The sequence below is a fragment of the Shimia sp. FJ5 genome, assembly GCF_032918335.1.
Lineage (GTDB): Bacteria > Pseudomonadota > Alphaproteobacteria > Rhodobacterales > Rhodobacteraceae > Shimia > Shimia aestuarii_A.
Map to the genome: position 1 here is coordinate 1 of NZ_JAWJUV010000004.1, position 54,715 is coordinate 54,715.

At 63.5% G+C, this 54,715-nt stretch carries 59 protein-coding genes (1 of these 59 cut by a window edge); 32 read left to right on the forward strand and 27 right to left on the reverse strand.

Annotation, left to right across the window (positions count from 1 at the left end):
* Positions 1 to 161: 161 nt before the first annotated feature.
* The gene (locus tag R1W01_RS12915; protein WP_297755673.1) at positions 162 to 1,238 is read left to right on the forward strand and encodes an acetate/propionate family kinase; all 1,077 of its coding nucleotides are present in this window, start codon (positions 162 to 164) and stop codon (positions 1,236 to 1,238) included.
* A gap of 147 nt (positions 1,239 to 1,385) precedes the next feature.
* Positions 1,386 to 2,333 (forward strand): NAD(P)-dependent oxidoreductase, encoded by a 948-nt coding sequence (locus R1W01_RS12920; protein ID WP_297755676.1) that lies wholly within the window; start codon positions 1,386 to 1,388, stop codon positions 2,331 to 2,333.
* A 15-nt stretch (positions 2,334 to 2,348) separates the two neighbouring features.
* Here the strand turns inward: R1W01_RS12920 and R1W01_RS12925 are convergent, their stop codons facing one another.
* The 3 genes from R1W01_RS12925 to fsa form a co-directional block, all read right to left on the reverse strand.
* Positions 2,349 to 3,272: a tyrosine recombinase XerC gene (locus R1W01_RS12925; protein WP_297755970.1), complete on the reverse strand. Its 924-nt coding sequence runs from the start codon at positions 3,270 to 3,272 to the stop codon at positions 2,349 to 2,351.
* Positions 3,260 to 3,967, reverse strand: a complete 708-nt coding sequence (locus R1W01_RS12930) for a DUF484 family protein (protein ID WP_243614480.1) — start codon at positions 3,965 to 3,967, stop codon at positions 3,260 to 3,262. Before R1W01_RS12930 ends, R1W01_RS12925 begins: the two co-directional genes overlap by 13 nt.
* A gap of 235 nt (positions 3,968 to 4,202) precedes the next feature.
* Complete coding sequence (fsa, locus tag R1W01_RS12935; RefSeq protein WP_297755681.1) at positions 4,203 to 4,856, reverse strand: fructose-6-phosphate aldolase; 654 nt, start codon at positions 4,854 to 4,856, stop codon at positions 4,203 to 4,205.
* Positions 4,857 to 4,931: 75 nt separating this feature from the next.
* Here fsa and R1W01_RS12940 point away from each other — a divergent pair, with 75 nt between their 5' ends.
* Positions 4,932 to 7,184: a primosomal protein N' gene (locus tag R1W01_RS12940; protein WP_297755684.1), complete on the forward strand. Its 2,253-nt coding sequence runs from the start codon at positions 4,932 to 4,934 to the stop codon at positions 7,182 to 7,184.
* A gap of 117 nt (positions 7,185 to 7,301) precedes the next feature.
* Here the strand turns inward: R1W01_RS12940 and R1W01_RS12945 are convergent, their stop codons facing one another.
* The 5 genes from R1W01_RS12945 to R1W01_RS12965 all read right to left on the reverse strand — a co-directional run bounded on the left by R1W01_RS12945 (position 7,302) and on the right by R1W01_RS12965 (position 11,263).
* Positions 7,302 to 8,024: an anti-sigma factor domain-containing protein gene (locus R1W01_RS12945; RefSeq protein ID WP_297755687.1), complete on the reverse strand. Its 723-nt coding sequence runs from the start codon at positions 8,022 to 8,024 to the stop codon at positions 7,302 to 7,304.
* The gene (locus tag R1W01_RS12950) at positions 8,021 to 8,485 is read right to left on the reverse strand and encodes a sigma-70 family RNA polymerase sigma factor (RefSeq protein WP_411028168.1); all 465 of its coding nucleotides are present in this window, start codon (positions 8,483 to 8,485) and stop codon (positions 8,021 to 8,023) included. Before R1W01_RS12950 ends, R1W01_RS12945 begins: the two co-directional genes overlap by 4 nt.
* Before the next feature lie 215 nt (positions 8,486 to 8,700).
* The gene (locus R1W01_RS12955) at positions 8,701 to 9,513 is read right to left on the reverse strand and encodes a DUF4394 domain-containing protein (protein ID WP_411028161.1); all 813 of its coding nucleotides are present in this window, start codon (positions 9,511 to 9,513) and stop codon (positions 8,701 to 8,703) included.
* 99 nt (positions 9,514 to 9,612) lie between these two features.
* Positions 9,613 to 10,059 carry a PACE efflux transporter gene (locus R1W01_RS12960; protein WP_297755695.1) on the reverse strand — a complete coding sequence of 149 codons (447 nt, stop codon included), beginning with the start codon at positions 10,057 to 10,059 and terminating at the stop codon, positions 9,613 to 9,615.
* A gap of 139 nt (positions 10,060 to 10,198) precedes the next feature.
* Positions 10,199 to 11,263 (reverse strand): YeeE/YedE family protein, encoded by a 1,065-nt coding sequence (locus R1W01_RS12965; protein WP_297755697.1) that lies wholly within the window; start codon positions 11,261 to 11,263, stop codon positions 10,199 to 10,201.
* Positions 11,264 to 11,391: 128 nt separating this feature from the next.
* On the opposite strand from R1W01_RS12965, the gene R1W01_RS12970 reads away from it, so the two are divergent.
* The 4 genes from R1W01_RS12970 (at position 11,392) to R1W01_RS12985 (ending at position 15,588) form a co-directional block, all read left to right on the forward strand.
* On the forward strand, positions 11,392 to 12,627 hold the full coding sequence (locus R1W01_RS12970; protein ID WP_297755699.1) for an MFS transporter: 1,236 nt from the start codon (positions 11,392 to 11,394) through the stop codon (positions 12,625 to 12,627).
* A gap of 3 nt (positions 12,628 to 12,630) precedes the next feature.
* Positions 12,631 to 13,986, forward strand: a complete 1,356-nt coding sequence (locus R1W01_RS12975) for an MATE family efflux transporter (protein WP_243614471.1) — start codon at positions 12,631 to 12,633, stop codon at positions 13,984 to 13,986.
* 52 nt (positions 13,987 to 14,038) lie between these two features.
* Positions 14,039 to 14,908: a 50S ribosomal protein L11 methyltransferase gene (locus tag R1W01_RS12980; protein WP_297755702.1), complete on the forward strand. Its 870-nt coding sequence runs from the start codon at positions 14,039 to 14,041 to the stop codon at positions 14,906 to 14,908.
* Positions 14,909 to 15,234: 326 nt separating this feature from the next.
* Positions 15,235 to 15,588 carry a hypothetical protein gene (locus R1W01_RS12985; protein ID WP_297755704.1) on the forward strand — a complete coding sequence of 118 codons (354 nt, stop codon included), beginning with the start codon at positions 15,235 to 15,237 and terminating at the stop codon, positions 15,586 to 15,588.
* Between the two features lie 171 nt (positions 15,589 to 15,759).
* Here the strand turns inward: R1W01_RS12985 and R1W01_RS12990 are convergent, their stop codons facing one another.
* On the reverse strand, positions 15,760 to 16,038 hold the full coding sequence (locus R1W01_RS12990; RefSeq protein ID WP_243614468.1) for a DUF1127 domain-containing protein: 279 nt from the start codon (positions 16,036 to 16,038) through the stop codon (positions 15,760 to 15,762).
* Positions 16,039 to 16,367: 329 nt separating this feature from the next.
* On the opposite strand from R1W01_RS12990, the gene ruvC reads away from it, so the two are divergent.
* The 19 genes from ruvC (at position 16,368) to folD (ending at position 33,492) form a co-directional block, all read left to right on the forward strand.
* Entirely contained in the window at positions 16,368 to 16,874 is a 507-nt protein-coding gene (ruvC, locus tag R1W01_RS12995) for a crossover junction endodeoxyribonuclease RuvC (protein WP_243614467.1), read from the forward strand.
* Positions 16,871 to 17,557 (forward strand): Holliday junction branch migration protein RuvA, encoded by a 687-nt coding sequence (gene ruvA, locus R1W01_RS13000; protein WP_297755707.1) that lies wholly within the window; start codon positions 16,871 to 16,873, stop codon positions 17,555 to 17,557. The genes ruvC and ruvA overlap by 4 nt, the downstream gene beginning before the upstream one ends.
* 6 nt (positions 17,558 to 17,563) lie before the next feature.
* On the forward strand, positions 17,564 to 18,592 hold the full coding sequence (ruvB, locus tag R1W01_RS13005; protein WP_297755972.1) for a Holliday junction branch migration DNA helicase RuvB: 1,029 nt from the start codon (positions 17,564 to 17,566) through the stop codon (positions 18,590 to 18,592).
* Between the two features lie 218 nt (positions 18,593 to 18,810).
* The gene (locus tag R1W01_RS13010; RefSeq protein ID WP_297755708.1) at positions 18,811 to 19,449 is read left to right on the forward strand and encodes a hypothetical protein; all 639 of its coding nucleotides are present in this window, start codon (positions 18,811 to 18,813) and stop codon (positions 19,447 to 19,449) included.
* Positions 19,449 to 20,018: an RNA 2',3'-cyclic phosphodiesterase gene (thpR, locus tag R1W01_RS13015; protein ID WP_297755710.1), complete on the forward strand. Its 570-nt coding sequence runs from the start codon at positions 19,449 to 19,451 to the stop codon at positions 20,016 to 20,018. The genes R1W01_RS13010 and thpR overlap by 1 nt, the downstream gene beginning before the upstream one ends.
* Before the next feature lie 73 nt (positions 20,019 to 20,091).
* Entirely contained in the window at positions 20,092 to 20,478 is a 387-nt protein-coding gene (gene ybgC, locus R1W01_RS13020) for a tol-pal system-associated acyl-CoA thioesterase (RefSeq protein ID WP_243614462.1), read from the forward strand.
* Positions 20,479 to 20,591: 113 nt separating this feature from the next.
* On the forward strand, positions 20,592 to 21,266 hold the full coding sequence (gene tolQ, locus R1W01_RS13025; protein WP_243614461.1) for a protein TolQ: 675 nt from the start codon (positions 20,592 to 20,594) through the stop codon (positions 21,264 to 21,266).
* Between the two features lies 1 nt (position 21,267).
* Complete coding sequence (tolR, locus tag R1W01_RS13030; protein WP_243614460.1) at positions 21,268 to 21,738, forward strand: protein TolR; 471 nt, start codon at positions 21,268 to 21,270, stop codon at positions 21,736 to 21,738.
* A gap of 8 nt (positions 21,739 to 21,746) precedes the next feature.
* Positions 21,747 to 22,829: an energy transducer TonB gene (locus R1W01_RS13035; protein ID WP_317275251.1), complete on the forward strand. Its 1,083-nt coding sequence runs from the start codon at positions 21,747 to 21,749 to the stop codon at positions 22,827 to 22,829.
* Complete coding sequence (tolB, locus tag R1W01_RS13040; RefSeq protein ID WP_243614458.1) at positions 22,826 to 24,145, forward strand: Tol-Pal system beta propeller repeat protein TolB; 1,320 nt, start codon at positions 22,826 to 22,828, stop codon at positions 24,143 to 24,145. The genes R1W01_RS13035 and tolB overlap by 4 nt, the downstream gene beginning before the upstream one ends.
* An 89-nt stretch (positions 24,146 to 24,234) precedes the next feature.
* Positions 24,235 to 24,747, forward strand: a complete 513-nt coding sequence (gene pal / locus R1W01_RS13045) for a peptidoglycan-associated lipoprotein Pal (RefSeq protein ID WP_243614457.1) — start codon at positions 24,235 to 24,237, stop codon at positions 24,745 to 24,747.
* Between the two features lie 13 nt (positions 24,748 to 24,760).
* Positions 24,761 to 25,591, forward strand: a complete 831-nt coding sequence (locus tag R1W01_RS13050) for a tetratricopeptide repeat protein (protein ID WP_243614456.1) — start codon at positions 24,761 to 24,763, stop codon at positions 25,589 to 25,591.
* Positions 25,588 to 26,820 (forward strand): tRNA lysidine(34) synthetase TilS, encoded by a 1,233-nt coding sequence (gene tilS / locus R1W01_RS13055; protein ID WP_297755716.1) that lies wholly within the window; start codon positions 25,588 to 25,590, stop codon positions 26,818 to 26,820. The genes R1W01_RS13050 and tilS overlap by 4 nt, the downstream gene beginning before the upstream one ends.
* A gap of 100 nt (positions 26,821 to 26,920) precedes the next feature.
* The gene (ftsH, locus tag R1W01_RS13060) at positions 26,921 to 28,840 is read left to right on the forward strand and encodes an ATP-dependent zinc metalloprotease FtsH (RefSeq protein ID WP_243614454.1); all 1,920 of its coding nucleotides are present in this window, start codon (positions 26,921 to 26,923) and stop codon (positions 28,838 to 28,840) included.
* 58 nt (positions 28,841 to 28,898) lie between these two features.
* Positions 28,899 to 29,675 (forward strand): methyltransferase domain-containing protein, encoded by a 777-nt coding sequence (locus R1W01_RS13065; RefSeq protein ID WP_297755718.1) that lies wholly within the window; start codon positions 28,899 to 28,901, stop codon positions 29,673 to 29,675.
* A gap of 14 nt (positions 29,676 to 29,689) precedes the next feature.
* Entirely contained in the window at positions 29,690 to 30,289 is a 600-nt protein-coding gene (locus R1W01_RS13070) for an MOSC domain-containing protein (protein ID WP_317275252.1), read from the forward strand.
* 209 nt (positions 30,290 to 30,498) lie between these two features.
* Positions 30,499 to 32,175 carry a formate--tetrahydrofolate ligase gene (locus R1W01_RS13075; RefSeq protein ID WP_297755722.1) on the forward strand — a complete coding sequence of 559 codons (1,677 nt, stop codon included), beginning with the start codon at positions 30,499 to 30,501 and terminating at the stop codon, positions 32,173 to 32,175.
* Between the two features lie 57 nt (positions 32,176 to 32,232).
* Entirely contained in the window at positions 32,233 to 32,538 is a 306-nt protein-coding gene (locus R1W01_RS13080; protein WP_243614450.1) for a chorismate mutase, read from the forward strand.
* A gap of 51 nt (positions 32,539 to 32,589) precedes the next feature.
* Positions 32,590 to 33,492 (forward strand): bifunctional methylenetetrahydrofolate dehydrogenase/methenyltetrahydrofolate cyclohydrolase FolD, encoded by a 903-nt coding sequence (gene folD, locus R1W01_RS13085; RefSeq protein WP_243614449.1) that lies wholly within the window; start codon positions 32,590 to 32,592, stop codon positions 33,490 to 33,492.
* Between the two features lie 73 nt (positions 33,493 to 33,565).
* Here the strand turns inward: folD and R1W01_RS13090 are convergent, their stop codons facing one another.
* The gene (locus R1W01_RS13090; RefSeq protein ID WP_243614448.1) at positions 33,566 to 33,937 is read right to left on the reverse strand and encodes a PaaI family thioesterase; all 372 of its coding nucleotides are present in this window, start codon (positions 33,935 to 33,937) and stop codon (positions 33,566 to 33,568) included.
* Between the two features lie 108 nt (positions 33,938 to 34,045).
* Here R1W01_RS13090 and R1W01_RS13095 point away from each other — a divergent pair, with 108 nt between their 5' ends.
* Positions 34,046 to 34,912 carry a LytTR family DNA-binding domain-containing protein gene (locus R1W01_RS13095; protein WP_317275253.1) on the forward strand — a complete coding sequence of 289 codons (867 nt, stop codon included), beginning with the start codon at positions 34,046 to 34,048 and terminating at the stop codon, positions 34,910 to 34,912.
* Here the strand turns inward: R1W01_RS13095 and pdeM are convergent.
* From pdeM to R1W01_RS13160, 13 genes are all read right to left on the reverse strand, one after another.
* Positions 34,909 to 35,571 carry a ligase-associated DNA damage response endonuclease PdeM gene (gene pdeM, locus R1W01_RS13100; protein WP_243614446.1) on the reverse strand — a complete coding sequence of 221 codons (663 nt, stop codon included), beginning with the start codon at positions 35,569 to 35,571 and terminating at the stop codon, positions 34,909 to 34,911. The genes R1W01_RS13095 and pdeM overlap by 4 nt on opposite strands.
* Before the next feature lie 106 nt (positions 35,572 to 35,677).
* On the reverse strand, positions 35,678 to 38,092 hold the full coding sequence (locus R1W01_RS13105; RefSeq protein ID WP_297755729.1) for a ligase-associated DNA damage response DEXH box helicase: 2,415 nt from the start codon (positions 38,090 to 38,092) through the stop codon (positions 35,678 to 35,680).
* Between the two features lie 4 nt (positions 38,093 to 38,096).
* Positions 38,097 to 38,429 carry an ArsR/SmtB family transcription factor gene (locus tag R1W01_RS13110; protein WP_243614484.1) on the reverse strand — a complete coding sequence of 111 codons (333 nt, stop codon included), beginning with the start codon at positions 38,427 to 38,429 and terminating at the stop codon, positions 38,097 to 38,099.
* 65 nt (positions 38,430 to 38,494) lie between these two features.
* Complete coding sequence (locus tag R1W01_RS13115) at positions 38,495 to 39,721, reverse strand: mandelate racemase/muconate lactonizing enzyme family protein (protein ID WP_297755733.1); 1,227 nt, start codon at positions 39,719 to 39,721, stop codon at positions 38,495 to 38,497.
* Positions 39,722 to 39,807: 86 nt separating this feature from the next.
* Positions 39,808 to 41,010 carry a TCR/Tet family MFS transporter gene (locus R1W01_RS13120; RefSeq protein ID WP_243614443.1) on the reverse strand — a complete coding sequence of 401 codons (1,203 nt, stop codon included), beginning with the start codon at positions 41,008 to 41,010 and terminating at the stop codon, positions 39,808 to 39,810.
* 88 nt (positions 41,011 to 41,098) lie between these two features.
* A complete protein-coding gene (locus tag R1W01_RS13125; protein ID WP_297755736.1) occupies positions 41,099 to 42,430 on the reverse strand; it encodes a lyase family protein in 1,332 nt (443 codons plus the stop codon).
* An 81-nt stretch (positions 42,431 to 42,511) separates the two neighbouring features.
* Entirely contained in the window at positions 42,512 to 43,102 is a 591-nt protein-coding gene (locus R1W01_RS13130; protein ID WP_297755738.1) for a hypothetical protein, read from the reverse strand.
* Between the two features lie 134 nt (positions 43,103 to 43,236).
* Positions 43,237 to 43,944, reverse strand: coding sequence for an alpha/beta fold hydrolase (locus R1W01_RS13135; protein WP_297755739.1), 708 nt, complete (start codon positions 43,942 to 43,944; stop codon positions 43,237 to 43,239).
* Entirely contained in the window at positions 43,937 to 44,725 is a 789-nt protein-coding gene (gene pcaD / locus R1W01_RS13140; RefSeq protein WP_297755741.1) for a 3-oxoadipate enol-lactonase, read from the reverse strand. The genes R1W01_RS13135 and pcaD overlap by 8 nt, the downstream gene beginning before the upstream one ends.
* A gap of 69 nt (positions 44,726 to 44,794) precedes the next feature.
* Positions 44,795 to 45,988 carry an endonuclease/exonuclease/phosphatase family protein gene (locus R1W01_RS13145; RefSeq protein WP_297755743.1) on the reverse strand — a complete coding sequence of 398 codons (1,194 nt, stop codon included), beginning with the start codon at positions 45,986 to 45,988 and terminating at the stop codon, positions 44,795 to 44,797.
* 23 nt (positions 45,989 to 46,011) lie between these two features.
* On the reverse strand, positions 46,012 to 46,986 hold the full coding sequence (locus tag R1W01_RS13150) for a threonine/serine dehydratase (protein ID WP_297755745.1): 975 nt from the start codon (positions 46,984 to 46,986) through the stop codon (positions 46,012 to 46,014).
* Complete coding sequence (locus R1W01_RS13155) at positions 46,983 to 47,828, reverse strand: alpha/beta fold hydrolase (RefSeq protein ID WP_297755747.1); 846 nt, start codon at positions 47,826 to 47,828, stop codon at positions 46,983 to 46,985. The genes R1W01_RS13150 and R1W01_RS13155 overlap by 4 nt, the downstream gene beginning before the upstream one ends.
* Positions 47,829 to 48,515, reverse strand: a complete 687-nt coding sequence (locus R1W01_RS13160; protein WP_297755749.1) for a haloacid dehalogenase type II — start codon at positions 48,513 to 48,515, stop codon at positions 47,829 to 47,831.
* Positions 48,516 to 48,668: 153 nt separating this feature from the next.
* On the opposite strand from R1W01_RS13160, the gene R1W01_RS13165 reads away from it, so the two are divergent.
* Together R1W01_RS13165 and R1W01_RS13170 are read left to right on the forward strand one after the other, a co-directional pair.
* Positions 48,669 to 49,097: a peptidylprolyl isomerase gene (locus R1W01_RS13165; protein ID WP_243614434.1), complete on the forward strand. Its 429-nt coding sequence runs from the start codon at positions 48,669 to 48,671 to the stop codon at positions 49,095 to 49,097.
* 128 nt (positions 49,098 to 49,225) lie between these two features.
* Entirely contained in the window at positions 49,226 to 49,642 is a 417-nt protein-coding gene (locus R1W01_RS13170) for a VOC family protein (RefSeq protein WP_297755752.1), read from the forward strand.
* 41 nt (positions 49,643 to 49,683) lie between these two features.
* Here the strand turns inward: R1W01_RS13170 and R1W01_RS13175 are convergent, their stop codons facing one another.
* Both R1W01_RS13175 and R1W01_RS13180 read right to left on the reverse strand, forming a co-directional pair.
* Positions 49,684 to 50,472, reverse strand: a complete 789-nt coding sequence (locus R1W01_RS13175) for an enoyl-ACP reductase (RefSeq protein WP_243614432.1) — start codon at positions 50,470 to 50,472, stop codon at positions 49,684 to 49,686.
* Positions 50,473 to 50,522: 50 nt separating this feature from the next.
* On the reverse strand, positions 50,523 to 51,011 hold the full coding sequence (locus tag R1W01_RS13180) for a MarR family winged helix-turn-helix transcriptional regulator (protein ID WP_317275254.1): 489 nt from the start codon (positions 51,009 to 51,011) through the stop codon (positions 50,523 to 50,525).
* Positions 51,012 to 51,091: 80 nt separating this feature from the next.
* On the opposite strand from R1W01_RS13180, the gene R1W01_RS13185 reads away from it, so the two are divergent.
* The gene (locus R1W01_RS13185; protein WP_297755756.1) at positions 51,092 to 51,664 is read left to right on the forward strand and encodes a hypothetical protein; all 573 of its coding nucleotides are present in this window, start codon (positions 51,092 to 51,094) and stop codon (positions 51,662 to 51,664) included.
* Positions 51,665 to 51,677: 13 nt separating this feature from the next.
* Here R1W01_RS13185 and fabB read toward each other — a convergent pair whose 3' ends face one another.
* Together fabB and fabA are read right to left on the reverse strand one after the other, a co-directional pair.
* The gene (gene fabB, locus R1W01_RS13190) at positions 51,678 to 52,907 is read right to left on the reverse strand and encodes a beta-ketoacyl-ACP synthase I (RefSeq protein WP_297755758.1); all 1,230 of its coding nucleotides are present in this window, start codon (positions 52,905 to 52,907) and stop codon (positions 51,678 to 51,680) included.
* Positions 52,908 to 52,933: 26 nt separating this feature from the next.
* Entirely contained in the window at positions 52,934 to 53,443 is a 510-nt protein-coding gene (fabA, locus tag R1W01_RS13195) for a bifunctional 3-hydroxydecanoyl-ACP dehydratase/trans-2-decenoyl-ACP isomerase (RefSeq protein WP_243614428.1), read from the reverse strand.
* A 220-nt stretch (positions 53,444 to 53,663) separates the two neighbouring features.
* Here fabA and irrA point away from each other — a divergent pair, with 220 nt between their 5' ends.
* Together irrA and R1W01_RS13205 are read left to right on the forward strand one after the other, a co-directional pair.
* On the forward strand, positions 53,664 to 54,080 hold the full coding sequence (gene irrA / locus R1W01_RS13200) for an iron response transcriptional regulator IrrA (RefSeq protein ID WP_243614427.1): 417 nt from the start codon (positions 53,664 to 53,666) through the stop codon (positions 54,078 to 54,080).
* A 91-nt stretch (positions 54,081 to 54,171) separates the two neighbouring features.
* Positions 54,172 to 54,715, forward strand: partial view of an NADPH:quinone reductase gene (locus R1W01_RS13205; RefSeq protein WP_297755761.1) — the 5' portion only. 443 nt of this gene lie beyond the right edge of the window; 544 of the gene's 987 nt are visible here — the first part of the coding sequence; it begins with the start codon at positions 54,172 to 54,174; its stop codon lies beyond the right edge, outside the window.

Consider the following 54,715-nt stretch of genomic DNA (forward strand, 5'->3'; position numbering starts at 1 on the left):
CAGGCCATCGAGGACCAGAAAAACGGCATCACAACCCTCATCGAAGCCCTCATCAACCAAGAACTCGGAGAACCCTTCCGCAGAGACGCAATGACCAAACCCGTCCAAGTCGCAGGGATCAACCCCGCAGATATGAAGCGCTGAGACGGGAAGGCGGCGGCATGCGCCATATCCTAGTCGTCAACGCGGGATCCTCTTCCATCAAATTCGCGGTCTTCGGGCCGCGTCTTGAAGAGGTCTTGCGTGGCGGCGCCGAGGAGATTGGGGATGCCGCGCGCCTTAAGATCAACGGCGAGAGCCTTGCGGTGGAGATGCCCAGCCATGCCGATGCCTTGGCCGCGATACTCAGTGCGTTGAAGACGCGTCACATCGGTCTTGGCGATCTGGGCGGGATCGGGCACCGGGTTGTGCATGGTGGCATGAAACTGACGGCGCCTGCGCGGGTGACGCCCGAAGTGGAGGCCGAGATCGAATCCTGTGCCGCACTTGCACCGCTCCACAATCCAAACGCCCTGATGGTCATTCGTGCACTGCGGGACGTGGCGCCGGATATTCCGCAGGTGGCGGTCTTTGACACCGCTTTTCATGCCACCAATCCCGAGGTGGCCCGACGCTATGCCATTCCGGCGGCGCAGGACGCGGCGGGAATGCGGCGCTATGGGTTTCACGGGATATCCTATGCGTCGATGGTTGACGCCCTTGGCGCGGACGTACCGCCACGCCTTCTGGCGCTGCATCTTGGCAATGGGGCGAGCCTCTGTGCCATTCGAGACGGCAAGAGCGTCGCCACGACGATGGGCTATTCGCCGCTGGATGGGCTTCCCATGGGCACCCGGGCCGGGAGCCTTGATCCGATTGTCGCGCTTCGGTTGGCGCGCGAGGTCGGTGTTACGCAGGCCGAGACTATTCTCAACAAGGAAAGCGGGTTGCTGGCGCTTGGCGGGACGCATGACATGGCGATGCTCGTGCCGCGCAAAGACGAGGCGGCACGGTTCGCGGTGGACCATTTTTGCTACTGGGCCGTGCGCCACGCGGGGTCGATGGTCGCCGCGATGGGAGGGCTTGATGCGATCGCCTTTACCGGGGGGATCGGTGAGAACGCCGATACCATACGAAAGCGTATTGTTGAGGGGCTTACGTTCTTGGGGGATGTGCCTGTGCATGTTGTCCCGGCGCAGGAAGAGCGGCAGATTGCAAAGCACTGCTTTCAGAATATCACCATTCCCCTGAGGCATTGAGCTGAAAAGGCGTGTCCTTGATATGCGCATCGTGGCAAGACCGCTGGGCCTCTGCTGAGGGCTTTTTCGCATCATGTCGCAAACGGTCGGTTTGCACGGAGAGTCGCGCCGCTAGGCTCTCCGGTAAGTGATGCAGGGAGAGGGTGCATGAAGATCGGATTTATCGGACTTGGCAATGTCGGTGGTAAGCTCAGCGCGAGCCTCTTGCGCAATGGCGTTGATCTCGTGGTGCATGATCTTGATGCGGCGCTTGTCGCGGATTTCACTGCGCGCGGGGCGATCGCGGGGGAAAGCCCGGCCCAGATGATGCGCGACTGTGATGCGGTGATCACCTGTCTGCCGTCCCCGGCGGCGTCAGATGCGGTCCTGCAGGAGATGCTGCCAGAGGTGGGACCGGGCAAGATCTGGATGGAAATGTCGACGACCGACGAGGCCGAGGTCAAGCGCCTTGGCGGCGATGTCATCGCGCGCGGCGGGGCGGCTGTCGATTGCCCTGTCTCAGGCGGGTGTCATCGCGCGGCGACGGGCAATATCGCGATTTTTGCAGGCTGCGCACGCGGGACCTTCGAGCGTATCCTGCCGCTTCTGACCAAGATGGGGCGGCGCGTGTTGCATACGGGCGATCTTGGCACAGCGTCTGTTCTCAAGGTGGTGACGAACTATCTCGCGACGGCCAATCTCCTCACGATTTGTGAGGCATTGGTGACGTCGAAGGCAGCGGGGATGGACCTCAACACGGCTTTTGAAGCGATCCGCATTTCCTCGGGCAATTCCTTCGTGCATGAGACCGAAAGTCAGGTGATCCTCAACGGCTCGCGCGATATCTCCTTTACGATGGACCTTGTGAAGAAGGATATCGGTCTGTTTCAGGATGTGGCCGACCGTGCCGGGGTGCCGCTCGAGATCAATCCGAAGATGATCGAGATTTTTGAGGACGGGATCGCGCGTTATGGCGAGCGCGAGCTTTCACCCAATATCATCCGGCGGCTGGAAGATGCGACCGGGCTCGACATTCGCGCACCGGGCTTCCCGCCGGAAATGATTGATGATGAACCCGAAGAACCGGGCTATGAGATCGTGCCCAAGCGGCGTTGAGGCTTTGGCTGCCGATCAGGCCTTGGGGTGGGTCTTTTGGTAGACTTCCATAAGCCGCGCCGTGTCGACCGCCGTGTAGGCCTGAGTCGTCGAGAGGGAAGCATGGCCAAGGAGTTCCTGAATCGCGCGTAGATCACCGCCAGCCTCGAGAAGGTGGGTGGCAAAGCTATGGCGCAGGGCGTGGGGCGTCGCGGTCGCGGGCAGGCCGAGTTGCATCCGCAGGTTGGCCATCAGCCCCGACACGATGCGAGGCGAGAGCCGCCCGCCACGCTTGCCGCGAAACAGCGGGTCCTCACCCTCGACGGGGAAGGGGCAGGCCGTGACATAGGCGTCAACCGCGTCGCGGGCGGCGTCGATCACGGGCAGGATGCGTTCCTTGCCGCCCTTGCCGAGAATACGTAGCGACCGTGGCAGCGGCGCGTCCGCACCATTGAGCGCCAGCGCTTCGGAGATGCGCAACCCACAGCCATAGAGCAGCGTCAGAACCGCCACGTCGCGCGCGGCGACCCACGGTTCGGAGGCCTGCACCTCGGCGGTCTCGATCACGGCGCGGGCCGCGTCGGGGGCAAGGGGGCGGGGGAGCTTCTTTTGGAACTTCGGGGCGCGGGTTGAGAGGACGGCGGTGGCGTCGAACCCGTCGCGTTCGGAAAACCAGCGGTAAAAACTCTTCACCGCCGAGAGCTTGCGCGCCAGCGACCGCGCGCCGAGCCCGCCGCGACGCAGATGCGCCATCCAAGCGCGCATATCGGAGGTTGTCACACGCGTCAGCGGGGCGAGACCTTGCGGATCGCCCTTGTGTTCGGTGAGGAAGGTGAGGAATTCGACAAGGTCGGTGCGGTAGGCGGTCAACGTGTTGGTGGAGGCACCGCCGAGCGCAGAGGCCGAGGCAAGCCAGTCTTGGAGCGCGTCGCGGGCCGCCGGGGAAATCACGACAACCAGCGACGCATGGCGCGCTCGAACACCCCGCCAAAGAAGGCGAGGAGGTCGGTGCCTTGCTGCGGCGTGAACTGATGCGGGTCTTCCGCGCCCATGACGAGGAGGCCGGGCAAGCGGCCTTCGCCGAAGTCGAGCTTCAGACAAGCTTCGGAGCGGATCCAGTCGGATTTTTCGCCGTAGATCGCAGTGGTGCCGCCCTGAAGCTGGCGTAGGGTGACTTGGCGGATGGGCATATTGCGCCCGCCGCTCAGGTAGTCATCGACAAAGCCCGGTTCGGCCACGGAGAGCACATCGCCGAGGCGGCGAATGGAAGGCTCGTCGTCGGATTGCGCGGATTCGAGCACGAGGCGCACGGAATCGACGCGCAGGATTTCGGCCACTTCGCCGCCGAGATCGTGTAGGAAGGGTTCGAATTCGACCGGATCGAGCATGCGCAGGATGGCGCGATGCACCTGATTGGTGCCGGCGAGGTTTTCATAGGCCGCCGCGATCACCGAACGGTGCGTATCCTCAAGCCGGTCGAGCCGCGCCTCGAGCCGTTCCATCGCGATGCCGCGCAGGTCGACGATATTGCCGCCCATGGATTTCTCATTCGCCGCGATCAGGGCGTGCATCACGTCCTGGTCGTCGAGAATCATGTCGGGTTCAGAAATGATCTTTTCGCGAAGCGAGTCGTCGATCTTGGCGTTGCTGCTCATACGGACCTCTAACCGGGTATTTGGCGGGACTTTAACAGAGGCAGCGCGTGAATGCCTCCCCTTTTTTGGGCGGCATTCTAGCGGAGGGCGGCGGAGGGGCGCTGCCCCTCTTGGCCGCAGGCGGCATGTCGCTCAAAAGTGGGAACCGGTTTTGAGCTCCTCGGGCATGCGCATGAAAACAGCCAATTCACCCCGGGATATTTTCGGCAAGAGGAAGAGAGGGGCGTTGTGCCCCTTACAGGATCTTGATGCCCGCGGCCTTGATGTCGGCGAGGAAGGCGTCGAGGCCCTTGTCGGTCAGGGGGTGGTTGACCATCGCCTTGATGACGCCCGGGGGGGCGGTCATCACGTCGGCGCCGACAAGCGCGCTTTGGGTGACGTGGTTCACGGTGCGGATCGAGGCGGCGAGGATCTGGGTCTCGTAGCCGTAATTGTCATAGATCGCGCGGATGTCGCCGATCAGGTCCATGCCGTCGAGGTTGATGTCGTCCAGCCGTCCGATGAAGGGCGAGATGAAGGTTGCACCCGCCTTGGCGGCGAGAAGCGCCTGGTTGGCGGAGAAGCAGAGCGTCACGTTGACCATGTGGCCCTCGTCGGTGAGCACCTTGCAGGCCTTGAGCCCGTCCCAGGTCAGCGGCACCTTGACGGCGATGTTGTCCGCGATCTCGACCAGCTTGCGGCCTTCGGCGATCATGGTGTCGGCCTCGGTCGCGGTCACTTCGGCAGAGACGGGGCCGTCGACGAGATCACAGATTTCCTTGGTGACTTCCATGATGTCACGGCCGGATTTCTTGATAAGCGAGGGGTTGGTGGTCACACCGTCCACCATGCCGAGCGCATTCAGTTCGGCGATGGCGTCGATGTCGGCGGTATCAACGAAGAATTTCATGGCTGCGCGTCCTTTTCTGGGCTTGCCTCGGTTCGGCTTGCGTTTACCGCAAGTTTTGCGATGCTGAAACCCCTCATGCGGCGCCCGGGTGCGCGCTATGGGGCGGCAAGGCGGTTTTCAGGCGAGCATGGTGTGACGGAGCAGGATTTCTTCGAGGAGGGGGCCCTCGTGGCGGTGCAGACGACGCAACCGCTTGACCGCGCGCTTGATTACAAGGCGCCGGAGGGGGGCTGTTTTCGTGGGGCTTTCGTAGAGGTTCCGCTTGGGCCGAGGAAGGTTCCGGGCGTGGTCTGGGGGCCGGGGCGCGGGGACTATGACCGTGCGAAGATTCGACCCGTCAACCGGGTGCTCGACGTGGCGCCGATGCGGCGCGAGATGGCGGACTTTCTTGAGCGGGCGGGCGAATATACGCTGACGCCGCTGCATGCGATGCTGCGGCTTGCAATGCGGGCGCCGGGGCTTTCGGACCCGCCGTCGATGCGCAAAGTGTTCCGGCTTGGCGAAGGAGAGCCGGACCGACAGACCGAGGCGCGCAAGCGGGTCATCGAGGTTTTGCAGGATTATGGCGGGCTGGCCTTTACGCTCAAGGAGTTGAGCGAGATGGCGGGGGTGACATCGAGCGTCGTCAAAGGCTTGGCCAAACAGGGGGTGGTGCGCGAGGAGGACACGCCGCGCGACATGCCGTTTCCGAGGCTCGACCCGGACTATGCCAAGCGCGACCTGACAGAGGATCAAGCCGTCGCCGCCGCCGCGATGCGGGCCGGGATTGAGGCGGGGCGCTACGGCACAACGCTTTTGCGCGGGGTCACCGGATCGGGCAAGACGGAAGTCTATCTCGAGGCGGTGGCGGACACGCTGCGCAAGGGGCGGCAAGCCCTTGTTTTACTGCCTGAAATCGCGCTTACGGCGGAGTTCCTGACGCGGGTGGAAGCGCGGTTTGGCACCAAGCCCGCCGAGTGGCATTCGGGCGTGACGATGACCGAGCGCCGGCGCATCTGGAAGATGGTCGGACAAGGCGGCGCGGAGTTGGTCATCGGCGCGCGCTCGGCGCTTTTCCTACCGTTCCGCGATCTTGGGTTGATCGTCGTCGATGAGGAACATGACACGTCCTACAAGCAGGAGGACGGGGTGCTCTACAATGCGCGGGATATGGCGGTGCTTCGGGCGTCGATCTGCGAGGCGCAGGTGGTGTTGGCGTCGGCGACGCCGAGTTTGGAGAGCTGGGCCAATGCGGAGGCGGGGAAATACCAGCGGTTGGAGCTGACGTCGCGGTTCGGCGAGGCGGTGTTGCCGGAGATGCGAGCGATCGACATGCGGGCGGAGGAGGTGCCGCGCGGGCGGTGGGTTTCGCCGACCCTTCAGAGGGAGGTTTCGGAGCGGATCGAGAAGGGGGAGCAGTCGCTTCTTTTCATCAACCGACGCGGCTATGCGCCGGTGACGATTTGCCGGGCTTGTGGCGAAAAAATCAATTGTGATCAATGCGATGCGACGATGGTGGAGCATCGGTTCCTGAAGCGGCTCGTGTGCCACCAGTGCGGCGAGACGAAGCCGATCCCGGAGGCCTGCCCGGCCTGTGGAAAAGAGGACACGCTGGCCCCGGTGGGCCCCGGTGTTGAGCGGCTTGCCGAAGAGGCGGCGGCGCTCTGGCCGGAGGCGCGGTTGGCGGTGTTGTCGTCGGATTTGTTTGCGTCGGCGCGGGCATTGAAAGAGGGGATCAACGCGATTGCGGCGGGGGGGGCGGATATCATCATCGGTACGCAACTGGTCGCAAAGGGACATAACTTTCCGCTGCTCACGCTGGTCGGTGTGATTGATGCCGATCTGGGCCTTCAGGGGTCGGATTTGCGCGCTGCCGAGCGCACCTTTCAACTCATGCGGCAGGTCGCGGGACGGGCCGGGCGGTCAGAGCGTAAGGGGTTGGCATTGTTGCAGACTTTTCAGCCGGAACACCCGGTCATCCGGTCGATCATGGCGGGCGACGAAGAGGGATTCTGGAGCGCGGAGGCGCGCGAGCGGCAGGCGGCAGGCGTGCCGCCATATGGGCGCATGGCGGGGATCATCTTGTCGTCGCCGGACGTGCAGCAGGTGTTTGATCTTGGCAATGCGCTGGCGCGGCAGGATGGGCCGTTAAGGGCGGTGGGGGCGCAGGTTTACGGACCGGCACCAGCGCCGATTGCGCGTATTCGGGGGCGGCATCGGGTGCGCCTGTTGGTGAAGGCGGACAAGGGGGTGCGGCTTCAGCCGGCACTGGCCGAATGGGTTGGGCAATTCCGCCTGAAGGGGGATATCCGCCTTGCCGTCGATATCGACCCGCAGAGCTTCTATTAACGCGAAAAACCAATGTCGGTATCACGTCGGTATTGCGTCGGTATCGCGTATGTGCGCCGCGGGGCGTAAGCGGATTTCTTCACAGAGATCAAAAGATTGGAAACGTAACGCGCCCTGTCAGGTCACAGGTTCCTTGGCGAGACCTTTGCCAAGGATCGGCCCGGTCGGCAGGTTCGTCGGAGAGCCGCCAGCGGGTTCGAAGGTGATCTCGTAGAGCTGCTGCGGATGGGGCGTTGGCAGGCCTTCGATGGTGAAGGTCATCGAGGTGCCCGAGGACAGCAGACCGAGCGAGACCGGCAGGCCGTCGTCTTCGGGCTTGGTCCAGACTTGCATCACTTGATCGTCGGGGACGTTCGGCGCTTCGAGGAGGGTTACGCGGGTGGTGTTGTCGGCGCCGCTTTCGACGAGGGCGATGGCTTCACCGCTATCGTTGACGAGCACGGCGATCACCACCGGGTCGGGCTGCATGAGGCTCATCCAGCCGACAAGCACAGCGAGCAGGAGAGAGGCCGCAATGCTGCCAAGGGCGGTCGCGCGCCAGCGGCCAAGCGCAGTTTGTGCCGGGGCAAGGGGAACGACATTGGACGGCGCGGACGACTCGTCTTCGGCCTTGGCGGGCGCGGTGTCGAGCGCGGGCTCGACGCGGCTCCAGAAGTCGGCGGGCAGGGGCAGGGGATCGGCGGTCTCGTCAAGCGGCGCAAACCGGGCGCGGGCAAAGTCGAGACGCGCGGCGAGGGCCGGGTCGTCGAGGGCGCGGGCCTCGAGATCGGCCATCTCCGCCTCGTCGGCAAGGCCGAGGGCGATTTCGTCCATCAGGGTCTCAAGAGAACGATCTGTCATGACAGGCACTCCCGGAGTTTGCCCAGCCCGCGCCGGACCCACGATTTGACAGACCCGAGCGGGGCCGCCATGCGACCGGCAATCTCTCCGTGACTATGGCCAAGGATATAAGAGGCCAAGATCGCCCGCCGTGTGTTGAGGTCGAGCCTTTCGAGGCAGCGGCGCAGGTCGGTCGATCTGTCGAGCCGGTCAAAGGCGGTGTCGAGTTCGCGGTCGTTGAGCGCATGTTCCACAACTTCGGGGGCCATGGGATCGGTGCGGTCCTCGTTGCGCAACATGGTCAGGCAGCGATTGCGCAGGATGGTATAGAGCCACCCCTTGGCCGTGCCGCGGGTCTCGTCGAACTGGTGCGCCCGCTGCCAGATCAGGACAAGTGCATCCTGTAGCGCGTCTTCGGCAAGGTCGGTGCGGCGCAACATGCGCCGCGCGACGCCAAGCATCCGCCCGCCTTCAGCGTGCATGATCTCTTGCAGGGCGGATTTGTCACCAGCCGCGCAGGCCTTGATCAGCTTTGCATAGTCCGTCACGCGCTTGTCTGCTTTCCTCTTGCGGTCCCAACGCGGGGCCGCGATGCGAAAAGAGGTATTGTGCACGGTGTCGCCTGTCAAACGGGTTGGAGAAAGGTGGCTGACGCGCAACCGCGGGCGCGCCAGCCGGAGGGACCACTCTTTACCGATTACTTCGCGGTCATGAAGGTGATGTCGCGCACGGCCACGCCATCCGCGCCCTTGATCTCCCAGCTTTCCTCGACCGCGCCGGTTTCAAGCGACACAGTGTGCATCATGCCGGAGGCGACGAGCCAGGCGGTGTTTTCGCCTTCGGCGTTGGTCGCGATGTCGAAAGCATAGGTGTCGGCGGCGTCGATGCCGAGCTTGCCGATGGCGGCGAGGGTGCCGTCATTGGGCGAAGTCTGCTGAATCAGCGCGACGATGGTGCTGTCGATGTCATACATCGCGGTCGCGTCGGGCTTGCCATAGGAGTTGATATAGGCGGCTGCGACGATGGCCGGGGCTTCGCCTGCGTGCATGTCGGCCTCTTCAAAGGCGAGCGAGCCGTCGACCGTCACCGCACCGCTTTCGATATCGACGCGGTGGTTGGTGGTGCCGGACATGAAGCGCAGCTTGTTGGCTTTGGGGTTGAAGTCGACGATGACGGGCGCGTCGCCCATGATCGGCAGTTCCTTGTCCATGGTGGAGATCACCATGGCCTTGCCGGTCATCGGGTCGATTTCCACGATGTCGAACCCGGCGGTGACGCCGATGAGTTGGCCGGTGGCGGGGCGCAGGTCGATGCCGAGGAGCTTGTCGACGCCGTCCACGTCCATCGAGGCTTTGACGGTGGCGGTCTTGGCGTCGATCTTGTGCAGGGTCTTGTCGCCGGAGAGGCCAATGGCCATCAGGCCGTGATCCCCGTGGCCATCGGCCAGCGCGGCGGCGCCGGAGGCCAGAAGAGTAGCAATGCTCAGGGCGGAAACGGTCTTGTTCATCATATCGTCCTCAAGTCTGTTCGACTGCGGCCAATCCGCAGCTTCCTATTCTCTAGGACTCGTGGTCGGGGGCGTTTGGATGCAGGGGACGCAGATTTTTTTTCACGACGCCTTGTTTGCGGCGCTGTCGTGGTGCCACTCGGGGAGTGGGAAAAGGCGGTCATAGGCCCAGTTAAAGGCGAAGGCGTAGACCATGTAGAACGCCGCAAAGGAGACATCCATCACGAAGGCATGCCAGAGCGAGATGTCGAGATACCAAGCGATGAAGGGCATCAGGACAAAGAGGAGGCCGACCTCGAACAAGACCGCGTGGACAAGGCGCAGGGGCGTGGTTTTCCAAGTGGATCCGGTCAGCCGCTTGAGGCCGAGGTCGAAGAGGTAATTGTAGGCCAGGTTCCAGAGCGTCGCGAGCGTGGCGCTGACGAGGGCGACAACGCCGGTATCGTGCAGGGAGATGCCAAAGATCAGCGCGCCGAGGGGGACGACAATCAGGAGGGCGATGATTTCGAAGCTGAGGGCGTGGCGGAGACGGTCGAGCGGAGAGCGCATGGGAGTTTTCTATCGGGCCGGGCCGTCCCGGAATGGTGCCGTTATGGGGAGGTCGTCCTCGCAACGGGGTCTAGATAGAAGCTCGGGGGGTGGGTTTCAAGCGGGGCCTCGGATGTGCCGGGCCCCGTGCGCGATGGTGTCAGGCGGCGGCGGGGGCGCGGCCGCGCTGGTCGATGAGGATGTCGGTCGCCATGGCGCCGATCCACATACAGAAGAGCGCCATCCAAGCGGTGCCCGCGAAGATCGAGCCGCCGGTGACGCCCGCGCCGATGGCGCAGCCGCCAGCGAGCATGGCGCCGAACCCCATGAGCACGGCCCCGAACATGGCGCGGCGCATGTTGCTTTCGGTGTCAAAGCCCTGAAACTTGAACTCACGCGTCAGGATCGAGGCGAGGAAAGAGCCGATCACCACGCCCGGCACGAGGCCGACGTCGAATTCAAGCACCGCATCGCGGTCGAGGAAGAACATCAACGTATGGGCCGAGGGGCCGGAGAAGGTCGCGCTTTCGATCTGCACGGGCTCAAAGGCGACCTGCGCCAACTCGTAGGTGGCGACCCAGCCGACGGCGACGGCAAAACCGACGCCCGCGCCAAAGATCAGGCGGCGCGCACCGAGGCGGTTCTTGCGGGCGATGACGAGGGCGAGGATTGCCATCAGGATGCCGAAGACGAGGCCGGACAGCTCGGGCAGGCGGAAGAAAGCGATCAGGTCGAGGTTGCGTCCGCCCGAGGTCACCCAGAGGCCCGCGAGATAGTCGCGGGGGCCGGACAGGATTCCCTTGAGGCTCATCTGGGCGACCACGGCGAAGATCAGGCCGGAGACCACCGAGCGCAGGTTGCCATTGGCGGCAAGCACGAGGAGACGGCCGGAACAGCCGCGCGACAGCACCATGCCGACGCCGAACATCAGCCCGCCGAGGATCGCGCCGGACCAGCTTCCGGGGACGGCCATCATGCGGGCGTCTGCGGAATACATCAGACCAAGCGCCTGTGCGCCCTGCACCCAGACGATGGCGGTCGAGATGGTCAGGAGCCAGACCGCGACCTTGTCGCCAAGCTGACCACGGGCGAATTCCACGGTTGCGGCACGCAGGCAGAAGCGCGAGCGCTGGGCCGCGACCCCGAAGATGACACCGGTCAAAAGACCAAGAAGGGCGGCTGTCGGCGCTTCGCCGATACGTTCGACAAGGGCGAGAACATCCATGGCGGTTCCAAATCCTTTTTCGCAATTGCGAGGATATAGGCGCGCAAGGGGCAGAGCTGCTTTGATTCAGATCACAAAAGGATGTGAAACGTCTCGCCTTTTGTCAGGGAAAGGCGTAATCGCAATACATGTTGCGTAAAATGAGTCTTGACGAGGCGCAGGATCTTCCGGTCTGGCGCAGGCCAGTGGCCCTATTGTTCCTGATGGCCTTGGGGATGCCGATCGCGTTCAATACGTGGTCCGCTTTGTTGAATAACTTCGTCATCGAGGTTGCGGATTTTGACGGCTCAGACATTGGCCTTCTGCATACGGTGCGCGAGATTCCGGGCTTTTTCGCCATTGGTGTGATTGCCCTTCTGCTTGTCATGCGTGAGCAGGTTCTCGGTGTTGTCTCGCTCCTTCTTCTGGGGGTTGCGACGGCGGTCACGGCGTGGTTTCCGTCGCTTGCGGGGATCCTGACGATCACCATGCTCAGCTCGATCGGGTTTCACTATTACGAGACGGTGAACCAATCCCTACAGCTTCAATGGCTCGACAAGCTTCGCGCGCCGAAGGTGCTTGGCTGGCTTCTCGCGGCCGGATCGGCGGCGACGCTTGTGGCCTATGGCGCGATTGTCCTGACGTGGAAGGCGTTCGATCTTTCCTACAACAGCGTTTACCTTGCCGGGGGCGGCATCACGGCGGTGATCGCGATCTTCGCCTTCTTTGCCTATCCGCAGTTTGAGGAGCGCACGCCGCAGGTGCGTAAGATGGTGTTGAAGAAGCGCTATTGGCTCTATTACGCGCTTCAGTTCATGGCGGGCGCGCGGCGGCAGATCTTTGTCGTCTTTGCTGGCTTCATGATGGTTGAGCGGTTCGGGTTTGAGGTGCACGAGATCACGGCGCTTTACCTCATCAACCTTGTCGCCAACATGATGCTTGCGCCAATCTTTGGCGCCGCGGTGGCGCGGTTCGGAGAGCGGCGGACGCTCATTTTCGAATATGCGGGCCTTGCCATCGTGTTCCTTCTTTATGGCGGCATCTACTTCTTTGGCTGGGGCGTGATCCTTGCCGCGACGCTTTATGTCGTGGACCATATGCTGTTTGCGCTGGCGCTTGCGCTCAAGACCTATTTCCAGAAGATCGCCGACCCCGAGGATATTGCGCCGACGGCGGCGGTTGCCTTCACCATCAACCATATCGCGGCGGTGTTCCTGCCGGTGCTTCTTGGGCTGTTGTGGCTGGCTTCGCCCGGCGCGGTGTTCATCCTCGCAGCGGGCATGGCCTGCACCTCGCTTTGCCTGTCGCTCCTTGTGCCGCGCCATCCTGAGAAGGGCAACGAGACGCGCCTCGTGCGGATGCGCGTGGCGACGCCGGCGGAGTAGGTCATGGACGGCAAACGCGGTAGATTTCTTGACGGGCCGACGATGGGGCATGTGGTGCGCATGACCCTTGCCGGGACGACAGGCATCACCTTTGTCTTCCTTGTCGACCTTGCCAACCTGTTCTGGATTTCACGGATCGGCGATCCCAAGCTCGTGGCGGCCATAGGCTATGCCTTTGCGATCCAGTTCTTTGCGGTTTCGGTCGGTGTTGGTCTGATGATCGCGGGAACCGCCATCGTGTCGCGCCGCATTGGCATGGGAGAAAGCGCGCGGGCGCGCCATGATGCGACAGCGGCGTTGATCCTGACGGTGCTTGTGCAGGGGCTTGTGGCCTTGTCCATCGTGCTTTTCCGCGACCCGATGTTGCGGCTTGCCGGGGCGGAGGGCGAGACGCTTGCCCTCGCCGAGCGTTATGTGCTGATTTCCATGCCCTCGCTTCTTGTCATGGGGGCCGGGCTTGCCGGGCAGGCGGCGCTTCGGGCGGAAGGCGACGGGCGGCGGTCGATGCTGGTCACGCTGACCTCCGGGTCGGTGGCGATGGTGGCGGATCCGATCCTGATCCTGACGCTTGGCCTTGGCCTTGATGGCGCAGCACTCGGGGTTGTCTTGTCGCGGTTCGTGATGGCGGGGATGGCGCTTTTGTTCGCGATCCGCGTGCATGACCTTTTCGCGCGTCCCGAGGTGTGGGCGGTGCGTCGGGCAATCCGGCCATTCGTGGCGGTGGCGGTTCCGGCGATCCTCACCCAGATGGCGACACCCTTTGCCAACTACCTTCTGACCGGGGTCATCGCGAGCTTTGGCGACAACGCGGTGGCGGCTTGGGCGGTGGTGAACCGGCTGACCGTGGTGGCCTTTGGTGGCATCTTCTCGCTTTCGGGCGCGATTGGCGGCATCTTTGGGCAGAATTTCGGCGCGGGGCTGCATGACCGGCTGCGCTCGACCTTCCGCGATGCGCTCATTTTCTGCGCGGGCTACACCCTCCTCGCCTGGGCACTTCTGGCGGCGACGGCGCCGATGGTGGTCAAGGGGTTCGGCCTGATCGGGGTGGGCGAGACGGTCTACCTCACCTTCGCACGGGTCGGGGCGGGGGCGTTTGTGTTCGTCGGTGCGGCCTATGTTGCCAATGCGGCCTTCAACAACCTTGGCAAGGCGACGCGCTCCACAGTGATCAACTGGCTTCGCGATGGGGTTCTGATCCTGCCGGCGGCATGGGTCTTTGCCGAATGGTACGGGGCGACAGGCGTGGTCTATGCGCAGGCGCTTGTCGGGGCCATTGTCGGGCTGTTCGCGGCGGCGTGGAGCCGTGCCTTCCTTGCCCGGATCGGGCAGGAGACCCCACCGCAGCGCGCACGCCCTTGACGGGACGAGCCCTTGGGCCTACGCCGCTTGGCAGAGCACAGGAGCCTTCGACATGCCCACATTCACCGCCTTCACGACCCTTGCCGGGAAAGCCCCCGCCGACTCTCTTGGTGAGGCGATGGAACGCCTGCAGCCCGAGCCGACCGGCGTTGGCGTGTTCGAGATCGAGGATGGATCGGGCCTCTGGGAAGTGGGCGGCTATTTCACCGAGGCGCCCGACGCAGCCGCATTGGCGGTTCTGGCGGTGGCGTTTGAGGCCAAGCCGTTCGTGGTGTCCGAACTGCCGGAAACCGATTGGGTCGCCAAGGTCAAACGCGAGCTGGCCCCGGTCGAGGCCGGGCGGTTCTTTGTCTATGGCAGCCATGATGCAGACAAGGTGCCCGAGGGTGCGGAGCCGCTATTGATCGAGGCGGCGATGGCGTTCGGCACCGGGCATCACGGCACGACGCTTGGCTGTCTCAAGGGATTGGACCGGTTGGCCAATGAAGGGTTTGTCGGCAAGAACGTCGCCGATATCGGCTGTGGCACGGCGGTGCTTGCCATGGGTGCGGCGCGGATCTGGCCAGAGACGGTTCTGGCGAGCGATATCGATCAGGTCGCGGTCGACGTGGCAGAGGCCAATGTGGCGGCAAACGGGCTCGAGGGGCGTGTGGTCTGTCTTGAGGCGGCGGGGTTCGGTCATCCCGACCTTGCGGCGCGCGCGCCTTATGACCTTGTCTTTGCCAATATCCTCAAAGCACCGTTGATCGATCTCGCGCCGGATATGGGGGCCAATATCATCGGCGGCGGATATGCGATCCTGTCAGGAATTCTCAACGAGCAGGCGGACGAGGTTGTTGCGGCCTATGACGCGACGGGGTTCGGCGTGCATACGCGCGAAGAGATCGGCGAGTGGACGACCCTGACCTTGACCCGGCGCTGAGGCACGGCGGTTGACAGGGGCGCGGCCACGGCCGCGCGCAGGTTTTCTCGTCATCGCGCCCAAGGGCGCGCTGCCTGCGGAAATGCCTCCGGCGGGAGTATTTTCACAAAGGAGAAGGACGGGGCGACGATTCGCGCTCTGTTGCCCGTTTGGAAACGTATGGAAAGCTCTCAAGCCATTGTTTCCAAGTTACTTTCAGCCAGTCGAAAACTGGACGGTAATTGTCTAAAACTGGCCTGATTTGAGGGGGTTTGCCTTAGTTTCGCCACATTTCGGAGCCAATCAGACCATGTTTGGTGGGGGCCGAACAGAATGTGACCTCTGCCATGAGCGACTCTTACAAAGATTTTCAGGCCCGCGTTGCGCGGATCTATGATTTGAACGAGACGACGACCCGTGACACGTCGAGCCGGGTCAGCGTTCATCGTGAGCCGAACGGATATGTTGTCATCCGGGGCGCACGTCCCTCCATGCGTATTCCCTGGACCGGTATCCTGATGGTGCTGGCGGCGGTTTTCATGCTCAAGGGCGCCGTGATGGCGCGGCTTGGCGCGGATTTCTACAAATCGGAGATCGGGCGGCTGCGCCCGTCGACCGTGCTTGAACAGATCGGAACCTGGACGATGCGTCCGGACCCGATCTCAAGCTGGGTCGCCCGGCAGATCAAGACACTTAGCTGATCCCTCCAAATCAGCAGGCGGCCCCGGTCTCTCTCCCGGGGCCGTTTTCTTTTGTGCGGGGCGATCGCGTGAAGGTTCCCTTGGCACAAAAGAAAAACCGCACCCCGAGGGAGGTGCGGTCGATCTGATCCGAAGATCCGAAAACGGCGGTGTCGTCGTTTCCGAACGTCGTCAGCGCAGCGCGTCGAGATCGGCGCGGGAGAGGCCGATGTCGTCGAGCTCGCGGTCGGAGAGGGCGGACAGCGCGATGCGGGTTGCGCGCTGGTCTTTCCAGTCGGCATAGGACGCGGCGACGGAGGCCACGAAAGCGCCGAAGCGGTCCGCGAGGGAGACGCGGACAGCGCCCTGAGCGGCGGCGTCAAATGCGGTCATGGAGACGAAGGTCTGGCCAATATGGCCGGCAAACCCCGCCGGGGAGGTCGAGAAACGGTTGGTGTCGAATGCAGCCATGTCAGTAGTCCTTCTGTTCGAGTTATGGTCAGCGTTTTCGTAAAGCCGCAAATAGGAGCGGTATGCACATGAAACAAGCAATAAAAAATGCAAGGGTGTTATGATGTTTGTGCATAGGTCGCGTGCGTTTAACAATTTGAAAAACTTATGAAAAATGCACGGGTCTGCCGTCGCTGCGACTTGATGGGGTGTCGTTTTTGACCGTCGCGATGCAAAAACGACATGGCTCGTCATCGGTCATGCGTTTCTTGCAAGGCTCTTGGCGAATGTTCCGGTTTTGTGCTAGTGGTTCAAAAAAGCAACATTTCGCAGGGCAGCGGGGCAGAAAGATGCGGGTTTTGGGAATTGATCCCGGTTTGCGCAACATGGGCTGGGGCGTCATCGACGTTGAAGGCAGCCGAATCAGCCATGTGGGCAACGGAATTTGCCATTCTGTCGGTGAAGAACTGGCGACGCGGCTGCTGTCATTGCATGAACAGCTCAGCGCCGTGGTGGCGCGGTTTGAGCCGGATCACGCGGCGGTCGAGAACACGTTCGTCAACAAGGACGCGGTTGGCACGCTCAAGCTTGGCCAGGCGCGGGGGATCGCGCTCTTGGTGCCAGCGCAGGCAGGGCTCGTGATTGGGGAATATGCGCCCAACAAGGTCAAGAAGACGGTGGTCGGGGTCGGCCATGCGGAGAAGCATCAGGTCGAGCATATGGTCAAGCTACAATTGCCGGGAGCGGTCATCAACGGGCCGGACGCGGCGGATGCGCTGGCCATTGCGATTTGTCATGCCCATTATGCGCGGGCCGGCGGCGGCATGGAGGCCGCGCTGCGGAAGGTGGGCACATGATTGGCAAGATTTCCGGACGGATCGAATACCGCGCGAGTGATCATGTGCTGATCGATGTCGGCGGTATCGGCTATGTCGTCTATGTGAGCGACCGCACCATGGCGGCCCTGCCGGGGCAGGGCGAGGTTGCGGCGGTCTACACCGACCTCCTCGTGCGCGAAGACCTGTTGCAGTTGTTCGGTTTCACGACATTGATCGAGAAGGAATGGCATCGGTTGTTGATGAGCGTGCAGGGGATCGGCGCGAAGGCGTCGCTTGCCATTCTCGGAGCGCTCGGGGCGGACGGGGTCAGTCGGGCGATCTCGCTTGGCGATGCGACGGCGCTTAAGGCGGCGAAGGGTGTCGGGCCGAAGACGGCGCAGCGGGTGGTGATCGAGTTGAAGGACAAGGCGCCCGCGGTGATGGCGCTTGGCGGGACGATGGCGGAGGCTCTGGGCGAGCTGCCTGCGGAGGCCAGCGTGATCGACGATGAGGCCCCGGCGGCGAAACCGAAGCGCGCGGCGGCAGCGAAGGCATCGGGCAGCGCCTCGGCGCAGGCGGAGGCCCTGTCGGCGCTTGGCAACCTCGGCTATGGTCCGGGCGAAGCGGCGGCAGCGGTGGCCGAGGCTGCGGGAGAGGCGCCGGAGGCGGAGACCGCGGCGTTGATCCGGGCGGCGCTCAAGCTGCTGGCGCCGAAAGGATAAGGAATGATGGATCAGCCGGACCCGACATTGCGACCGGAAGCGCGCCCCGAAGACGCGGATCGCGCGCTGCGCCCGCAGGCGCTTGGCGATTTCATCGGCCAGGCCGAGGCGCGGGCGAACCTAAAGGTCTTCATCGAGAGCGCGCGGCGACGCGGCGAGGCGATGGACCACACGCTCTTTCATGGGCCGCCGGGGCTTGGCAAGACGACGCTGGCGCAGATCATGGCGCGCGAGCTGGGGGTGAGTTTCCGCATGACCTCTGGCCCGGTGCTGGCCAAAGCGGGCGATCTGGCGGCGATCCTGACCAATCTCGAGGCGCGCGACGTTCTGTTCATCGACGAGATTCACCGGCTCAACCCGGCGGTCGAAGAGGTGCTTTACCCGGCGATGGAGGATTTCGAGCTCGACCTTGTCATTGGCGAGGGGCCGGCGGCGCGCACGGTGCGGATCGAGTTGCAGCCCTTCACGCTGGTCGGGGCGACGACGCGGCTCGGGCTTTTGACGACACCGCTACGGGACCGGTTCGGCATTCCGACGCGGTTGCAGTTTTACACCGAGGATGAGCTGAACGAGATCGTGACGCGCAATGCGACGAAGCTCAACGTGCCGGCCGTCGGCGAGGGTGCGCGCGAGATCGCAAGGCGGTCGCGCGGGACGCCGCGGATTGCCGGGCGGCTGTTGCGGCGGGTGGTGGATTTCGCGCTGGTCGAGGGCGATGGCACGGTGAGCCGGGAGATCGCCGATAGCGCGCTGACGCGGCTCGGGGTGGATCAGCTTGGCCTTGATGGGGCGGACCGGCGCTATCTGCGCTTCATTGCCGAGAATTATGGCGGCGGGCCGGTGGGGATCGACACGATCTCGGCGGCGCTCAGCGAGAGCCGGGATGCAATCGAAGAGGTGATCGAGCCGTTCCTGCTGCAGCAGGGATTGGTGCAGCGCACGCCGCGCGGGCGGATGCTGGCGCAGAAGGCGTGGCGGCATCTTGGCATCGAGGCACCAAAACGGGCGGATCAGACCGACCTGTTCGGGAAATAGATTTCATGCCTTCGGCGGGAGTATTTGCCACAGAGAAGAAAGGCTGAACGGTCCTGTCTTCTTCTCTGGAGAAATACTCCGGGGGTCTGGGGGCAGAGCCCCCAGCCCCGCCCAACGCTTGCGGGACGCAGCTTTGCTGCGTCTCCAAGGGGCGGGAGGGCTTGCCAAGGGGCGGTGATCCATGGGATCAGGCGCGCGCTTGCAACAAGGAGGGCGCCATGACGCCGGAACAGGTTCAGGAGTTGTTCACCCAAAAGGACGGATCCTACGCCTTTGCGCGCTGGGGGCGGCCCATCGCGCCGATCGTGTTCGGGGTCGAGGATGCGACGCTGGCGACGGTCAAAGGCGCGGTGGAGGCGGTGGTGACGCTTGTTGGGCACCAGATGGCCGAGACCGACCCGGAGCTTGGCGTGAACCTGATGGTTTTCTTCCTGCGTGATTGGGACGAGTTGGCGTCGGTGCCGGATCTTGATCGCCTGATCCCCGATCTTGAGCCGCTTCTTGGGCGGCTCAAGGCGGCGGGGGCGCGGCAATACCGGGCGTTCCGGTTCGACGATCACGGCGCGATCAAGGCGGCCTTTGTCTTTGTGCGCATGGACGGGGAGATGGCCGAGCTGCCTGCCGAGAGCATTGCGCTGGCGCAGGCCGTGCAGGTGATGCTTCTTTGGGGGCCGCGCGCTTTTGCCGAGACCTCGCCGCTGGCGGTTTTGCCGGAGAGTGGCGCGACGGTGTTGCGCCCGGAGATCGCTGCGGTGCTGGCCGCCGCCTATGATCGGATGATGCCGCCCTCTGCCGATGACCCGAGCCACGCGCTGCGCCTTTTTGCGCGGCTCCGGCTCGAGGATGATGCGGGCTGATGCGGGCCTTCCTCGCGCTTGATCTGCCCGAGGAGATGCGCGCGGCGGTGGCGTCGCTTCAGGATCAGTTGCGGGTTGGGCGCAAGCCGCCGGCGGAGAACCTGCACCTGACGCTGGCTTTTCTTGACGATCAGCCGGAGGCGGTTTTGGCCGAGTTGCACGAGGCGTTGCAGGGCGAGCGCCTGCCGGAAATCCACCTCGCGTTGCAGGGCTTGGAACTTTTCGGCGGGGCGAGGCCGAGGGTGCTATATGCCAAGGGGGAAGGCGGCGCGGCGCTTGTGGCGCTGCACCGGACGGTGCGGCGGGTGGCGCGAGATGTCGGGATCGAGTTGTCGCGCGAGCGGTTTCGTCCGCATGTCACGTTGGCGCGGTTTCGTCCGCATGTCACGTTGGCGCGGTTTCGCCGGGACATGAGCGAGGACGAGGCCGTCAAGCTCGGCCAGTTCATGGCCCGGTGTGGCGATTGGCAGTTCTCCGAGGCACCGATTGCCGCGCTTTGTCTTTTTGGGTCTGAACTGCATCCAGATGGTGCGGTGCATGATGTGTTGGCGGGCTATCCGTTGGGGTGAGGATGTGCGCACTGGACAGGCGCGCGGCTTCTTGCTTTGGTGGCGGCGCATTTGAGCCGAGAGGATCCGGACCGTGACATACACCCTGCCCATTCGCATCTATTACGAAGACACCGACATGGCCGGGATCGTCTATTACGCCAACTACCTCAAGTTCATCGAGCGCGGGCGCAGCGAATGGGTGCGCGAGATCGGTATGGATCAACTCAAGATGAAGGCGGAGGGAATCGTTTTCGCCGTGCGCCGGGTCGAGGCGGATTATCTTGGTTCGGCCAAACTTGACGATGAATTGATCGTGGAAACCGAGGTGGCGAGCGTCACAGCGGCGCGGCTCGTCATGGAACAACGGGTCAAACGGGGTGAGGAAGTGCTGTTTCACGCGATGGTGACCGTTGTGTGTATGAACGAAGCCGGTCAACCGGTGCGACTTCCGGCGAATATCCGCCAGATGGTGCATTGAAGCGGGCCATAACGCGCCAATGACGCCTATTTGATGGCTTTCCCCGTGTCTTTCCTGTAGATTCCTGCCAAACAGATGGCCGCAACAAGACGGCCCAAAGGCAGAGCAGGCATATGGAAGCAGCAGTCGATTTTTCGATGTGGGCGCTTTTCGCGCGCGCAACCCTGACCGTGAAACTGGTGATGATGCTCCTCGTGGTGGCATCGTTCTGGTCGTGGTCAGTGATCATCCAGAAACACATTCTTTTCCGCAATGCGCGACGCGAGGCGGCGCGGTTTGACCGGGCGTTCTGGTCCGGGGAACCGCTCGATCAGCTTTATGAAGAGATCGGCCCGACGCCTTCGGGGCGTTCACAGCGTATTTTTGCCGCCGGGATGACGGAATGGCACCGGAGCCACCGACAGGACGGGGGGCTTATCGCCAACGCCACGAGCCGGATCGACCGGAGCATGGATGTCGCCATCGTGAAAGAGGCGGAAGTCTTGCAGAAGGGCTTGCCGATCCTTGCCACGGTCGGCTCGACCGCGCCGTTTGTCGGGCTGTTCGGGACGGTCTGGGGCATCATGAATGCCTTTATCGAGATCGCGGCGCAGCAGAACACCAACCTTGCCGTTGTCGCGCCGGGGATTGCCGAGGCGCTTTTGGCGACGGGGCTTGGTCTTTTGGCGGCCATTCCGGCGGTGATCTTCTATAACAAGTTGAGTGCGGATAGCGACCGGATCATCGCGGGCTATGAGGCCTTTGCCGATGAGTTCGCCACCATTCTTAGCCGACAGCTGGATTCCTGATATGGGAGCCGGGGTCATGAAAGGGGCCGAGGGCGGCGGCAAGCGGCGGCGCAGAACGCGGCGGCGCAGTCAGCCGATGGCCGAGATCAACGTGACGCCATTCGTCGACGTGATGCTCGTTCTGCTTATCATTTTCATGGTGGCGGCGCCGCTTCTGACGGTGGGTGTTCCGGTGGAACTGCCGAAGACGGCGGCGAACCCCTTACCGGGCGAGCAGGAAGAGCCGCTTGCAATTACGATCGCGGCGGATGGGACGCTTGCGATCATGAATTCGCCGGTCGCACCGGAGGAGCTTGTGAACAAGCTGCGCGCGGTGGCGGTCGAGCGCGCTTCGCAGCGGATTTACCTGCGGGCCGATGGGGCGCTGCCGTATGAAATGGTGGTGCAGGTCATGGGCGCGCTGAACGCGGCGGGGTTCTCGGATATCGGGCTGGTGACGGATATCGGTGGCCCCGACATGGGTGACAACTGAGGCGCGCGGTGCATATCGGGCATTATATCTCTGGCGCGGCCCATGTGGGTCTGATCGGCTGGGCGCTTCTGGGCTCTGTGTTTCAGAGCACGCCGGAGCCGTTCGAGGTCGCGGGCGTTGCGGTTATTACCGAGGCGGAGTTCGCTGCGTTGAGCGCGCCGGATCAGGTTCCGCAGCCGGAGACGGATGTGGAAGTGCCGGTGGCGCCAGAGCTTTCGGAGGCGGAGCCGTTTCGCGGGGCAGAGCCGGATGAAGCGCCGGATCAGAACCGCCCGGAAAGCGCCGAGGCGGCAGAGACCGAGGATGCGCCGGACCTGAGCGCGGTGGAGGTGCCCGCGCCGGCGGAACTGATCGATGAGGTGCCGGACATGACCCCGCCGAGCGAGGACATCGCCGCGTTGCAGCCGCAGGAGGCAGAGCCGGAGACGGTTCAGCCCGCGCCGCGCGTCGCGCCCGAGCCGGTTGCACCGCCGGAGCCGGATGTGAAGATCGACGACACGGTGCGCGAGGCGGTGACGCCGGAGGAAAGCCCCGACGCCGCGCCGCAAGAGCCGGAAGAGGCGACCGCGCCGGAAGCGGCAAGCACGGAGATCGTCACCGAGGCCAAGGAGCTTGCGCCGAAAAGCTCGGTGCGTCCGCAGCTGCGCCCGCGTCGTGCAGCGGAGGCCGAGAGCGCGCCGGAGCCGAAGGACGATACCGACGATGCCATCGCGGCGGCCTTGGCCGAGGCCGGGACGCAGGAGCAGGCCGAGACCCCTGCCGCGCCGAGCGGTCCGCCGCTGACACGGGGCGAGAAGGACGCGCTTCGAATCTCGGTGCAGAACTGCTGGGTCGTGGACGTGGGCAGTCAGGCGGCGAATGTCACGGTCACGGTGGCGATGAACATGACGCGCGAGGGCAAGGTCGATGGGGCGATCTCTCTCTTGCGGGCGGAAGGCGGCGACGATCAGGCGACGAAAGTGGCCTTCGAGGCGGCTCGGCGCGCGATCCTGCGTTGCCAGAAGGGTGGCTATAAATTGCCGATCGACAAGTATGAGCATTGGCGTGAGATCGAAATCACGTTTAATCCGGAGAAAATGAGGCTGAAATGATGCGACTTCTAGCAGCTCTTCTGATGGGACTGACGGTTCTGGGGCAAATGGCGATGGCCCAAGGCGGTCCGCTTCGGATCGAGATCACCGATGGTGTGGTCGAGCCCTTACCCTATGCCGTGCCCGATTTCGTGGCCGAGAACAGCGCGGCGAATGGCTATGCCGCGCAACTTGCCGATGTGATCGCGTCGGATCTTTCGGGAACCGGGCTTTTCCGGGAGATTCCCGAGAAGGCGCATATCGCCAAGATCAGCAATTTTTCCTCTCCGGTGCAGTTCGCCGATTGGAAAGCGATCAACGCGCAGGCGCTCATCACCGGGGCGGTGTCGGTGTCGGGAAGCAACCTTGAGGTCAAGTTCCGGGTCTATGACGTCTTTGCGGGCCAAGAGCTTGGCAATGGGTTGCGGTTCAAAGGCACGGTCGATGGCTGGCGGCGGATGGCGCATAAGGTGGCCGATGCGGTCTATAGCCGGATCACCGGCGAGGGCGGCTATTTCGACAGCCGTGTGGTCTTCGTGAGTGAGACCGGCCCCAAGGATGACCGCAAGAAGCGCCTCGCGATCATGGATTATGACGGGGCGAACCTTCAGTATCTGACGGATTCAAGCTCGATCGTGCTCGCACCGCGGTTCTCGCCCACCGGCGACAAGGTGCTTTACACGAGCTATGAGACGGGGTTCCCGCAGGTTTACATTCTCGATGTGGGCAGCGTGCAGCGCCGGGTGCTGAATAGTGAGGCGGGCACCATGTCCTTTGCGCCGCGCTTTGCGCCTGATGGCAAGAGCCTGCTTCTGTCGATCACGCGGGATGGCAATACGGATATCTATCGTATGGGGCTTACGGGCGGACGGCCGCAGCGCCTGACTTCGTCGCCCGCGATCGACACCGCGCCGAGCTTTAGCCCCGATGGCAGTCAGATCGTCTTTGAGAGCGACCGTTCGGGCACGCAACAGCTTTATGTGATGCCAGTGGGCGGGGGAGAGCCGAAGCGGATCAGCTTTGGGCAGGGTCGCTATGGCACTCCGGTCTGGAGCCCGCGCGGCGATCTCATCGCGTTTACCAAGCAGAACAAGGGCCGGTTCCATATCGGTGTGATGCGCACGGATGGCAGCGAAGAGCGTCTGCTCACGGCGTCGTTCCTTGACGAGGGGCCGACGTGGGCGCCGAATGGGCGCGTGATCATGTTCACCCGCGAAACCCAAGGGGCAAGCGGCGCATCGGCGCTTTACTCGGTCGATGTATCGGGGCGCAACCTTCGTAAGGTCAAGATCAGTGGCGGCGGGTCGGACCCGGCTTGGTCGCCCCTTCAGGAATAAGCTGCGCGCGTTTTCAACAGGCGCAGCATGTGATAGAACAGGCCCTAAAGAAACGTTTTGGAACGGGCATTGAGGAAACGAGGCATATCATGAACGCGATAACGAAGATCGGTTTTCTGGTCGCGGCGCTGGCGCTGGCAGGCTGTAGCAATTCGGGCGCTTTCGGGCTTGGCGGCGGATCGGCCGGCGGACCGGGCAGCGGCCAATTCGAAGATGGCAGTGTGGACGACCCCACCTCCGTGGCGCATTTCCGTGAGCGCATTGGCGATCGGGTTCTTTTCGTCGTCGATCAGTCGACGCTTTCCGAGGAAGGCCGCCTGACGCTTCTGGCGCAGGCCAACTGGCTTATGGAGAACACCGATTACAACGCGGTGATCGAGGGCCATGCGGATGAGCAGGGCACGCGGGAATACAACCTCGCGCTTGGCGCGCGCCGGGCCAGCTCGGTCAAGGAATTCCTTGTGTCGCGCGGTGTCGCAGGGTCGCGTCTGAGCACGGTCAGCTACGGCAAGGAACGCCCGATCGAGGTTTGCTCGGCAGAGGCGTGCTATGCACAGAACCGCCGCGCTGTGACGGTTCTCAAGGCTGATGTGAACTTCTGAGCAGGGGACGGCTATGCGCCTGATTGCGATTTGTCTCGTGGCGATGATCGGGGTGGGGCCGCGTGCGGCCCTTGCCCAGGACAGCGAAACGCTGGCCGATATCCGCCAGCAGCTTTCGGTTCTTTATGTTGAGATCCAGAGCCTCAAGCGGGAATTGTCCACGACCGGATCGCCCACGGGCGTCAACACCAGCGGCACCACCTTGCAACGTATCGATGCGATCGAGGCCGAAGTGCAGCGCCTCACCGGGCGCACCGAGCGGCTTGAGCAGCGGATCGACAGCGTGGTGCAGGACGGCACCAACCGCATTGGCGATCTTGAGTTCCGGCTTGTCGAGCTTGAAGGGGGCGACGTGAGCGACCTTGGCGAGACGACGACGCTTGGCGGCGACGTGGAGACCTCTCCTGCGCCGACTGTTCCGTCGCTTTCGGACGGGAGCATGGAGACCTCGACACAGCTTGCTGTTGGTGAGCGTGCCGATTTCGAACGCGCCAGTGCGGCGCTCGAAGGCGGCGATGCGCAAAGCGCGGCGGATCAGTTCGAGGCCTTCCTCGAGACCTATCCCGGAAGCCCGCTTGAGGCCGAGGCGTATCTGCGCCGAGGGCAGGCGCTCGAGGCGATGGAGCGGCTTACCCCGGCGGCGCGGGCCTATCTCGACAGCTATTCGCAATACCCGCAGAGCGATGTGGCGGATGAAGCCCTGTATAACCTTGGGCGCGCGCTCGGGTTGCTCGACAAGGTGAGCGAGGCCTGCGTCACGCTTGGCGAGGTCGAGACGCGGCATCCGGGATCGGCGATGATCGGTCCGGCGCAAGCGGAAATGCAGTCGCTGGGGTGCAATTGAGCACGCCCGGCGAGGCATTGAGCGGCTTTTTCAACGGACAGGATTTGCGCGCCGTGGGCGTTGCCGTTTCGGGCGGCAGCGATTCCACAGCGCTATTGATTTTCGCGACAGAGTGGGCCGCGGCGGCGGGCGTGCGCCTCGTCGCGGCGACGGTCGATCATGGGTTGCGTGCAGAGGCGGCAGCGGAGGCGGAGGCGGTTGCACAGACCTGCGCGGGGCTTGGTGTGGCGCATGAGATTCTGGCCTGGCGTGGCTGGGATGGGTCGGGAAACGTACAGGCGGAGGCGCGCAGGGCGCGCTATCGTTTGCTTGCGGAGTGGGCGCGGCGCGAAGGGCTCGATTGCGTGCTCCTTGGGCATACGATGGACGATCAGGCGGAAACGGTGTTGATGCGGCTTGCGCGCAGGGCCGGGGTTGATGGGCTTGCGGCGATGGCGGCACGGTTCGAACGCGAGGGACAGGCGTTTGGGCGGCCACTTCTTGGACAGCGACGCGGGGATCTGCGCGAGATGCTAAAGGCGCGGGGCGTCGATTGGATCGAAGACCCGTCGAATGACGACGCGCGGTTTGACCGAGTGAAGACACGGCGCGCGCTTGGCGAACTGGCCGAGATCGGGGTCGATGCGGAAGCGCTTGCCACGGTGAGCGAGAACATGGCCGACGTGCGTGCGGCACTTGACTGGCAGGTGGCGCAGGTGGCCAAGGACGCGGTGCAGATCGAAGCGGGGGATTTGCGTGTCGATCTGGCGGCGTTTGGAACGGTGCCGGAGGAAATCCGGCGGCGGCTTCTCGTGGCAGGGATTCAATGGGTCAGCGGCGGCGACTATGCCCCGCGGCGCGCGCCGGTGCAGCGGCTTTTGGAGGAGATCAGCGCGGGGCAGGGCGGCACCTTGGCGGGTTGTGTTCTTACGGTTGAGGGCGGGCGCTTGCGTATTGCGCGCGAGCCTCGGGCGGTGATGGAAAACGAGAGCGCGGGGCCGCTCTGGGACGGGCGTTGGCATGTCGAGGGGCCGTGGCAGGGCGGCGAGGTCTTGCGCGCGTTGGGAGAGGCGGGGCTGGCCGAGGTCGAGGATTGGCGCGCGGCCGGTTTGCCACGCCAGAGCCTTATCGCATCGCCTTCGGTCTGGCGCGCGGGGACGCTTGTCGCCGCACCCCTAGCCGGTCACGGGGCAGGCTGGCGGGCGAAACTCTGCCCGGAACGGAGCGGTTTTCCCCCTCCGAGGCGCTAATGCCGCGATTCACGCATTGAACATAATGCTCTGATCTCTATTTAGGAGTGTAGCCCGCTGTGCTACGGACAGCGGAACTCAATGATTGGGAGATTTTGCCTTGGGCAACGCACGCAACATTGCATTTTGGGTGGTTCTGTTTCTGCTGATCCTCGCCCTTTTCAACCTGTTCAGCGGTGGCAACAACAACCTGCAAAGCCGCGAGATCGGCTATTCGGAGTTCGTGCAGGCCGTCGATGATGGCAACGTCAGCAGCGTCACGCTTGACGGGGAACAGGTTCGCTACCGGACGACGAGCGGCGGCGATTTCGTCACCATCAAGCCGGAAGACGCAGAAGTGACCAAGCTTCTGATCGACAATGGCATCCCGATCAAGGCCGAGAGCCAAGAGCAATCGGGCTTTCAGTCGTTCATCCTGAGCCTGCTGCCGTTCCTCCTTTTGATCGGTGTGTGGATCTATTTCATGAACCGGATGCAGGGCGGCGGCAAAGGCGGCGCGATGGGCTTTGGCAAGTCCAAGGCCAAGATGCTTACCGAGAAACATGGCCGCGTGACCTTTGACGACGTGGCAGGCATCGACGAAGCCAAGGAAGAGCTTGAAGAGATCGTTGAATTCCTGCGCAACCCGCAGAAATTCTCGCGCCTTGGTGGCAAGATCCCGAAAGGCGCGCTTCTTGTGGGCCCTCCGGGCACGGGTAAGACGCTTCTTGCACGTGCTATTGCGGGCGAGGCGGGCGTGCCCTTCTTCACCATTTCCGGCTCGGATTTCGTTGAGATGTTCGTCGGTGTCGGCGCAAGCCGTGTGCGCGACATGTTCGAGCAGGCGAAGAAGAACGCGCCCTGTATCGTCTTCATCGACGAGATCGACGCCGTGGGCCGGTCGCGCGGTGTTGGCATCGGTGGTGGCAATGACGAGCGCGAACAGACGCTCAACCAGCTTCTGGTCGAGATGGACGGGTTCGAGGCCAATGAAGGCGTCATCATCCTTGCCGCGACCAACCGTAAAGACGTTCTTGATCCGGCGCTTCTGCGTCCCGGTCGTTTTGACCGCAACGTCACCGTGGGCAACCCCGATATCAAGGGCCGCGAAAAGATCCTTGGCGTCCATGCCCGCAAGACCCCGCTTGGCCCCGATGTCGACCTGCGCATCATCGCGCGCGGCACGCCGGGCTTTTCCGGGGCGGACCTTGCCAACCTCGTGAACGAGGCGGCGCTTATGGCGGCGCGCGTGGGGCGGCGGTTCGTGACCATGGAAGATTTCGAGAACGCCAAGGACAAGGTCATGATGGGGGCCGAGCGTCGCTCGATGGTGCTCACGCAGGACCAGAAGGAAAAGACCGCCTATCACGAAGCGGGCCATGCCGTTGTCGGCCTCGAGCTGCCGCTCTGTGATCCGGTCTATAAGGCGACGATCATTCCGCGTGGTGGCGCGTTGGGGATGGTGGTCAGCCTGCCTGAGATGGACCGTCTCAACTATCACCGCGATGAATGCGAGCAGAAGCTTGCGATGACCATGGCGGGCAAGGCCGCAGAGATCCTCAAATACGGCGAAGATCACGTGTCGAACGGCCCGGCGGGCGACATCATGCAGGCGAGCCAGTTGGCGCGTGCCATGGTGATGCGCTGGGGCATGTCCGACAAGGTCGGCAATATCGACTATGCCGAGGCGCATGAGGGCTATCAGGGCAATACCGGCGGTTTTTCGGTCTCGGCGCACACGAAGGAGCTTATCGAGGAAGAGGTTAAGCGCCTCATCCAAGGGGGCTATGAGCGCGCCTACAAGGTTCTCACCGAGAAGAACGAAGAATGGGAGCGCCTTGCGCAGGGGCTTCTTGAGTACGAAACGCTGACCGGCGACGAGATCAAACGCGTGATGCGGGGCGAGCCGCCGCAATCGGGCGAGGACGACGCCGGGGACGAGGGTGAAGGCAATGCGCCCTCGGTCACGGCGATCCCGAAGACCAAACCGCGCAAGAAGCCTGAGGGCGATGGCGGTATGGAACCGGAACCGACAGCATGACGACAGGAAGGCCGGGGGAAACCCCGGCCTTTTTTATGATGAGGGGAGGCAAGATGCGATGAGGGATTGGAGACCTGATAGCTATGGCCGGTTCGCCGATGTGCGGCTTCAGCCAGCGCTTGATCTTCTGGCGCGGGTCGGAGAAGTACCGGGCGGTGATATCGTGGATCTTGGTTGTGGCAGTGGAGTTATGGGGGCTGCGCTTGCCATGCAGTATCCGGGTCGACGACTTGTTGGCGTGGACCGCTCTCCGAAAATGCTTGGCAAGGCGCTCGAGACCGAGGGGTTCAGCGAGCTGCTTGAGGCCGATATCGCCGCGTGGGAGCCCGATACCGCCCCTGCGCTCGTGTTTTCCAATGCGGCCCTGCAATGGCTCGATGGGCATGAGGCGCTTTTGCCGCGTCTGGCGCAATGCCTCGTGCCGGGGGGCGTTCTTGCCGTGCAGATGCCACATCAGACCCACGCGCCGTCACATCGGGGCTGGGGAGAGGCCTTTGCCGCCCTGTTTGGCGATCGGGAGATTGGCAAGCGTTCCGAGGTTCTTGACCCGGCCGCTTATTTCGATCTGCTTTCACCGTTGGGTGCCTTGCACATCTGGGAAACGGAGTATTACCAGAACCTGCCCGCGGCGGCGGATGGCCATCCTGTACGGCTTTTTTCCGAAAGCACCTATGGGCGCCCCTATCTTGAGGCGGCAGGGGATACGGAGGATCAGGCCCGCTTGATCGAGGCCTATGAAGCAGCTATGGCGAAAGCCTACCCGCTGCGCGCGGATGGGACGGTCTTGTTCCCGTTCCGCCGCCTGTTCTTTGTGCTGCAGCGCGCCTTGTCCTGAAGAAAGGGAAAGCCATGCCCGCCCTGAAACCAACTGATTTTTATGCCGAGGTGTTGTGGCTCGGGAGGGTGGCCGACAGTGTCGAAGACCTGCGCGCAGAGCCGCTCGAGGAAATGGCGCTCGGGTTTGCCGGCGTGGAGGGGGAATGCCATGGCGGGTTGACGCGGGCCTCGTGTAGCAGGGTGCTTTCGCAACATCCGCGCGGCACGCAAATCGCCAATTCCCGGCAGTTGTCGCTTTTGTCGGCGGAAGAGCTTGAACAGGTGGCCGAGGCGATTGGCGTGGAAGAGTTTGATCCGGCATGGGTCGGAGCGTCGATGATCCTGCGCGGCTTGCCGGATTTCAGCCACCTGCCGCCCTCGTCGCGGCTTCAGGCCGATAGTGGCGCGACCATTGTGATCGACATGGAGAACCGCCCCTGTGTCCTGCCCGGCCGCGTCATCGAGAAAGAACAGCCCGGTGCAGGCAAGGCCTTCAAGGAGGCCGCGGAAGGCAAACGTGGTGTCGTAGGCTGGGTTGAGCGCGAGGGTGTGATCCGGATTGGCGATATCCTACGCTTGCATATCCCCGACCAACGACCCTGGGCCGCTCTCGACGAGGCGCGTGCGCAGTAGCTGCGGACTCATCGCGGATCTTACGGAACGCCCCTCACCGGGGCGTTTTTGCGTTTCCGGGCCGGTCAGAAACGTTTCCGAAAAGAAACCGCTGCGACATGTTGGACGCAAGCGGCGATGGAAATGTCGGAAATGCGACCCGACTCAGGTTGCTGAGGGGTTATGCAAATGGGCAGAATTCAACCAACCCCGCCTGGACAGGGATCGCCATGAGCTACAAAACAGATATCGAAATTGCCCGCGAGGCAAACAAGAAGCCGATCCAAGAGATCGGCGCGAAGCTGGGCATCGACTCGGATTCGCTCCTGCCGTTTGGCCATGACAAGGCCAAGGTGAGCCAAGAGTTCATCAACTCCGTGCAGGGCAACGAGAACGGCAAGCTCATTCTTGTGACCGCCATCAACCCGACCCCGGCCGGCGAAGGCAAGACCACCACCACCGTGGGTCTTGGCGACGGTCTGAACCGTATCGGCAAGAAAGCGGCGATCTGTATCCGCGAAGCATCGCTTGGCCCGAACTTCGGGATGAAGGGCGGCGCGGCAGGCGGCGGCTATGCGCAGGTCGTGCCGATGGAGGACATGAACCTCCACTTCACCGGCGACTTCCACGCCATCACCGCGGCGCACAACCTCCTGTCGGCAATGATCGACAACCACATCTACTGGGGCAACACGCTCGAGATCGACGAGCGCCGCGTGACCTGGAAACGCGTGCTCGACATGAACGACCGCGCGCTGCGCGATGTCGTGACCTCGCTTGGCGGCGTGGCCAACGGGTTCCCGCGTCAGACCGGTTTCGACATCACCGTGGCCTCGGAAGTCATGGCAATCCTCTGCCTCGCGACCAGCCTCGAAGATCTCGAGAAGCGCCTTGGCGACATGATCGTGGCCTATCGCCGTGACCGCACCCCGATCTACTGCCGCGACATCAAGGCGGACGGCGCGATGACCGTTCTGCTCAAGGACGCGATGCAGCCGAACCTCGTGCAGACCCTCGAGAACAACCCGGCCTTCGTACACGGCGGCCCCTTCGCCAACATCGCGCATGGCTGTAACTCGGTGGCGGCAACCACCACCGCGCTCAAGGTGGCTGACTATGTTGTGACCGAAGCCGGTTTCGGTGCCGACCTCGGGGCCGAGAAGTTCATGAACATCAAGTGCCGCAAGGCCGGCCTTGCGCCCGACTGTGTGGTGCTTGTTGCGACCGTGCGCGCGATGAAGATGAACGGTGGTGTTGCCAAGGCGGACCTCGGTGCAGAAAACGTCGAAGCGGTTGAGGAAGGCTGCCCGAACCTTGGCCGTCACATCTCGAACCTCAAGACCTTCGGTGTACCGGTGGTCGTCGCGATCAACCACTTCGTCACCGATACCGACGCCGAAGTGCAGGCCGTGAAGGACTATGTCGAGGCGCAGGGCTCCGAAGCGATCCTCTGCCAGCACTGGGCCAAGGGCTCGGAAGGCACCGAAGAGCTCGCCACCCGTGTGGCCGAGATCGCGGATGCCAACGTCAGCCAGTTCGCGCCGCTCTACCGCGATGAGCTGAGCCTGTTTGAGAAGATCGAAACCATCGCCAAGCGCATCTACCGCGCCGACGAGGTTCTCGCGGATCAGAAAATCCGCGACCAGCTTCGCCAGTGGGAAGAGGCCGGCTATGGCCACTTGCCGATCTGCATGGCCAAGACGCAGTATTCCTTCTCGACCGACCCGAACCTGCGCGGCGCGCCGCTTGGTCATTCGGTGCCGGTGCGCGAAGTGCGTCTCAGCGCGGGCGCGGGGTTCGTCGTCGTCGTCTGCGGCGAGATCATGACCATGCCGGGCCTGCCGTCGCGCCCTGCGTCGGAGAATATCCGCCTCAACGCAGAAGGCGAAATCGAGGGCTTGTTCTAAGCGACAAAATGAGATTTCTGTGGCGCAAAGCGATTTGCGCCACAGGAGCGAGCAAAGATGACCAAGCCGAAATCGCCCGGTGCATGCGACACGATGCAAGTGCTGCGCGGCGAAATCGACGACCTTGACCGGAAGCTCATTTCGCTTCTGGCGCTACGAGCGGGATACATTGACCGCGCGATCGAGATTAAGGCGCAGACCGGCTTGCCCGCGCGCATACCTGATCGGGTCGAAGACGTGGTGACCAAGGTGCGTCTGGCGGCAGAGGGTGAAGGGCTTGATCCCGATTTGGCCGAAGGGCTTTGGCGGGATCTGATCGAGTGGTCCATTGCCCGTGAAGCCCGTCAGATTGGCGGAGATTGAACCTCGGGGCGCTGGTGGGCGTTGTCCGGGTGGAGCAGAAGGAAGACAGACATGACGGCGCAGATCATTGACGGGAAAGCCTTTGCGGCGACGGTGCGCGAGAAGGTTGCGCATCACGTGGCGCGTCTTAAGGAAGAGAACGGCATCACGCCGGGCCTCGCGGTCGTGCTCGTGGGCGAAGATCCTGCAAGTCAGGTCTATGTGCGTTCCAAGGGCAAGCAGACCGTCGAAGTTGGCATGAATTCCTTTGAGCATAAGCTCGACGCCGATACGTCCGAGGCGGACCTTCTGGCGCTGATTGACAAGCTCAACACGGATCCGGCGGTGCATGGTATCCTCGTGCAGCTTCCGCTTCCGGGGCATCTCGACGAAGATCTCGTCATCAACAGCATCGCACCGGAAAAGGACGTGGACGGGTTCCACATCTCCAACGTTGGCCTTCTTGGCACCGGACAGAAGAGCATGGTGCCGTGCACGCCGCTTGGCTGTCTGATGATGCTGCGCGACCATCACGGGAGCCTGTCGGGCATGGATGCGGTTGTGATTGGACGTTCGAACATCGTCGGCAAACCGATGGCGCAGCTTCTGCTTGGCGATAGCTGCACCGTGACCATCGCGCATTCGCGCACGAAAGACCTTCCCGAGGTCGTGCGCCGCGCCGATATCGTGGTCGCCGCCGTGGGCCGCCCCGAGATGGTGCCGGGCGACTGGATCAAGGAAGGGGCGACGGTCATCGACGTGGGTATCAACCGCATCGACGCACCGGAAAAGGGCGAAGGCAAGACGCGCCTCGTCGGCGATTGCCATTTCGAAAGCTGTGCCGAGAAGGCCGGCGCGATCACCCCGGTGCCGGGCGGTGTTGGTCCGATGACCATTGCCTGCCTGCTCGCGAACACCGTGACGGCCTGCTGCCGCGCGAACGGGCTTGCCGAGCCAGAAGGCCTGACGGCCTGACGCCTCCGGCGGGAGTATTTGCACAGAGAAGAAGAAGGGCTGCGTCGCGAGGGACCGGCCCTTTTTCTATGGCCTATGGAAGAACGGGGATCATCGTGCCAGTCAGGAGCGCGATATGGGTCTCGGTGCCGCTCTCGTCTTCGGCATAGACATCGGCTTGGGTAATGACGAGGCGACGACCGGGTTTGATGACACGCCCTACGGCGCGCAGGCGACGGCCCTTGGAGGGCGCGAGAAGGTTGATCTTCATTTCCGTGGTCAACACCTCGGCCTCATCTGGCATGACGCTCAACGCCGCGTAGCCCGCCGCCGTATCGCCAAGCGCGAAGGTCAGGGCCGCATGGCCGAAACCGTGTTGTTGCAGGCAGGAGGGGCGAATCTCACTGATCAGGGTCACTTGGCCTTTGGAAATGTCCTCGATCGAGGCCCCGATCGTGTCCATCATGGCCTGAGCGGCGAAACTTTTATGGAGTTTCTGAATTATTTGCGGTGACAAAGCCACTTACATTCCCCTTCTCGATTTTGTCGCGTCATGCATAATCAGGGTTCAAGCGTGCGCCCTTCGCGTCAAGAGGGCTTTGCGCGGAATGACGAAACGGCACAGGCGGATACGGTGACAGAGCGAGCGGCAGACTTTTTGCGTTCATACCGGAAACTCCTTTCGGTGGAGATCATCGCGATTGCTTTGCTTGCTGCATTGATCGGCGCGTTCGCAGGACCGTTCGGCACCTTTGACGCCATGTCTCTTTCCGAGAGAGCGGTCTACTGGGGCCTTGTGTCCGTGGTGTCGATCCTGCTTGGTCGGACGGCGTTCGGCTTGATCGCCCTGGCTGGCGCCGAGGCTGGCAGCGTTTGGGAGGCCCTTGGCGGCGCGGTGCTCACGGCGGCCTTCGTGACCGGCGGTGTTTGGGGCGTGACGCAGCTTTTCACCCACGCTCGGCCGATGACGCCGGACCTGCCCGTTTTGTTCGTGAACGTGCTCTTGGTGACTGTGGGCGTGGTGTTCCTGCGCCAATTGGTGGTGCGGCGCGGGGCCAAACCTGCCCCCCCTACGGTTGCGGAGGAAGAGCCGCGCTCAGACCCTGAACCGGAAGCGGCGGAGGGGGCGCGGCCGGTTTTGTTGCGACGCTTGCCGGAAGACGCGGGGGGGACGATCCTGCATTTGTCGGTCTGCGATCATCATGTGGATGTGCACACGGAAAAGGGCACGACGTCGCTTCGGATGCGGCTTGCGGATGCGATTGATGCGATGGATGGAGTGCCGGGGCTGCGGGTGCACCGGTCCCATTGGGTCGCCCGAGAGGCGATTGATGGGGTGGTGCGCGACCAAGGCCGCCTTTTCCTCAGCCTGCACACAGGCGCGCGGGTGCCGGTCAGCCGGGGCGCGCGACCGATCTTAGAAGAGGCGGGGCTTCTTTAGCGTGGCATGTCGACAAGGCGCGGTGTCGGCCCCGTCAGGATGGCGCGGGCCTCTGGGCGCATAAGCGACGTGAGCGCAGCATCGTGGCTGCGCAGGCCACCCGTATAAGTGCCATAGGCCGGGAGGATCACCCGGTCCGTATCAAACAGAAAAGCCGGGCGCGTGATCGTGCGGTGGCGCGTGCGGATCGTCGCCTTGGGGTGGTAATGGCCTGAAATTTCGCCGCTTTTCCCCGGTTTCGCGATATGTCGAAAGGTCAGGGGCGGTGCGGGCAGTTCAGAGAGGTGACTGCCGCCGAGGTCGATCGGGCCGGGATCGTGATTGCCTTCGATCCAAACCCAGCGCCGCCCGGCCTGAAGCCGTGCGATCCAGAGGCGGTCATCTTCGGACAGGCTTTCAAGCGCGGCGAGGTCATCGAAGCTATCGCCGAGGCAGATGACCGTTCCGGCGCCGGTCTGTGTCAGGTCCGCCTCAAGCCGCAGGAGCGTGTCGCGGGTCTCGTATGGGGGCAGGGGGGCGGCACCGTTGCGGGCGAGGCGGTCGGACTTTCCCAAATGCAAATCAGAGACGCAAAGGAGGCTGCGGTCTTGCCACCAAAGCGCGCCGGAGCCGAGGGCTTCGAGGCGGGTTCCGGCAAGGGTAAAGGGCACGCTTTGCATGGCATATTGGTGCGCGAAACGGGGGCGTTTCACAAGGAAAAACAGGGGTCTGTATCGCGTCGGTATAACGTCGGTATTGCGTCGGTGCGGAATTCCGCCGCTCGGGTCAGGGGGCGACGCCGGCCTCGGCCATGACGCGGGCGCTTTCTTCGGCAAGGAGGCGCTCTTCGGCGGCGCCGTCGATCCGGACCTTGCCGACCTCAAGAAAGAGCGGAGCGGCCAGAGGGGTGACGTGATCGCAGCGGCAGAGGTCGATACGATCCCCGATCCGGGCGAGCATGTCTTCGATGCGCGAGAAATCGACAAGACCGCGCATGGCTTCTTCGCGGGTGATCGACATCAATAGGTGGTCGGGGTCGTATTTCAGCAGCGTGTCATAGAGGATATCGGAGGAGAATGTCGCCTGTCGTCCAGACTTGCGCTGGCCTGCGATGTTGCGCTCGATCAGGCCCGCGATGGTGGCGGAGGCGCGGAAAGTGCGTTTCATCAGGCTATTCTCGGAGAGCCATGTGTCGAACCCGTCGCGCAGAGTTACGGGGTCGAGAAGGCGCGCGGGGTCGTGCAGCGCATCGAGGCCCCAGATCAGGGTTGCATAGTCGGTGGCGACAAAACCCATCGGCGCGAGGCCCATTTCCTCCATGCGTTTGGTGATCAAGAGGCCGAGGGTTTGTTGCGCGTTGCGGCCTGCGAATCCGTAGATGCAGAGATTTTCCCGCCCGTCGCGCGGGAAGCTTTCGATCAGAAGACGGTCGGGGGCAGGGAGCTGTGACAGGGAGCGTTGGAGGGAAAGCCAATCGGCGGTGTGATCGGGCAGGTTGGGCCAGTCGTCTTGTTGCAGGAGGCGCAGGATGCGATCCGAAAGCTGGGTCGAGGTTGCGAACTTGGTGCCGGAGAAGACGGCGACCTTGGGGTTCTTGGCGGCGGAGCGGGAGACTTCGACGGTCATCTCGCGCAGGCCTTCATAGCGCACGACCTTGCCACCGATGAGGAAGGTGTCGCCCGGTGTCAGGGTTGCGGCGAACGCCTCTTCGACTTCGCCCAAGGGTTTGCCGCCACGGCTTCGGGCCATGCGAACCTTGAGCGTCTCGGTGTCGATGATCGTGCCGGCGTTCATGCGGATACGCGCCGCCGTGCGTGGGTCGCGCAGGTGCCAAAGCCCGTCCGGCGTTTGTTTCAGGCGCTGCCAGCGGTCATAGGCGCGCAGGGCATAGCCACCCGTGGCGCAGAAATCGAGGCAGGCGTCGAAGGCCGCGCGCGTGAGGGGGGCATAGGGGCCAGCGGTTGTGACTTCGGCAAAGAGCGCGTCGGCGTTGAATGGACCGGAGGCGGCGGTGAGCAGCATATGTTGGCACAGGACATCGCGGGGGCCGGGGCCGCGCGGCGCACCGTCGAGCGCATGGGCGCGCACCGCTTCGAGCGCGGCGACACATTCGACGACTTCGAACCGGTTGGCGGGCACAAGGAGCGCCTTGGAAGGGGCGTTGTAGCGGTGATTGGCGCGGCCGATCCGCTGCACGAGGCGTTTGACGTTCTTCGGCGCGCCGACCTGGATCACGAGGTCCACATCGCCCCAGTCGATGCCGAGGTCGAGAGAGCCGGTGCAGACGATGGCGCGTAGAGCGCCCTCTTGCATTGCGGCCTCGACTCGTTCGCGCTGGGCCCGGTCGAGGGAGCCGTGATGCACCGCAATGGGCAGGGCGTCCTCGTTGGCGAGCCAGAGGTTGTGAAAGAAAATTTCGGCCTGGGCGCGGGTGTTGTGAAAGATCAGCGTTGTCTTGTGGCGGCGAATTTGTTCCATCACCGCAGGGATCGCATAGGCCGCACCGCCTCCGGACCAGGGCGGGGCCTCGTCCGTCTCAAGCATGGTGATGTCAGGATCGGGGCCGGGATCAGCCACGAGGATGTCGCAAGGATCGGGATGCCGGGCGAGGAAGCTGGCGATAGCGGCGGGGTCATCGACCGTCGCGGAAAGGCCGGTGCGGCGCAGGTCGGGGCAGAGCGTTTGCAGGCGCGAGAGCGCAAGCATGAGCTGATCGCCACGTTTGCTCTCGGCCAGCGCGTGCACCTCGTCAACGATGACGCGTTTGAGGCCGCGAAAGATATGCGGGGCGTCGGGGTAGGAGATCAGGAGCGCGAGGCTTTCGGGCGTGGTCAGCAGGATATGGGGCGGGTCGGCGCGCTGGGCCTTGCGGCGGGATTGCGAGGTGTCGCCAGTGCGGTCCTCAATACGGATGGCGATGCCCATCTCCTCGACGGGTCGGCGCAGGTTGCGCTTGATGTCGGCGGCAAGCGCCTTCAGCGGCGAGATATAGAGCGTGTGCAGCCCCTCATGGGGGGCGCTTGCGAGGTCGGCCAGTGTTGGCAGGAAACCGGCAAGTGTTTTGCCGCCGCCGGTGGGCGCGATGAGAAGCGTGGCGGGGGCATCCGCACGCGCCAGCATCTCGATTTGATGCGGGTGGGGCGACCAGCCGCGCGCGGCGAACCAATCCGCGAGCGCGGGCGGCAGGGCCGGGAGCGGCATGGGATCAGGCCTCGGAGGCGTCCGTGCCGGGGCCGCAGAACAGGCGGTAGAGCATGGCGATCACTTCGGCGGTGCTCTCGTCGGCGAGGCTGTAGAAGATGGTCTTGCCGTCGCGGCGGGTCTGGACGAGGCCTTCTTCGCGCAGGCGGGCGAGCATCTGGCTCACCGCGGCCTGACGGATTTCGAGAAGCTGTTCCAGCTCGCCGACCGATTTCTCCCCGGACCCGAGATGACAGAGGATCATCAGCCGCCCTTCATGGGCGAGGGTCTTGAGATAGGCTGCGGCGCTGGCGGCGCTGCGGGCCATTTCGGAAGGCGGGGCGGGGATTTCGTCCATCTTCAAGGTCGCATGTCCTTTGCTTTGTTGCGCAGATATAGCACGGGAATTTGCAGAGTGCGAGATCATGTCGCGGGGGCACCCCCCTGAAAATTGTTGCCATTGGCATAGTCGCATGGCGCGTCGCGCATCTCGAGGTGCAGCCCGGTGCCGGTATAGGGGTGGGCGCGGGCGAGGGCTTCGTCCACTTCAATCCCGAGGCCGGGATCTTCTGGGGGCAGCACAAAGCCGTCCTCGACGCGAATCTTGGATTTGATGAGGGCGTCGTGAAACGGGGTCTCGATGGTTTCGATCATCAGAAGGTTGGGGATCGAGGCGGCGAGATGAATATTGGCGGCCCATTCAACGGGCCCGGCATAGAGATGCGGCGCCATTTGTGCGTTGTGGACCTCGGCCAGTGCGGCGATCTTCTTGGTCTCCCAGAGACCGCCGGATCGGCCAAGCGCCGGTTGCAGGATCGTGGCGGCCCCGGCGGCGAGGACGGCGGCGAATTCCGCCTTGGTTGTCAGGCGCTCGCCGGTGGCGACGGGGATGCGCACGGCGCGGGCGACCTCGGCCATGGAAGCGGGGGTGTCCGGCGGCACGGGTTCCTCGAACCAGAGCGGGGAATAGGGCTCGATCGCCTGACCGAGGCGGATGGCGCCACCGGTGGTGAATTGTCCATGGGTGCCAAAGAGGAGATCGGCACGGTCGCCCACCGCCTCTCGGATCGCCTTGCAGAAGGCGGCGGAGGTGGTGATGTCGGACATGGCGGGCATATGGCCGCCGCGCATCGTGTAGGGGCCTGCGGGGTCGAACTTGACCGCGGTATAGCCGCGCGCCACGAGGTCGAGGGCGGACTCGGCGGCCATCTCGGGCGAGGTCCAGAAGTCCTCCATCGAATGGTCGGGTAGGGGGTAGAGGTAGGAATAGGCGCGCAGCCGTTCGTTCATCAACCCGCCGAGCAGCGCATAGACAGGGCGGTCGCGGTCTTTGCCGAGAATGTCCCAGCAGGCCATTTCCAGCCCCGAATAGGCGCCCATAACGGTCAGGTCGGGGCGTTGGGTAAAGCCGGAGGAATAGGACTTGCGGAACAGGCGTTCGATATTTTCCGGGTTCTCGCCGAAGAAATGCCGTTCGAACAGATCGCGGATCACGTGGGTCATGGCGTCGGGGCCGACCGAGGCAGCATAGCATTCGCCCCAACCTGTGATCCCGGTGTCGGAAGTGACCTTGACCAGTATCCAGTAGCGCCCGCCCCAGCCGGGGGCCGGGGGTGCTGTGACAATGATGTCGAGATCCTGCAATCGCATGGGGGGTGTCCTTTGCCTGATTTGGATCAGCTTCGGGCAGGTGCGACAAAAAGGCAAACCATTCGTGGCCCCGTTTCGCGGCGTCTTCAGGTGAGGCGCGGGGTGCGCAGAAGGACGGCCACGGCGCATGCCATGAGGGCCGCGGCAAGGAGGAAGGGCGCACCGGGGGCATAAAGCGCGGCATCGGGACGGGTAAAGAGGGCGAAGGTCTGGGTCATGGCAAGCGGCGAGACGATCAGGGCGAGGGCCGCGAGGCTTGCCATGACGCCCTGTAGCTCGCCTTGGGCATTGTCAGGTGTGCGGCGCGAGAGCATCCCCTGAAGCGCGGGCATCCCCACGGCGCCGAGGGCGGAAAAGGGGATCACGGCGAGCACGAGGACGGGGCTTGTCACCAGCCCGAGGAAGATCAGCGACGCCAGTTCGATAAAGAGACCTGCGCGCACTGTGCCGCGATGGCCGAGGAGGCGAATGGCGGGGTCGACGAGTGTACCTTGCACAATAGCAAAGCCGAGACCGTAGAGCGCGAGCGAGAGGCCGATCATCCCCGGCGACCAGCCGAGCCGTTCAGCGGTAAAGAAGGCCCAGATGGCGGGGTAGACGGCGGTTGCGACCTGAAAGAGAAAGTGCACCCAGAGGAGCGGGCCAAGCGAAGGCAGGCGAGATACCGCGCGCAGGGCGGCGAAAGGGTTGGCGCGCGCAAGGGTGAAGGGGCGGCGGATGGCGTCGGTTACGGTCTCCTTGAGGACGAGCGCTCCAAGGAGGAGGTTGGCGCTTGTCAGGATGGCGGCGGCCCAGAAAGGCGCGCGGGTGCCGAATTCGGCCAGCAAGCCGCCAAGGATTGGGCCGAGCACGAAACCAACGCCGAAGGCTGCACCGATGAGGCCGAAGCGGCGGGCTTTCTCTTCGGGGGTGGAGATGTCGGCCATGTAGGCGGTCGCGGTGGAATGGGTCGCGGCGGTGATGCCACCGATGATACGCCCGAACAGCAAGAGCCAGATCGAGCCTGCAATGGCCATGATGACATAGTCGATCGCCATGATTGAAAGCGAGATCAACAGCACCGGGCGTCGACCGAAACGATCCGAGAGGCTCCCCAAGGCGGGGCCGAAAAGCACTTGCATCAAGGCAAAGACCGCAGAGAGGATGCCGCCCCAAATCGCGGCGTCGGCCAATGCACCGCCCGTCACGTCGCGGATCAGATCAGGCATGACCGGGAAGATGAGGCCGATGCCGATCGCGTCGATCGTGACGGTCAGGAAGATAAAGAGAACCGGAAGGTTGGGGCGCATTGGACTATCCCGCGAAACAATGCAGGACAATTTGGGGACGGCGCGCGAGAATGCAACGCTTATCTTCTGCTGCCCTAGAGGTAAGCGGTCAGGAGAGGGCGGCGACCTTGGCAGCAAAGGCGCGGGCGTCGGCCGGGGCCTGTCCCATCTGATGCGCGGGCGCAAAGAGCGTCGCGGTGTCGAGCGCCGGGTGGTCGCGGCCTGTCAGCGTGGCAAGCGGTGTGTCGCTGGCCAAGGCTTCTTTGCAGAGCGCCTTGGTCGCGGCCTGTGCGTCGGGGCGGGTCATGGTCGCGGCGAGCGCAAAGGAGAGCGCCTCGGCATGGACAAGGCCGAGCGGATCATCGACCGACTCGGCCATTGCGTCGAGACGCGGGGAGAGGCGGGCGGCTTGGTCCTTGGCAATGGTCAGCGCAGAGGCAGCGGCGAGGCAGAGCTGGGGCAGGGTCAGCCATTCGGTAAACCAGGCCGCGCCGTCGCGTTGGTGTTTCTGGAGGGCGGCCCCTTGCAGGGTCGCGAGATGGCCACGGGCCTGCGCGGCCAGAGCCACGAGGGCGGAGGGGGCGACGGGGTTCTGTTTTTGCGGCATGGTGGAGGAGCCACCGCCACCGCCGAGATCGACCTCGCCAATGCCCGACATGACCATGGCGATCAGGTCTTCTCCGAGTTTGCCGAGCGCCTGCGCGAGGCGGGTCAGCCAGTCCGCGATGCGCAGGATCGGTGTGCGGTCAGTGTGCCAGCTTCTACCGGGATCGGCGAGGTTCAGCTCTTTTGCGAGCGCAGTGCGGATCGCCGGGGCCTTTGGGCCGAAGGCGCCTGCGGTTCCGGCGGCGCCGGAGAGCGAGACCATGAGGCAGGCCTCGCGCAGGGCGGGGAGTTCGTTCAACAGGCCGAGGAGCGGATTGCCCCATTCGGCGGCTTGCGCGCCAAAGGAGGTCAGGGTCGCGTGTTGGCCATAGGTGCGGGCGCTCATGGGGGTGTCGGCATGGGTCTCGGCCAGCGCGGCAAGGGCGGTCAGCGTTTCACGCAGGTCTTTCTCGCAGAGTGACAGGAGCGAACGCAGGCGCAGCATGAGGCCGGTGTCGATCACGTCCTGCGAGGTCGCGCCCCAATGGACATATTGCGCATGATCCGGCGCTTCCATCGCTTTGCGGAACCCGGCGACGAGGCCGGGAACAGAGACGCCGTTGGTCCCGGTCGCCTCGGCAAGGCCTGCCGGGTCGATCTGCACCTCCATGGCGGAGCGGTGAATGAAAAAGGCGCTATCTTCTGGGATGATGCCGAGGCTTCCCTGCACCTTGGCCAGTGTGCCTTCGACGAGCAGCATGGCGCGGACCTCTGCCGTGTCGGAAAAGAGTCGACCGGCCTCGCCCGTGGGGAAGAGGCGAGCGTAGTGCGGGCTATCGAAGAGGGAAGCGGCCATGGTAGCGTCCTTCGGGCAATCGGTGTTGCGGCCCGTGGTAGCGCGGTTTCCGGGGAAAGTCAGCCAGCTATTTCGCCCGCATTACCCTCGTAGCATTTCCTCGAGGCGGGTCGTCAGGCGGCCCGGAAGTTGGTGGAAGCCCGCCTCTGTGAGAGCGGTTTCGAATTCGTCGGCTTGGGCCGCAAAGGCCTTTGGGGCGGCTTCATAGCGATCCAGCGCCTTGGTCAGGATCACGTGCGATTTCTCGAGATAGACCTCGCGCAGGATATAAAGCTTGGCGCGGGCGCGATCCGTGCCGAGCGTGTCGATGCCTTGCGCTAGGCCATGTGCTTTGATCGGGTTGTAAAAACTCAGTGCGTCATAGCAGAGTCGTTCGGGGCGGCTTAGGGGGCGGCGCAACTGGCGCTTGCGCTTGGCTTTGGCGAAAAGCGCCTCGACCGGCACCGCGCCGCGCCGGTAGGGATCGATCCAATAGGCCAAGAGCCAGAATAAGCTCGCCAAGATCAGCGCGACGATAAGCCATTTGCCCGCCGCCCCGGCCAGAGAGGCAAGAAAAGAAGGCGCGAGCGCGATCCGATCGAGCAGGGCGAGTGCCAGAAGTGGGACCATGGCCAAGAGGGAAAACCACCTGAGGGCGCGCAACAGGGCGTGAAGTTCTTGTCGAGTCGTCATGAAAAAATGTCTTGTGTCGCGATGAAGTCTTGGACACTTGACTAACATAAGAACATGACGCGGACGCAACGGAAAAATGTATTTGTTAATAATATATTAATCTTTGCAGGAACGGTTGCCTGCAAGATGCGCGATCAGGCGATAATCCGAGTGATCAGCGCGGCAAGCCCAGCGGGATCAGCGAAGAAGGGCGAATGGCTGGTGTTCATTTCATGCACCGATCCGCGCGGCCAGTCGGCGACCATCTCTGCCTGAAATTCGGTCGGGATGGCGTTGTCCTGAAGGCAGCGGATATAGCTTCGTGGCACGGTGAGATGCCCGGTTCCAAGGTGGGCCGGGGTGGTTTGCGGCAGGGTTGCCTGTTGCGAGATATGGGCGAGGGCGTACGCGGTCGTGCCTTCGGGGCAATCGGCATAGAAGGTCTCGCGCGCGTGCTCGGGTTTGATGCCGTAGGAGAGGCCCGAGGGATCGCGGTCAACCGCCTTGAGGATCGGCTGGCGCGGGGCGAGTTTGCGCATATCGACGAGGGAGTGGCCCTCAAACGGGACATAGGCGCAGAGATAGATCAGATGCGTGATGCGATCGGGCGCGATGTCGGCGGCAAGCGTGGCGGGAAAGCCGCCCCAGCTATGGGCGACGACCACGGTTTCGTCACCAAGGGCCTCGACGACGGACTGGGTGCAGGCGTCGAGCGTCACTTCGGAGAGCGGTGTGGGATCGCCGCCGTGGCTTGGCATGTTCATGGCGCGGGGGGCATGGCCAAGCGCCTGGAGCGCGGGGATTGTGTCGCGCCAGCACCAAGCGCCGTGACAGGAGCCGTGGACGAGTAGGATATCAGACATGACCGGTTTCCTTGAGGAAGGTGGTCAGGAGGGCGGCGTAGTCCTCGGGCTTTTCGACGCAAGGCAGATGCCCGGCGCGGCGGATCAGTTCGAATTTCGAGCCATGGATGAGGTTCACGGTTTCGCGCACGAGATCGGGCGGAGAGGCGCCGTCCTCGGAGCCTGCGATGCCGAGCGTGGGCAGGCGCAGGCCGGAGGTGGGCGTGTAGAAATCGGTGCCCGCGATGGCGGCGCAGCAGCCGGCATAGCCTTCGGCGGGTTGGCGCACGAGCATGTTGCGCCAAAGCTCAAGCTCGGCCGTGGTGCGGAAATCGCGCCCGAACCAGCGTTCCATGATCGGATCAGCGAGCGCCTCGATGCCATCGCGTTTCACGGTATTGAGGCGGTCCTCCCACATCTCCTTGGTACCCATTTTGGCCGCCGTGTTCGACAGCACCATGGCGCGCACGAGATCGAGCCGCTTGACGGCGAGCCCTTGGGCGATCATGCCGCCGATGGAAAGGCCGACGAACATCGCGTCCTTGACCTCGAGCAGATCAAGAAGCTTTTCGGTGTCGCGCACCAGCGCGCCCATGGAATAGGGGCCGGGCGGGCAGGACGAGAGGCCGTGGCCGCGCTTGTCAAAGCGGATGATGCGGAGACCTTCGGGCAAGTGCGGCAAGACCGGATCCCAGAGGCGCAGATCGGTGCCGAGGGAGTTGGCAAAAACGATGGGCGCGCCAGACGGATTGCCATCTATCCGGTAATGCAGGCGGACATCGCCTAGGTCTGCGATCTTCATGGGCGCGGGCTCCGTTTGTCTTTCAAGGTGGCGGCTAAAGTGGCGCGCTGCGCAGGCAGGTGCAAGCGCTCAGTCGCGCAGATGCATATGGGCCATGATCTGGCCGTGATCGGAGGCGAGTTTGTTATAGGGGGCTTCGGCGTGGCTTCCGTCGGTGAGGTGGTCATTGAAGACCGAGAAATATTCCATGTCGCCGATACGCGCCTCATTGTCGGGGTGAAAATGGTGCGAGAGGTAGATTTCATCGAGGCTTTCGTAGACGCCACCGAAAGCCGCCGTATAGACCATGTCGCGCAAGGACTTGCGCACGAAGAGGCGTTCGGCGCTTGTCAGGCGGTTGGCGATGACGGCGGATGTGATGGCGACATTCTCCTCTTTGGAATAGCGGTCGTTATAGTCCTTGGCGTCGTGGCGCAGCATCCATGAATAATTGCGGAAGGGTTGCTCGCCGGAGATGATCTCGGACGAGACGGCGTGTTCGCCATCGTTGAAATCGCCAAGCACCATGACCGGGTGGCCTGCGTCCAGTTCAGCCACGATCTCGCGGCGCAAGACCCAGGCCTCGGCCATGCGGCGCAGGGCAGAGCGCAGAGAGCCGAGGGCACGGCCCACGGGGTCATAGTTGGTCAGGTCGGATTCCGGGGCATAGTCGGCGCCTTCGGGGGTGATGAATTCGCCGAGTTTCGATTTCAGATGGCAGTTGAAGACGGTGATCGTGCGGTTGCCGACGGGCACGCGCGCTTTGAGGATCGGGCGCGACAGGCGCGGCAGGCGGTAGCTTCCGGCGCCGTCACCGGTCAGGTCGCGCAAGGGAATATCGAGCGGTTCATCGAGGTCTTGGATGATCTCGGGCGTGCCGACAAATCCGAAGCGCGACAGGATTGCGACACCGGGACGGCGTTTGCCGGGTAGGCCGGTGTCGTTGGCATTGGGGGCAAAGGCGAGGGCCGCGCCTGTATAGGGGGTGTAGCCGAGTTTGCGGAAGATCGCCTTTTTGCGGTAGCTCTTGGATTTTGAGGGCAGCACGGCGTCGTTGCTCTCGAGGCCGATGCGGTCGGCCTCGGCGATCACGTCACGCAGGGCGTCTTCTTCGAAAATCTCCTGAAAGCCGATGATGTCGGCGTCCATGGAAAAGAGCTGTTGCGCCATCCAATCCTCTTTCCAGGCGTATTCCTCAGGGGTGTAGGACTGAAATTCATAGAACTCCTTGTCCGGGCCGATGAGGTTCTTGACGTTGAAAGAGGCGATGGTGAAGCGGGTCATGGTGCGTCCTTGGGCCGAGAGGGTCAGGCGAAGCGGTCGAGGGCCTGTTTGAAGACCTCCGCGTCGACATTGCCGCCAGTTGTGACGGCGATCACGTCGTCGCCTTCGATTGCGTCACCGTGGAAAAGTGCTGCGGCAAGCGCCACGGCGCCGCCGGGCTCGACAACGATTTTGAGGCGCAGGAAGGCGAGCGCCATGGCGTGCAGTGCTTCGTCTTCGGTTACAACGATGCCGGGGCCGCAGAGGCGCGACAGGATCGGGAAGGTGATCTCACCCGGCGCGGGGGTGATGATCGCATCGCAGAGACCGCCGGATGTCTTGGCGTTATGTTCGATTTGGCCCGAGGTGAGCGAGCGTGCGACATCGTCGAAACCCTGCGGTTCTACCGGGCGCACCCGAAACGCGGGGGCGTCCGCCTCAAGCGCCAAGGCAATGCCCGAGGTCAGTCCGCCACCGCCGCAACAGACGAGGACATCGCCCGAAGTCACGCCCATCCCGGCGGCCTGCGCGGCGATCTCGAGGCCGCAGGTGCCCTGGCCCGCGATGACCTGAGGTTCGTCATAGGGTTTGATGAGGGTGAGGCCGCGCTCAGTGGCGATGCGGTCGCCGACCTCTTCACGGGCCTCGCCGCCGGGGCGGTCATAGAGCACGACCTCGGCGCCGAGGGCGCGGGTGTTGTCGATCTTCAGGCGCGGTGCGTCATTGGGCATCACGATCACGGCCGGCGCATTATGGCGGGCGGCGGCAAGGGCGACGCCCTGGGCATGGTTGCCGGAGGAATAGGCGATCACGCCGCGCTTGCGGGTCGCCTCATCCAGGGCGGAGACCGCAGACCAGCCGCCCCGGAATTTGAACGAGCCGGTATGTTGGAGACATTCGGGTTTGACGATGACACGGCGGCCCGCGATCTCGTCAAGAAAGGGCGAGGTCAGGAGCGGAGTACGGCGCGCGTGGCCTTCGAGGCGGGTCGCGGCGGCGCGGATCATGTCGATATTCATGGCATCTGGGCCTTGTCTAGGGCGGCGGTCCAGTCCTTGAGGACGGCGATGGACTCCGGTTCGTCGAGAAAGGGCACATGGCCCCGGTTGGGTACGGTGGCATGGATCAAGCCGGGCGCGCGGCGCGCCATATGGGCGAGGGTCTCGGAACTCAGGATGTCAGAGTTTGCCCCGCGGATCGCCGCGAGGGGACGGTCTGTGAGCGTCTCGTAGAGCGGCCAGAGATCGGGCGCTTCGGCGTCGGGGTCGAACCCGGCGGCGACGGCGTCGCGCAGTTTCGGATCATAGTTGATCTTGAGGCCATCTGGGGTCTCGACAAAGTGTTTCTCGACCTCCTCACGCCAACGGCTTTCGGGGACGCCATCGAACCCGGCCATGCGCGCGCCGAACACCGCGACGGCCTCATCATGGGTTTTCCAGGCCGGGTTGCGCCCGAGGAAGCCCATGATGACCTCGAGGCCCGAAAGCTCGATCACTGGCCCGATGTCCACGAAACACACGCCAAGCAGGCGCGAAGGCGCCATGGCGGCCAGCGTCAACGCGATGAGGCCTCCGCGCGAGGTGCCAAGGATGGCGGCCTTCTCGAGCCCAAGATGGTCCATCAGGGCGAGGATATCCTGCGCCTCCTGCGGGATGGTGTAGGTCATCGGATCGGCGGCCCAGTCGGATTGGCCGCGCCCACGATAATCAGGGCGGATCACCCGCACATCTGAAAGGGCGGGCAGGGCATAGTCGAAATCCGTGCCGTTGCGGGTCAGACCCGACAGGCAGAGGACCGGCAGGCCATTGCCCTCATCCGTGTAGTGGAGGGTGAGGCCGTCGGAGGAGGTAAAGCTTGGCATTCAGGCTCCTGCGAGATCGGGGATTGTGGTCAGGTCCGAGAGGACATGCCCTGGTGTCCAGGGCAGGCGGTCCATCGGATCGCCTGCGCGATTGACCCAAGCCGTGGTAAAACCATAGCCCGAGGCTGCCGCTGCGTCCCAGCCGTTGGAGGAGACGAAGAGCACCTCGTGGGGGGCGCAGCCGAAGCGATCTCCGACAAGGTCATAAACGGCGCGGGCCGGTTTGAAGATGCCGACGCTTTCGACACTCAGAACATCGTCGAGCAACGCGCCGATCCCGGCGCTCTGCACTGCGCCATCGAGCATGGCGGGCGAGCCGTTGGAGAGGATCGCGGTATTGAAGCCAGCGGATTTGAGAGCGTCGAGCATGGCCGGCACCTCGGGGTAGGCGGACAGCTCCCAGTACAGTTGCAAGAGACGTTCGCGCAGAGGGGCGTCGCCCGCAAGGCCGCTTGCTTCGAGCGCCCAGTCGAGACCGTTCTGTGTCACTTCCCAGAAATCCGTATGTGCCCCGGTCACGGCGCGAAGCCAGCTATATTGGATCTGCTTCAGGCGCCAGTGATCTGCGACCTTTGGCCAATGTTCGGCAAAAGCCTCGCGTCCCGGCTCGGCAGCGGCTTCGCGGGCGGCGGCGGCCACATCGAAGAGCGTGCCATAGGCATCGAAGATACAGGTGGTGATAGTCATGCGCGGTCTCCCTTTGAGGGCATAGTGACAGGCGGGGCGGGGCTGTCAAACGGGAAGGGGTCTATTTGCAATTCGAGGCACGAATCACTAGGGTGCGCCCTTTACCATTCGACCGGGGCGCCCGGTTGAGAGCCAGACAGAATTGGACAGAACATGACGGCTGCAAAATCGGGCGACACCGTCCGTATCCACTACACCGGCACCCTCAGCGACGGATCGGTCTTTGACAGCTCCGAAGGCCGCGACCCGCTTGAGTTCACGCTGGGCTCTGGTCAGGTTATCCCCGGCTTTGATACGGGCGTGACCGGCATGGAAGTGGGTGAGAAGAAGACCATCGAGATTCCGAGCGATGAGGCCTATGGCCCGGTGCACGAGGAAGCCCGTCAGGACGTGCCGCGCGCGCAGATCCCGGACGAGATTCCGCTCGAGGTTGGTATTCAGCTTCAGATGCAGTCGCCCACGGGGCAGGTTGTGCCGGTGACCGTCGTGGCGATCACCGACGAAGCGGTGACGCTTGACGCGAACCACCCGCTTGCGGGCAAAGACCTCACATTTGCGCTCGAGCTTGTCTCGATCGGCTAAGCCCCGGCGCATCGTGTTTTGGATTGGCCCGCAGGTGCGCCCTGCGGGCTTTTCTTTTGCCTGTGTCGTCGGCTTGGGTCTAGGCTTTGGGATGCGGCCAGCCAGGTATTTGGGAGCGGGGACGCGAGATGATTGCTTATGTCACGGTGGGCGCAGACGATATTTCGCGCGCGCGACGGTTTTACGACGCGATCCTGCCCGTGCTCGGCTATGCGCTGCGCGAGGGTCCGGAGGGGTTAAGCTATGCACTGCCCGTCGCGCCTGGGGAGCGTCCTGTCCTGCCGGATTTCTACGTCAAGCCGACCTATGATGGGCGACCGGCCTCTGCGGGCAACGGCGCGATGGTGGCATTTGAGCTGCGGGCGCAGGCACAGGTGCGCGCGCTTCATGCGGCAGGGCTTGCGGCCGGGGGCACCGACGAGGGCGCGCCGGGGTTTCGCGAGAGTTATGGGCCACAGTTCTTTGTCGGCTATCTGCGCGATCCGCAGGGCAACAAGATCGCGCTTTTCTCAAGCGATCCGGATGAGCCGGGGCGCGACGGGTAGAGCGGCGGCGAAGGCTTTTCGAACCGCCTTCGCCGTTTGTCTCAGAGGTTTTCCGGCTGCGGCATGCCGAGGATGTGATAGCCGCCGTCGACGCGGATGATCTCGCCCGTGGTAAAGGCGCCGGAGTCCGAAGCAAGGTAGACGGCGGTGCCGCCCACGGCCTCGAGCGTCGCATTGGAGCGCATCGGGGCGTTTTCCTCGGTCTGGCGGAAGGTCTTGCGCGCACCGCTGATAGCGGCCCCGGCGAGGGTCTTCATCGGGCCGGGGGAGATCGCGTTGACGCGAATGCCATCGGGGCCAAGATCGTTGGCGAGGTAGCGGGTTGCGGCCTCGAGCGCGGCTTTGGCGACACCCATGACGTTGTAATAGGGGGTCACGCGGTTGGAGCCCTGATAGGTCAGGGTCAGGATCGTGCCGCCATTGTCCTTCATCAGGGGGTGCGCCCGGCGGGCGACCTCGATCAGTGAATAGCAGGAGATGTCGAGGGAGTTCTTGAAGTTGGCGCGGGTCGTATCGACGAAACGCCCAGCAAGTTCGCTCTTGTCCGAATAGGCAATGGCGTGGACGAGGAAATCAATCGTGCCCCAGCGCTCTTGCAGCTTTGCGAAGGCCGCGTCGAGGGAGGCGTCGTCGGTGACGTCCACGTCAACCATGAAATCGCTTCCGACGCTTTCAGCGAGCGGGGCGAGGCGCTTGCCAAAACCTTCGCCCTGATAGGTGAAGGCGAGTTCCGCCCCGGCCTCGGCCATGGCCTTTGCAATGCCCCAAGCGATGGAGCGTTCATTGGCGACACCCATGATCAGGCCGCGTTTTCCGGAAAGTTGCTGCATTTTCTGTCCCTCTACAGTCGGCTTCCAAATGGCCGTTTTCTTCCTCTAGGTCAAGTCGGGCCCTGATCGCGGCGCGTGTCAAGGAAATGGCTAAACCGGGTGAGCGACGTGAGAAAGGCGTCGAGCTCTTCTGGGGTCCAGTCGGCGAACCATCGGGGCAGGTCGGGGATCAGGGCCTTTTGCACCGCGCGCAGATGCGCGGCGCCGTCTTCCGTGATCTGGGCGGCGCGGGCGCGGCGGTCATGGGGTGTTGCGACGAGGCGCACCCAGTCGTGGGCCGCGAATTTGGCGATCATCTTGGTCACCGCCGGTTGGTGGACCTCGACCGCATGGGCGATTTCGGTGATGCGCTGGGCGTCGGGTGTGCCGTCGGGGCGGCGGCGGCGCGACAGGTGGGCGAGGACCGAAAGCTGTGCCGGGGTGAGGTCATGGGCAGCGAGGCGGCGAGCGAGCAGGCTTTGGTAGAGTTGCGAGGTGATGCCGAACCGGGTCGTGACCTCGAGAATCGTGTCGATGGAGTGGGGCATTTCGGGGGGCATGGGGTCTCGGCGCGGTTTTGGGATTGAATTATTCCCTGGAATGTAATTTATATTCCATGGAATGTAAATGGAGATTCGCGATGTTGCGTTTGATTGATAAGACTTTTTCCCTTCGGCTTTGGATTCACCTTGGGCTCGTGGTTCTGAGCTTTGTCGGTTTTCAGGCGGTGAAGGCGCAGCTTGATGCCTCCTATGCCGCGAGCCAGCATCCCGTGGATTACGCCACGGGCCAGACCACGTTCAGCGGTCCGGCGATCAAGGGGTTTTACGCCCATATGCAGGAGGCGGGCACGCTCGATATCTATTTGCGTACACAGATCATCGACTTTGGGTTCATCCTTGCCGTGATGTGTCTTGGCTGGTGTCTTGCGACGCTTGTTGCGCGGGGCGCGCGCGCAGGGAGCCTTGCCCGCAAGGTAGGGATCGGCGCGGCGTGTCTTGCCGTCGCGGGGGCGGGGATGGACGCGCTCGAGAACGCGGTCTCCTTCGTGATGCTCGCCGACCCGCAGGGGTTTGCGGACTGGCTTGCCTATCCCTATTCGGGCTTTGCCGTGGCCAAGTTCGCGCTGCTCACCCTTGCCATGCTGACGCTTCTGGTGAGCCTGCTTCTCAACGCAACAGGGCGCCTCATCGGGCGCCCTGCTCTTGGATAGGTGAAGCGGGCGATTAGCCCGTGTATTTCGACAGCAGCATCGAGCCGTTGGTGCCGCCAAAGCCGAAGCTGTTGGTCATCACGGTGTCGAGGCCCGCGTTCTCGACCAGCTTGGTCGCGATTTCGCCCTCGTTGATCGCCGGGTCGAGGGTTTCGACGTTGATCGACGGGGTGATGAAATCGTGTTTGAGCATCAACAGGCAGAAGATCGCCTCGAGCGCACCGGCGGCGCCTTGGGCGTGGCCGGTCATCGACTTGGTCGAGGAGATCGGCGGCTGGGCCTTGCCGTCAAAGACGCGGCGCACGGCTTCGACTTCACCGACATCGCCCACCGGTGTCGAGGTGCCGTGGGCGTTGATGTAATCGACGCTGCGGCCCTCGGGAAGGGTTTCCATCGCGAGGCGCATGGCGCGTTCGCCGCCTTCGCCGGAAGGGGCGACCATGTCGTGACCATCCGAGGTCGCGGCAAAGCCAGTGACTTCGGCGTAGATCGTTGCGCCACGGGCGAGGGCGTGGTCGAGATCTTCGAGGACGACGATGCCGCCGCCGCCGGAGATCACGAAACCATCGCGGGTCTCGTCGAAGGCGCGCGAGGCGGCTTCGGGCGTGTCGTTATATTTCGAGGACATCGCGCCCATGGCGTCGAACAGGCAGGAGAGCGTCCAGTCGAGCTCTTCCCCGCCGCCTGCGAACATCACGTCCTGCTTGCCCATCATGATCTGTTCGGCGGCGTTGCCGATACAGTGCAGCGAGGTCGAGCAGGCCGAGGTGATCGAGTAGTTGATGCCCTTGATCGAGAACGCGGTCGCGAGATTCGCGGAGATCGTGGAGGACATGCATTTCGGCACCGCGAAGGGGCCGATACGTTTGGTCGCACCGGATTTCAGCACCACCTGATGCGCGGCGAGCATGGCCGAGGTCGAAGGACCGCCGGAACCGGCGACGAGGCCGGTGCGGGTATTGACGATCTGGTCCTCGGTGAGGCCCGCATCGGCAATCGCCTGTTGCATGGCGATATGGGCATAGGCCGCCCCATCGCCCATGAAGCGCAGGGTGCGCTTGTCGATGTGCTCTTTGGTGTCGATCTTGAGCGTACCCGCGATCTGGCTGCGGAAGCCATGTTCGACCATTTCCGGGCTGGCTTCGATACCGGATTTCCCGGCTTTGAGAGAGGCGAGAACCTCTTCGGCATTGTTGCCGATGGACGAGACGATGCCCAGTCCTGTGACGACGACGCGACGCATGTGCGACCTCCTGTTCAGCAATCCGCTCAGCTCTCGGAGAGCGCGACTTTCATGTCTTTGACTTGGTAGATGACTTCGCCATCTGCCTCGACGATACCGTCGGCGACGCCCATGGTCAGGCGGCGGGTCTGGATCGCTTTGGTGAAATCGATCTTGTATGTCAGCATCTTACGGTCGGGGCGCACCATGCCGGTCAGTTTGACTTCGCCCACGCCGAGCGCATAGCCGCGCCCTTGCCAGCCGCGCCAGCCGAGGTTGAAGCCGGTCAGTTGCCAGAGGCCGTCGAGGCCAAGGCAGCCGGGCATGATCGGGTTGCCGGGAAAGTGGCAGTCGAAGAACCAGAGGTCCGGCGTGATATCGAACTCCGCCAGCACATGTCCCTTGCCATGCGCGCCGCCATCGCCGGAGATTTCGGTGATGCGGTCCATCATCAGCATCGGCGGGGCCGGAAGCTGTGCGTTACCTTCGCCAAAAAGCTCGCCGCGGGCGCATTTGAGCAGGTCTTCTTTGTCGAAGCTGGTGGGATAGTCGGCCATAGAGGCTGCCCCTTCTTGATAATCGTTCTTTCGCTCAAGCTTTCGCTCAAGCCCCCTTACCATTCCGCCGAAGGGTCCTGCAAGTGCGCGCGTCGGTCAACACAGGTCACGATGGGGCGAGAGGCCGCTGTCGGGGCGCTCTTGGTTTGCGACTGATTTTCAATTGAAAAACGGGTTTGATTTCATATATGTTGCCCTGTGAAGTGAAAGGCGCGATTGAATGACCACGACTGCTGTTGATAACGGATCGAAATGGCTTGCGAATGCGGGGCTGCGCCCGACGCGTCAGCGTCTGGCACTTGCGACGCTGCTTGTCGGCGATGGGCATGATCGGCACGTCACTGCCGAAAGCCTTTACGCGGATGCCAAGGCCGGAGGCGAGAGTGTCTCGCTCGCGACCGTTTACAACACGCTCCGCGCTTTTTGCGACGCGGGCCTGATGCAAGAGATCACGGTCGACGGCTCCAAGAGCTATTTCGACACCAACATGGACGATCACCCGCATTTCTTCTGGGAAGAAGAACGTAAGCTCACGGATGCGCCTGTTGATCAGCTTGAGATTCGCCGCCTGCCGGATGTGCCGGACGGGGCGGAGATTTCCAAGGTGGACGTGGTGATCCGTCTGCGCCACAAGTAAGGCGCGGCAGAAACGTTGACAGGAACGGGGGCCGGGTGGCCCTTTTTTCATGTCCGGTTGATGCGCGTGTGTGCGACAGGGAGGGGATATCGTGAAAGCAGTGATCTACCGTGCGTTCGGCGCGGCCAAGGATGTCTTGTCGGTCGAAGAGATCGCAACGCCTGCACCGGGGCCGGGAGAGGTTCTTGTGCGGGTGGCGTTTTCCGGAGTGAACCCGTCGGACGTTAAGGCTCGCGCGGGATCGCGACCGGGCGTGACCAAGCCGCCGTTCCCTGAAATCGCACCGCATAGTGACGGCGCGGGCGTGATTGAGGCCGTGGGCGCAGGTGTGGACCCGGCCCGCGTGGGCGAGCGTGTCTGGCTTTGGAATGGGCAATGGCAACGCGCGCTTGGCACCTGCGCGGAATTTATCGCGCTGCCCGAGGCACAGGCGGTGCGGCTGCCGGAGGCTGTGTCGCTTGAGGTCGGGGCGGTGCTCGGTATTCCGGGGCTGACGGCGGCGCAGTGCGTGTTTGGCGGCGGTGATGTTGCGGGAAAGACGGTGTTGATTTCCGGCGGGGCCGGGACGGTTGGGCACCTTGCAGTGCAGCTTGCGAGCTGGGGCGGCGCGACGGTGATCGCCACGGGATCGCCGA

Coding starts and splice junctions, on each gene's coding strand:
- R1W01_RS12915 (WP_297755673.1), top strand. CDS start 162: ATGCGCCATATCCTAGTCGTCAACGCGGGATCCTCTTCCATCAAATTC.
- R1W01_RS12920 (WP_297755676.1), top strand. CDS start 1,386: ATGAAGATCGGATTTATCGGACTTGGCAATGTCGGTGGTAAGCTCAGC.
- R1W01_RS12930 (WP_243614480.1), bottom strand. CDS start 3,967: ATGAGCAGCAACGCCAAGATCGACGACTCGCTTCGCGAAAAGATCATT.
- fsa (WP_297755681.1), bottom strand. CDS start 4,856: ATGAAATTCTTCGTTGATACCGCCGACATCGACGCCATCGCCGAACTG.
- R1W01_RS12940 (WP_297755684.1), top strand. CDS start 4,932: ATGCGGCGCCCGGGTGCGCGCTATGGGGCGGCAAGGCGGTTTTCAGGC.
- R1W01_RS12945 (WP_297755687.1), bottom strand. CDS start 8,024: ATGACAGATCGTTCTCTTGAGACCCTGATGGACGAAATCGCCCTCGGC.
- R1W01_RS12950 (WP_411028168.1), bottom strand. CDS start 8,485: ATGCACGCTGAAGGCGGGCGGATGCTTGGCGTCGCGCGGCGCATGTTG.
- R1W01_RS12955 (WP_411028161.1), bottom strand. CDS start 9,513: ATGATGAACAAGACCGTTTCCGCCCTGAGCATTGCTACTCTTCTGGCC.
- R1W01_RS12960 (WP_297755695.1), bottom strand. CDS start 10,059: ATGCGCTCTCCGCTCGACCGTCTCCGCCACGCCCTCAGCTTCGAAATC.
- R1W01_RS12965 (WP_297755697.1), bottom strand. CDS start 11,263: ATGGATGTTCTCGCCCTTGTCGAACGTATCGGCGAAGCGCCGACAGCC.
- R1W01_RS12970 (WP_297755699.1), top strand. CDS start 11,392: ATGTTGCGTAAAATGAGTCTTGACGAGGCGCAGGATCTTCCGGTCTGG.
- R1W01_RS12975 (WP_243614471.1), top strand. CDS start 12,631: ATGGACGGCAAACGCGGTAGATTTCTTGACGGGCCGACGATGGGGCAT.
- R1W01_RS12980 (WP_297755702.1), top strand. CDS start 14,039: ATGCCCACATTCACCGCCTTCACGACCCTTGCCGGGAAAGCCCCCGCC.
- R1W01_RS12985 (WP_297755704.1), top strand. CDS start 15,235: ATGAGCGACTCTTACAAAGATTTTCAGGCCCGCGTTGCGCGGATCTAT.
- R1W01_RS12990 (WP_243614468.1), bottom strand. CDS start 16,038: ATGGCTGCATTCGACACCAACCGTTTCTCGACCTCCCCGGCGGGGTTT.
- ruvC (WP_243614467.1), top strand. CDS start 16,368: ATGCGGGTTTTGGGAATTGATCCCGGTTTGCGCAACATGGGCTGGGGC.
- ruvA (WP_297755707.1), top strand. CDS start 16,871: ATGATTGGCAAGATTTCCGGACGGATCGAATACCGCGCGAGTGATCAT.
- ruvB (WP_297755972.1), top strand. CDS start 17,564: ATGGATCAGCCGGACCCGACATTGCGACCGGAAGCGCGCCCCGAAGAC.
- R1W01_RS13010 (WP_297755708.1), top strand. CDS start 18,811: ATGACGCCGGAACAGGTTCAGGAGTTGTTCACCCAAAAGGACGGATCC.
- thpR (WP_297755710.1), top strand. CDS start 19,449: ATGCGGGCCTTCCTCGCGCTTGATCTGCCCGAGGAGATGCGCGCGGCG.
- tolQ (WP_243614461.1), top strand. CDS start 20,592: ATGGAAGCAGCAGTCGATTTTTCGATGTGGGCGCTTTTCGCGCGCGCA.
- tolR (WP_243614460.1), top strand. CDS start 21,268: ATGGGAGCCGGGGTCATGAAAGGGGCCGAGGGCGGCGGCAAGCGGCGG.
- tolB (WP_243614458.1), top strand. CDS start 22,826: ATGATGCGACTTCTAGCAGCTCTTCTGATGGGACTGACGGTTCTGGGG.
- pal (WP_243614457.1), top strand. CDS start 24,235: ATGAACGCGATAACGAAGATCGGTTTTCTGGTCGCGGCGCTGGCGCTG.
- R1W01_RS13050 (WP_243614456.1), top strand. CDS start 24,761: ATGCGCCTGATTGCGATTTGTCTCGTGGCGATGATCGGGGTGGGGCCG.
- R1W01_RS13065 (WP_297755718.1), top strand. CDS start 28,899: ATGAGGGATTGGAGACCTGATAGCTATGGCCGGTTCGCCGATGTGCGG.
- R1W01_RS13070 (WP_317275252.1), top strand. CDS start 29,690: ATGCCCGCCCTGAAACCAACTGATTTTTATGCCGAGGTGTTGTGGCTC.
- R1W01_RS13075 (WP_297755722.1), top strand. CDS start 30,499: ATGAGCTACAAAACAGATATCGAAATTGCCCGCGAGGCAAACAAGAAG.
- R1W01_RS13080 (WP_243614450.1), top strand. CDS start 32,233: ATGACCAAGCCGAAATCGCCCGGTGCATGCGACACGATGCAAGTGCTG.
- folD (WP_243614449.1), top strand. CDS start 32,590: ATGACGGCGCAGATCATTGACGGGAAAGCCTTTGCGGCGACGGTGCGC.
- R1W01_RS13090 (WP_243614448.1), bottom strand. CDS start 33,937: ATGATGGACACGATCGGGGCCTCGATCGAGGACATTTCCAAAGGCCAA.
- pdeM (WP_243614446.1), bottom strand. CDS start 35,571: ATGCAAAGCGTGCCCTTTACCCTTGCCGGAACCCGCCTCGAAGCCCTC.
- R1W01_RS13105 (WP_297755729.1), bottom strand. CDS start 38,092: ATGCCGCTCCCGGCCCTGCCGCCCGCGCTCGCGGATTGGTTCGCCGCG.
- R1W01_RS13110 (WP_243614484.1), bottom strand. CDS start 38,429: ATGGACGAAATCCCCGCCCCGCCTTCCGAAATGGCCCGCAGCGCCGCC.
- R1W01_RS13115 (WP_297755733.1), bottom strand. CDS start 39,721: ATGCGATTGCAGGATCTCGACATCATTGTCACAGCACCCCCGGCCCCC.
- R1W01_RS13120 (WP_243614443.1), bottom strand. CDS start 41,010: ATGCGCCCCAACCTTCCGGTTCTCTTTATCTTCCTGACCGTCACGATC.
- R1W01_RS13125 (WP_297755736.1), bottom strand. CDS start 42,430: ATGGCCGCTTCCCTCTTCGATAGCCCGCACTACGCTCGCCTCTTCCCC.
- R1W01_RS13130 (WP_297755738.1), bottom strand. CDS start 43,102: ATGACGACTCGACAAGAACTTCACGCCCTGTTGCGCGCCCTCAGGTGG.
- R1W01_RS13135 (WP_297755739.1), bottom strand. CDS start 43,944: ATGTCTGATATCCTACTCGTCCACGGCTCCTGTCACGGCGCTTGGTGC.
- pcaD (WP_297755741.1), bottom strand. CDS start 44,725: ATGAAGATCGCAGACCTAGGCGATGTCCGCCTGCATTACCGGATAGAT.
- R1W01_RS13145 (WP_297755743.1), bottom strand. CDS start 45,988: ATGACCCGCTTCACCATCGCCTCTTTCAACGTCAAGAACCTCATCGGC.
- R1W01_RS13150 (WP_297755745.1), bottom strand. CDS start 46,986: ATGAATATCGACATGATCCGCGCCGCCGCGACCCGCCTCGAAGGCCAC.
- R1W01_RS13155 (WP_297755747.1), bottom strand. CDS start 47,828: ATGCCAAGCTTTACCTCCTCCGACGGCCTCACCCTCCACTACACGGAT.
- R1W01_RS13160 (WP_297755749.1), bottom strand. CDS start 48,515: ATGACTATCACCACCTGTATCTTCGATGCCTATGGCACGCTCTTCGAT.
- R1W01_RS13165 (WP_243614434.1), top strand. CDS start 48,669: ATGACGGCTGCAAAATCGGGCGACACCGTCCGTATCCACTACACCGGC.
- R1W01_RS13170 (WP_297755752.1), top strand. CDS start 49,226: ATGATTGCTTATGTCACGGTGGGCGCAGACGATATTTCGCGCGCGCGA.
- R1W01_RS13175 (WP_243614432.1), bottom strand. CDS start 50,472: ATGCAGCAACTTTCCGGAAAACGCGGCCTGATCATGGGTGTCGCCAAT.
- R1W01_RS13180 (WP_317275254.1), bottom strand. CDS start 51,011: ATGCCCCCCGAAATGCCCCACTCCATCGACACGATTCTCGAGGTCACG.
- R1W01_RS13185 (WP_297755756.1), top strand. CDS start 51,092: ATGTTGCGTTTGATTGATAAGACTTTTTCCCTTCGGCTTTGGATTCAC.
- fabB (WP_297755758.1), bottom strand. CDS start 52,907: ATGCGTCGCGTCGTCGTCACAGGACTGGGCATCGTCTCGTCCATCGGC.
- fabA (WP_243614428.1), bottom strand. CDS start 53,443: ATGGCCGACTATCCCACCAGCTTCGACAAAGAAGACCTGCTCAAATGC.
- irrA (WP_243614427.1), top strand. CDS start 53,664: ATGACCACGACTGCTGTTGATAACGGATCGAAATGGCTTGCGAATGCG.